The following is a 57,671-nucleotide window of genomic DNA, read 5'->3' on the forward strand; positions in this document are numbered from 1 at the left end:
CAAGTTCTACAGGAAGTCCGTGAGTATCCCATCCGGCCTTACGCTTTACCTGGAAACCCTTCATGGTTTTGAAACGGCAGAATGTATCCTTTATAGTACGAGCCATAACGTGGTGAATACCCGGCATACCGTTAGCCGAAGGAGGACCTTCATAGAATACATACGAAGGATAACCTTCACGTTCAGTCATACTCTTTGAGAATACATCATTCTCATCCCATTTCTTCAGCACCTCTTTATTTACATCAGACAGGTTAAGCTGAGAATATTCAGTAAATTTGCTACTCATAGTTTATGTTGTTTATCTAATTATCTTATATCTTGGCATATAGCCATCCAAAATTTAGGTTGCAAATTTATAAGAAAAAATAGAGAATTAAAAGAAAAGTAGATAAGTTTATAATTTTAATCCCTAGAAGTTTAAAAAAAATTCCCTGTCATTCAGAATTAAACAACATGTTATTTAACCATAAATGACAGGGAATTTTCTGCCCCACTTAAAAGCGATTGATAATCAAGTTATTGCAGCAACCGCAAATTAAGCGCAAAAACGAATATAAAAAAGGCTATTTTTTAAGCATCAGATTCTTAAACGATGCAGGATAAGGAGTCTCAAACTGCATCACCTCACCTGTAACGGGATGATAGAAACAAAGCTTGAAAGCATGAAGAGCAAGCCTTCCCAAAGGGTCTACCTCACAACCATAGCGCTGATCTCCCACAATAGGATGTCCCAGCGTCTGCATGTGAACACGTATCTGATTTTTACGGCCGGTTTCAAGATTGAGTTCCACCAAAGAATAACCATTGGCACGTTTTATAGTCTTATAATGAGTGATAGAAAGCTTACCTCCATCATCATAGTTACACGAACTCACATAAAGTTTGCGGTCTGTCAGCCACGACTGTACGGTACCCTTATCCTTTTCCATATCCCCCATTACTATGGATACATATCTACGGTCGAATACTATTTCATGCCAATTGTCACGCAATGTATGCTGAGTCTTTTCATCTTTAGCATACATCATTATACCGGACGTCTCACGGTCCAGACGATGCACAACAAAAACACGATTTCTCGGATGCTGGCGTTTCACATATTCATTCAATATATGCTGGGCGGTACGTTCCTTCTGATGATCAGTGGCAACAGACAGAAGTCCTTCCTTCTTTTCCACTACTATCAGATAAGCATCTTCATATAATATATTAAGAAGAGGATTACGAAACTCATGCTTGTTCTTTTCCTTGCTAATCTGGACTTTCATACCCGGCTTAAGCGGGAAATTATATAATGTCTGAATATTATTATCGACCATCACCACACGGTTAGTAAGCAAAGCCTTAACCCTGGTACGGCTTATGCCTGACATCTTCTTCATCAGAAATTCCATCAGCTCCGACGGTTCCGACACATTATATATAGTACACTTATTCGCAGCACGCGCCACAGGACGCCTACCCGACCCATTTCTTTTTCCTTCCACTTTTATTGTTTTTTGGTATTGTTATCTTAAGCTTTCCTTTTCTCAAGAAGTACTACATTCTCCACATGATGTGTATGAGGGAACATATCGACAGGTTGCACAGCCATAACCTTATACATAGAATCAAGCAACTGCAAATCGCGTGCCTGTGTGGCAGGGTTACAGCTGACATAAACAATCCTTTCCGGTGCGGCAAACATTATCACATCTATCACATCGTTGTGCATTCCGGCACGTGGAGGGTCAGTAATAATAACATCAGGACGTCCGTGTTCGTTGATAAAATCCTGTGTCAGAATATCCTTCATATCGCCTGCATAAAACAGTGTATTGTCTATACCGTTTATTGCAGAATTCACCTTTGCATCTTCTATCGCTTCAGGTACATATTCAATACCTATCACCTTCTTGGCCTGACAAGAAACAAAGTTTGCAATAGTCCCTGTTCCTGTGTAAAGGTCGTAAACAAGTTCGTTTCCTGTAAGTCCGGCAAACTCTCTTGCCACCTTATACAGATTATATGCCTGTTCGGAGTTTGTCTGATAGAATGATTTAGGTCCTACCTTAAATTTCAGGCCTTCCATTTCTTCAAAAATATGATCATTACCCTTGAAAACTTCTACATCAAGATCGCCTATGGTATCATTACATTTATTATTAATAACATACATAAGAGATGTTATTTCAGGGAATGAATCGGCTACATACTGAAGTATCTCCATCATCTTGGTACGGTCATCATCTGTCACTACCTTACATTGCAACAAAACCATCAGTTCACCAGTAGAAGACGTACGCACCATCATGTTACGTAGCAATCCTTCCTGCGAACGAAGGTCAAAAAAGGAGAAATTATGCTCATACGCATAATCACGTATCGCATTTCTTATCCTGTTTGAGATGTCGTCTTGAAGCCAGCACTTCTCTATGGCCAGAACTTTATCAAAAGCTCCTGGTATATGGAAACCAACGGCATTCATCTGGTCATACTTAACATCTTGCTTCACCTCTTCCTCCGTGAGCCAGCGCTTGTTTGAAAATGTAAATTCGAGTTTGTTTCTATAGAATTTGGTCTTCTCCGAACCAAGTATAGGTCTGAATTCCGGAAGTTCTACCTTTCCAATACGTGTGAGATTATCAAAAACCTGTTTCTGCTTATACTTTATCTGATCTTCGTACGAAAGACACTGCCACTTACAGCCTCCGCACACACCATAATGCTGACAGAAAGGTTCTGCCCTCATAGGAGATTTCTCGTGAAACTTTACTGCCACTGCCTCTGCATAATGGTTCTTTTTGCGTTTCACTTGCAGGTCAACTACATCTCCCGGTACTACGTATGGTACGAACACCACCAAATCGTTCACTTTAGCCAAGGCCTTGCCTTCTGCGGCCACATCTGTTATTGTTACCTTTTCCAATAAAGGTAGTTCTTTTTTCTTCCTTGCCACGTTATTTTTCAATAAAACCAATTTGGGGCAAATTTAGTCATTTTTTCTGACAAAACACCATGATTTAAAAAATAGTTGATTTTGCTATATAGACATTGCAAAAACATGTTGTAGAATATAATATATATGTTTGTTTATACACAAATAATATATAGTTTTGTCATCGTTAAAGAAAAACAGACAGTATTTTACATTATTTACGGTCTGCTAAAAAGATAGAAACTAATACTTAAAATAACTAATAACTTAAAAACCTTTCATTAAACAATGGAAACAAAAAGAGTCTATACTTTCGGAAACGGTAAGGCCGAAGGAAAAGCAGACATGAGAAACTTACTTGGAGGAAAAGGTGCAAACCTTGCAGAAATGAATCTTATTGGCGTTCCAGTACCTCCGGGTTTCACCATAACAACAGATGTATGTAACGAATATTACGCAGAAGGCAAAGACAAAGTTGTAGCCCTGCTTAAAGATGATGTAGAAAAGTCTATCAAAGGCGTTGAAGAACTGATGAAATCAAAATTTGGTGATGTAGAAAATCCACTTCTTGTTTCTGTACGTTCAGGTGCCCGCGCATCAATGCCTGGTATGATGGATACCATTCTAAACCTCGGACTTAACGATGAAGTTGTAGTAGGTTTGGCACGTAAAACAGGAAACGAACGCTTTGCATGGGACTCTTATCGCCGTTTTGTGCAAATGTATGGTGACGTAGTTCTTGGTATGAAACCTACAAACAAAGATGATATCGATCCTTTTGAAGCTATTATAGAAGATGTAAAGAAAGCAAAAGGAGTACGTTTGGATAATGAGCTCGAAGTTGAAGATTTAAAGGAACTGGTAACAAGATTCAAGGCTGCTGTAAAAGCCCAGACAGGAAAAGATTTCCCATCAAACGCATACGAACAACTTTGGGGAGCTATCTGCGCTGTATTCGATTCATGGATGAACGAACGTGCTATCCTCTACCGTAAGATGGAAGGAATACCTGCCGAATGGGGTACTGCCGTAAACGTACAGGCAATGGTGTTCGGTAATATGGGTGATACTTCAGCAACAGGTGTTGCATTCTCTCGCGACGCTGCTACAGGAGAAGACCTCTTCAACGGTGAATATCTGATCAATGCACAGGGAGAAGACGTTGTGGCAGGTATCCGTACTCCACAGCAAATTACAAAAATCGGTTCACAGCGTTGGTCCACTCTTCAGGGAATCTCTGAAGAAGAACGAGTTGCAAAATATCCTTCTATGGAAGAAGCAATGCCTGAAATATACAAAGAACTTGATGCCATCCAGACAAAACTTGAAAACCACTATCATGATATGCAAGATATGGAGTTCACTGTTCAGGAAGGCAAACTTTGGTTCTTACAGACACGTAACGGAAAACGTACAGGTGCAGCAATGGTACGAATAGCAATGGAAATGCTTGAACAGGGAATCATTGACGAAAAAACAGCTATAAAGAGATGTGAGCCTAACAAACTAGACGAACTCCTCCACCCTGTATTCGACAAGGAAGCATTACGCACAGCCAAGGCACTGACTCGCGGTCTTCCTGCTTCACCGGGAGCTGCTTGCGGACAGATAGTATTCTTTGCAGAAGACGCTGCACAGTGGAGAGCAGATGGACACAGAGTTGTTCTTGTTCGTATCGAAACTTCACCAGAAGACCTTGCAGGTATGACAGCTGCTGAAGGTATCCTTACAGCACGTGGCGGTATGACATCACACGCAGCCGTTGTCGCACGCGGTATGGGTAAGTGCTGTGTATCAGGTGCAGGAGCAATCAATATTGACTACAAAGCACGTACAATCGAAATAGACGGAACTGTATTGAAAGAAGGTGATTACATTTCTTTGAACGGTAGCACAGGAGATGTATATCAAGGTGAAGTTCCTACAAAAGCTGCAGAGGTTTCAGGCGACTTCGCTAAACTGATGAACTTATGTGATAAATATACAAGACTTAAAGTCCGCACAAACGCCGACACTCCTCATGATGCAGAAGTGGCACGTGGTTTCGGTGCTGTAGGTATCGGACTTTGCCGTACTGAACACATGTTCTTCGACAATCAGAAGATCATTGCAATGCGCGAAATGATTCTTGCAAACGACGTTGAAGGACGTAAGAAAGCACTTGCAAAACTTCTTCCATATCAGAAAGCTGACTTCAAAGGCATATTCAAGGCTATGGACGGATGTCCAGTCAATGTCCGCCTGCTTGACCCACCATTGCACGAATTCGTACCACACGATTTGAAGGGACAGGAAGAAATGGCACAGGCTATGGGTGTGACAGTAGAATATATCCGTCAGAGAGTTGACAGCCTTTGCGAACATAACCCAATGTTGGGACATCGCGGTTGCCGTTTGGGTAACACATACCCTGAAATCACAGAAATGCAGACTCAGGCAATCCTTGGTGCAGCAATCGAATTGAAGAAAGAAGGCTATGACCCTCATCCTGAAATAATGGTTCCGCTGACCGGTATCCTTTACGAATTCGAAGCTCAGGAAAAAGTTATCCGTCAGGCTGCTGCCGAACTGTTCGAAAAAGAAGGTGTGGAAATTCCATTCAAGGTAGGTACAATGATTGAAATTCCTCGTGCCGCTTTGACAGCCGACAGAATAGCATCAAAAGCTGAATACTTCTCATTCGGTACAAACGACTTGACACAGATGACATTCGGTTACTCACGCGATGATATCGCTTCATTCTTGCCTGTATATCTTGAAAAGAAGATTCTTAAAGTTGACCCATTCCAGGTACTTGACCAGAACGGTGTAGGTCAGCTGGTAGAAATGGCAGTAGAAAAAGGTCGCTCAGTACGTCCTGATTTGAAATGCGGTATCTGTGGTGAACACGGTGGTGAACCTTCATCAGTCAAATTCTGCCACAAGGTTGGATTGAACTATGTATCTTGCTCTCCATTCCGTGTGCCTATTGCTAGATTAGCTGCGGCGCAGGCTGCTATTGAAGAGGCATAAGCAATATAGGATAATATTTGATTTAGGCTGTAACGAACTGTTTATCAGACATTACAGCCTAAGTTATTTTTAGGCGGTTCGTGATTTGTCAGTAATGAAATTACTAGAAGAAAATATACCTTTGTTGTTCATAATATTTCAGAACCTGAAACCATCAAGTCCTTAAAATAGCCAGTAACAAAAGAACCTACATATCGTATCATCCATGTACGTCCTTGATTAATTCAATATTCATTCTGTCTGCTGTTTTTGGGTGAAATACGCAATATTTCTTTCCATTGACTAATCATACTTGCCATAATTTTAAGTTTAAAAATTATTTACTATTATTAGATAATGTCCGTTATATGTTTTTATAAAGTATAGGATAAATATTATATCAAATCAACATAAACTCCCTTTATAAAGAGAAGGACGACCACCATAATGACAGATACATAATAAGTTTACCTCTCCACTCCAATCAGACTCAGTACTGAAAAAACCTAAATCATCAGGTTCAGAAGTAACAACTCCAGAAATTATATGCTGACCGATATAAGGAACCTGAGAAACAGAGGACTGTAACTGTGTTTCTATATTACAATCAAATTTTTCCTCCAAGAAGTCCTTATTCCTTTTATTCATCTTTCCTTCTACACAATTTTCCTTGCTCATCAATAAATCTTCCAGAGTATCATATGTACCCATTCTACTCTTAAGCCAGCTCTTTACTTCCTCATGAAAATAAATTTCCAGATTTTCAAATGATATAATTTTAAGTTTAAACTTGGCCTTAGGAATGTTCAGCGTCGTATCACAAGGAATTTCCCCCATAATATTACATTCATCTATAATGGACTTTAGAATATCTATTGTTGAAATTTCAAGGGTATCAACAAGTTTTATCACATCGTTCTTCATGGATATATCAAGAAGATTATCATCTATCACATCGTTGATTGCACGAGTGGACAAATTGGTAAACTCTTTGATATAGCGTATTCTGCCAGGTCTTCCTAAAAGATTCTCATCAACTCTTAATCTGTTTGTTGTAAGAATATACAATTTACGCTTACTGTTATATACTCCATCTATCATCTTCAATAGAACTTCCCTATCCTCACTGAAGGTTTTTTCCGCTTCGTCTATAAATATTACACACTCAAAATTAAGGGACTGTATAAATTCCAACATACCATCATAAGGTCTGGAAATAATAATAACTGGCAAACCAACACGATTACTCAAAAGTTTTGCTGCAATAGTTTTCCCTGTTCCTTTCAAACCATTGAATATAACACCCAAATTTTTACTGCTTTCCTTGAAAATCGCTGAAGACCATGTCTTTATAATTTTATTCATTATTTCATCACAGTCCAAATCATAAATCTTAAAATCAAAGACGAAAGAATCATCAATCTTTTCCAATCCAAGTCTCTTTAAATGTAAATCCTCGTAAATTCTGAAAATACCTTCTCCAGGACTGGGGAATAGTGTAGCTGAACCTGGTATAGGATAATATATTCCACCTTCATTAATCCATTTCTGTTTGTCTGCCATTATAATAGGCTCTGATTTTATACATATACTGTTATCACTGAAAAAATCTTTTTTGTGGATAACATACCTTTCCAAATCTACAATTTCCCCATAGCCGGTAATACCACATTTTCTCTCAAGACATTTATATGTAAAACCATTTTTTATTGCTATTCTACGTGAAGCATCATTCCGAGGGAAAATACTGATAGTTAAAGATGAAGCATTCCTTTCCTGGAAAAGATATTTCTTCATGCGATCCACAACTTCCGTCATATAGCCTTTTCCACGATAATCCTTATTCAAGAAATAGCACAATTCATAATCTCTGTCAATTAGTGAAGAGCAAGATTCTTTCATTATATTCCACTCTATAACCCCAATAGCTCTAGATTGGTTTTCTTTGATTGTAATGACAAACATATTTTTATTTTCAATACCTCTCCGAACTTTACCTTCTGCTTCACTTATATCGTGCATAGTACGGAATCCTGTATTAATTGCTGTATATTCATCACTCATCATAAGGAAAACAGCATTTATATCTTCTTCATCAGGTATTCTGACTACCAATCTTTCTGTTAATATTCTGAACTTTTCCATTATATAATTTCTTAATCATAAACCTACAATAAAGGCTATGCCAATATTGGACATAGCCTGAAAAGGAATATTGCTTTTGTAAAAGAATTGCATCACAAAAGATATTACACTTGAATATTCAAATAAAAAATAGTTCCTTAAAACTTTTTTTCAGATATCTAGTCTATATTTTTTGATTTATTATTACGTATCATGTCTATATCATTAATAATATCTATAGTTATGCTTTCTATCGTTTCATCCATTTTACTTAAATTATATGCACTGTTATCATCATTTAAATCTCTGAAATTAATAGTGGGATCTGTATACTTCCAAAATAACCAATCGCTACTCGAATGATACTTACCATCAGAATCATTAATTAACTCCTTTACTCTGGATATAACACTTTGCAATTCTTTATTATCAATCGCTTTTGCATCTTCTAGAGGTATTATCTCATTATTATTATCTCTAATTAAAGCTATACAATATGTACGCCAATCAACCTGAACACTATACATCAACCGATATTTATCAAATTCATCTATTTTAAATTCTATTGACTGGTATCTACAGTTTTTACTTTCATGATATTTACGTACATAATTCTTATCTAATGCATATTTATAACCATCAAATGATTTTTTTACGACTTCTGGATATTTATTTTCAATAGCTTTTTCCAATTTTGTCCAAAACTCAGTATATAGACCGATTTCCACTTCTTTAATTGCATCTTTGTACTTGGGCAAAAAACAGATATATTTTGGATTTTCTTTAATAAGTTCTATCAGTTCATTCTTTTCGTTTTCCATCTGGTGTGTCAATTTTTTAATCAAGTTTCTATAATGTGTTATTCCTTCGCGTATCAGAGGCTTGTCTATTGCTTTACTTCTGCATTCCTCCAGCCAATTCAAAATAAATTCAGAATAAGATATTGTGAAGAAATCTTTACCTTCTTTTATCCGGTTATTTCCTGTTGTTTTTTCTATATCATTAACTTCACCATACAACGACAAGTATAGCAATAACTTATTTACCCCTGTAATACACTCAAGGTAGTTATGATAGCGTAGAAGTTGGTTTTCCTGATCGGTTGCATATATTTTATTCTCAATAGCTATATGATAGCTTTTATCTGATATATAAATATCAATCCTGCCTCCTACATCTTTATTTTCACTTATGGTACCAATATATTTCTCACATTCAACATTTGGGTCACTAAGGTAAAAATCTTTATCCAGATTAAACTGCTGATTTAATCTGTTGATAAACAGTTTTAGAAATATATCACCCATCTGATGATGTCCTTTCGGATTAAGTAAGTCTGCTATCATCGCAGAATGTACCCTCGTTTCATCACTGGTCATATTTATTACTTGAAAAAGATTGTAATTATCACCTTTTTCTTTTCGTATCTGCTCATGTTTTTCTATAAGCAAATGTATTTCATTGAACAACTGTATTAACTTATTCATTTTTTTTATAGTTTTTATACCTGTGGCCTATCCATTTACCTTCTGAATATATTGTCCTATCCAATAGTAATGATAAGACTCGGGAATCAACATATGATAGATTATAGTCATTGCTAATCAATATATTATCAAACTTACCAATATATTTGTGAAGAATATCAGGATGATCTTTTAATAGAAAATATGTTTTAATGGCAAAGTCATCGTAGTCCATTATGTTCCTCTTCTTACAGAAATTCCAATAAAAAGCATAAATATCTGACATCATTTCAAGACTTTCATTACGCCATCTGGCCAAATTATCTACATGCACATTATCATCAGGCAGTATTAAATTCTTTTTTGCATAGCTGATTTCTTCTTTAACAACGTCTAATTTATATATCTTCTTATCGAGCCGCAAATACTTTATAATATTTCTTAGAATAAAACTACTATCATGTAAATCTATTGTTTTATTGATTGGAAATATCTCTGCCATATAAAACCTTACATAAAAGTCATAGAAAGTATGAATCCATAAAGGTTGAATATTCTCTTCGCCTATACATAAAGCAATTCTTGATTTTAACTCACAAGCATGACTGTTTGTGTCTGTAAAAATCAGAATAGAATCAAGATGACTACTTTGATACATTAAATGAACTATTCGACTTATTATATCATGTAAAATATCATCATCTTCTTGATTTAGGATATACTGCCTGCCATCTATTTTAGATGTAACCGTATAAAAGTCTTCATTTATTTCTTTTAAATATGACATCATAATTCTTTCAAGTTTTAATAATGTCATTTATACTCGAATAAACACATCATGCTTATTTTATTAGTATTGGTTAACACAATTAACTTCTATAAAGAAAAACAATAAAAACTCATTAATACTGGATTTATGATTTTAATGTATAACACAAAAATATATGTGAATAGACTGAAAGGACAACCATAATAATTAATCTAATTTCTCTCCCTTAAAATACACATTGAAAGCATCTTCGGCATAGAATCCCCTAGTAACTTTGAATGATGAAGTTGAAGCTCCATTTATCCTGCGGCCTTCCCAATATGCATTGAAAGCATCCTTAGCATAACCGTTTCCTAAACAGACAAAAGAAGAAGTTGAAGCTCCATTAATTTTCTTTCCCATCCAATATACGTTGAATGCATCCTTTGCATATTCCTCTTTCAGGATAACAAAACTGTTGCTTGCAGCTCCCGAAATCTTCTCTCCATTATAAAAAACATCGAAGGTTGATACATAATATCCCGGTCTGTCACAATGATGATGTCCTACATCGGGACGACCATGCGACGGACGATTATCGGCAGAAAATCTTCTGTCAACTCTAAAGGAAGAAGGATCTACATACTCTAATATTGTTCCATATCTGTAAACATGATTTCTGTCCTTACCATAACCGTAACCTAAATCACAAAAAGAATAAGAATCGGCTCCATGAATGACCTTACCGTCATAATAAACCTGACCGTTTCTCTTGGAATACGAATAATATTGTGCAAACACCAGGGAAGGCGCAAACAATAATAGAATTACAAATAGTTTTGAAAGTCTGTTCTTCATAATATCTCAATTTATGAGTTTAAACACCTGTTTTACAAAAATAGAAATATTTACCGGATTACATCAATATTGCATCCTTTTTTTATTAAGACCAAGATATTCATAAAACTACCATTACTGTTTGCAAAATTATTTTTCAAGTATCGGAAAGATCTTATTTATATCAATTTCCACCTCACCAAAGCTGATCATGGCATTAAAGAGACGGATTTTCTCATATCTATGCAGACTATCTGCCATAATAATGTCCTCCTCTATAATACCTTCCGCCAGGAGTCCAGCCCTGCGTGTACCTTTCAACAATGGATACTTGGGGGTGTACCATTTTCCTTCTTTATATAAAGCGATATTCGCTATTGAGGTGTCTGTCAGCATACCGGAGCGGACAATCACCACATCATCCGCATTACCACGCAAGGCAAAGTTTCTGTCCAAGGCAGAACGGTCTGCATATTTGAAAGAATACTCTGCCGTATCGTCGTTCACCAGTTGCAGTGTTTTGACCTCACGAATCCTATATGCGAAATATTCGACTTTCTCTACCGCTGAAGTATATTCCACACGGCAACGGGTTCTTCCTTTACAGCCTTCAGCAGCAATGAAGTCCTCCAAAGAAACAGGCATGACAGAACTGCCATAATGCACACGGATTGTATTGTTCATCCTCTCATTATGGGCCGACAGATTCTCTATCACTCCGTCGTTTATACATATTGTCTCAATAAAACGGCACATATACTTTCTGAATCATTTCTTCGTATTCGCTTTCCATATCACTTTTGAAGGTTATACCTCCACCGCTTTTGAACACCAAAGAACCGTCAGGTAGCTGTTCCACAAATCTTATAATAACAGCACTGTCAAGATTCTTTCCGTCGAAGAATCCGGTGACACCTGTGTAATATCCCCTATCGTACGTTTCTGCCTCACGAATTATCTCAACTGTTTTTTTCTTAGGTGCTCCTGTCACTGACCCTGCTGGCAAGAGTCTGAAAAACATATCCCCCAGTGTATCGCAGAAATCCTCCGGCAGTCTCCCTCGTATTTCGGAGCTTACCTGAAGCAAAGTACCGTTGTTCGTCTGAACCTCATCTATATATCTGTATTTGGTGACAGTAACCTCTGATGCCATCTGGCTCAAATCATTTCTTATCAAATCCACGATTGTTGCATGCTCGGCCGACTCTTTCTCATCGTTCAATATCACGGAAACCGCATCAGGATATGACGCATCTATTGTCCCTTTCATCGGGTAAGAATATATCATACCGTCCGTAATCCTCACAAAGATTTCCGGCGAGAACATTACAAAGCAGCCCTTCATCATGAGCCTGTACTTTGCACGCGAATGAACGAATATATCCTTGAGTGTAAGATTGGTTTCAACCGGTGTTGCACAAGTAAGGTTTGTAAGGAATGAATTTCCTGCATACAGATTTTTATATACAATGTCGAACGAACGGGAATATTCCTCTATTGTCTGCGGATGAGGCTCCCACATGAAATGCTCTTTCATAGTAGAAGGCATTTCACCATAATTTCCGCCGGACGGGAAGCTGAACAGTATTTCATCGTCAGGCAGATTGTCAGGTTCTTCGACAATGCAGTTTTCCTCATCAAAGTCTATCAGAAAGAAGAACGGGATTCCCCTTCTGCCATAATAGTTCATTCTCTTTATGGCATCCTGGCGCGACAGGAAGTTTAGTCTTGACATTTGTTTTTGCGTGTTTTAAAAGAAAGAATATAAAGTGTGATGCAAGTGGCAAGTACCCCCATAAAAAGTTTCAGCCACGAAGTATCAAAAATGAAAACAATACAGTGTACAGCCGTAATCCACAGTGTTCCAACGGATATAACCTTGATTCGCAACGGAATTGATTTGTCCTCGCGAAAGCTCTTTATATAAGGTCCCAGCTGCGGATGTTCTGTCAGCCATTTATAGGCACGCGGCGAACTGCGGAAAAACAATGCGGCCGCCAGCAAAAGAAAAGGAGTTGTGGGCAATACAGGAAGAAATATTCCTATAATGCCCAGCAACACCGAGACAAAGCCTATGACACTGTATATGTATTTCATATTGCAAAAATAGTATGATTGGTACTGAAATACAAATACGAACCTGATTTTAGTTTATCATAACACATTTTTTTCTCATCTTGCGGTCGCAATAGCGCTTGCATTGCCCGCAGATGTCATACCCGAGCATGGCCCCCAAAATGAAATCCTCTTCCGGTGTAAGCTGGTTAAGCGGACGGGTGACTATCATACGTATGGCATTGATACATTCGTCCTTACCGAAGAACAAGTTGATGCGTTCATCGTCAACTGTCTGTATGATGAACTTTATACGCTGTTTCTTCAGGCGGTTCACGGCAAACTCCTGATTCTTCCTGTTCATGGTATAAAGAACCATCTGTCGAACTCCTTTCTTGAACTCATACACATGGTTCAGGAACACTTTCATGTCAGTAGGATTTACATTTTGCATCATCATAGGCTATTGGTTTTAAGTATAAATATTTTTACAATAATGTCTTGATAAGTTCAGTCCATGCAGTTACTCTCTCATCAGTCTTGCCGCTCTCGTTCATCTCGTCTATGGCAAGACCTACAAACATACCGTCAACAACTGCTACAGACGAAGAGTAAGTATAGTCAGCATCAGAAACTCCATTGATAAACTCACATCCAGTGCCTTTCAAATCTTCATAGATGATTCCCATACCATCGCAGAAGGTATCGGCATACGATTCAGAGTCTCCACAGCCAAACAGTCCGACAAGTTTGCCACTGAGGTCAAGCCCTTTCAATAGCTTCACACCGTCGTACCAGTCGTCCTGCAACTCGCCGTCGCCCCATGTAGATGTTCCCAGCAGAAGAACATCGTATGAGTTTACCATATCCGCAGTCATCTTGCTCACATCATGTACATCGGTCGATGAGACTCCCAATTTACCTGCAATCATTCCTGCCACCGATTCTGTAGTTCCAGTAGTGGAACCATAAAAAATTCCAGTCTTTTTCATTTCCTTACATTTAATTGATTTGACATTGCAAAATAAGTGCAAACAAAATGTTTCTGAAATACCTAAAAATAATGATTTTAATGTCGGCAGAAACAGGTTTCTTACCTAACCTTTGGTAGTTTTATAACTAATTCCATATCTTTGAAGAAAAATATATATGTTATGGACACTCATCACCACCACAATCATCAACATCACCATCATCATGAAATTTCTGCTTCGATGAGCAAGATTTTCATTTTCTGCATTGCGCTAAATCTTTTATTCGTAGGGATTGAAACCGTTGTAGGGTTACTATACAATTCTGTAGGACTGTTGTCGGATGCCGGACATAATCTTAGCGATGTTTTCAGCCTTGTTCTTGTGCTTGTAGCGTTCAGAATGAGCAAAGCAGCATCAACCCCACAGTTTACGTACGGGTATAAAAAAGCCACTATACTTATTTCTCTGATTAATGCCCTTATACTGCTTGTTGCCGTAGGTGCCATCATAATAGAGAGTATATATAAACTGAAGAATCCTCAGCCTATATCAGGCACAGCCATAAGCTGGACAGCCGGAGTAGGAATACTGATAAACGGACTGACCACATGGCTGCTGATGGGTGGAAGCAAGCAGGACATAAACGTAAAAGGCGCATACCTTCACATGCTTATGGATACACTTGTGTCAGTTGGTGTTGTTGTATCGGGAATCATAATAAGTTACACGGAATGGGTATGGATAGACCCGGTAATCGGTATCGTATTGGCAATAATAATCATGTTCTCCACCTACAATCTGCTCAAAGAGAGTCTGCTAATGACGCTTGATGCCGTTCCATCATCCGTTGACAAAGAGCACATCATCGAAGACTTACGCAATTATAACAAGATAGAAAGCTGGCATCATCTTCATATCTGGGCTATCAGCACCACTGATTTTGCTGCTACCATTCACATCGTTATAAAAGACCTTAATGACATGGAAAACGTCAAGACTGAAGTAAGAGAAATTTTCCATAAATCAGGAGTGCATCATTGCACAATCGAGACAGAAACAGCAGGAACGGAATGTCAGGCATACTCATGTAAATAATTCATTACGTGTTCAGTGAACGTTTAGTGAACATTCACTGAACATATACTAAACCGAGGTCTAATCTTTTAAATATAGTTAAATCAACCAACCTTTCCATAGTAGTATGACATATATTTATAGTCTTCCTTAAAATATAAACGCACGAAGAAACACATTATGGCTATAAATACCGACACTTTTAAGGACAATTTCCGTATGTACTACCGTCCGCTATGCCTTTTCGCATTGCATTATCTCCACGATATAGACAATGCGGAAGACACAGTACAGGACTGTTTTGCCGAACTCTGGGAACGGAAGGACTCAGGAATGGAGATTTCTGATATAAAATCATATCTGTATTCTATGGTAAGGAACCGCTGTATAGATATCGTAAAGAAAGACTCACTGATAGACAACAATGTACAGCCGTCCGATCTTGAAGGCATCATCTCCGAAGAGGAATGCGAGGAACGTTCGTACGACGAAGCTCGACTATGGACAGCTATAGACTCACTGCCGGAAAAATGCAGGGAAGTGTTCCTGCTTGCAAAACGCGACGGAATGAAGTATGAGGAAATAGCTGTCAGGATGAACATCTCCGTAAACACGGTAAAAAATCAGATGAACAAGGCTCTTAAAAACATCAAAGAAGGTATCCGCAAAGTATATATGTTCTTTTTCGGATAATTTTTTTCATTTCGGCATAGTAGTTTTTTCAATACTTTGCGTCTTATCTAAAAACAAAGTACAATCATGAAAGATAAAGAAGAAAAAAATTTACGGTTTGTCCTCAGATATTACAGACACGAAAAACTGGACACGACCAAGGCCCTGAACAAAATCACAGGCATCAGACAGCAGAATAATCTGCATAGATTATGGATATACTCATCCGGCATAGCTGCCGCGATACTGATATGTATAGTAAGCTATACACTGTTAAGCCGAAGTGACAACAACATGATATCAGTCATAGCGGATGCAGGAATCACCAGACATTTCCTGCCGGACAGCACACTTGCCATACTCTCCAAAGGTTCCACATTGGAATATGACTCCGATAATTACGGAAAGAAGTCACGCGAGGTAAATATGTCAGGAAAAGTTTTCTTCTCTGTCCGCAGAAACGAGCAGTCACCATTCACGGCCACAGCAATGTACGCACAGGTCAAAGTCCTCGGAACTGAATTTGAAATTGACGAGCGTATGCAGGATACTGTCACAAATGTATATGTAAAATCCGGAAAGGTAATGTTCAAAGGCAGGAACAGTGCCAAAGGAATTATCCTCACAAAGGATATGAGCGGAACACTGAAGCACGGAAACGAAATGCCTGAAATAACAAACGCCGCCTTCCCTAACCCGTCAGCATGGGCTACAGGAAAGTTCGTTTACAAGAATACTCCTATAGATGCCGTAATGAAGGAACTCTCAATTTATTACGGAACAAACCTTTATGCGTCCGAACATTTCAAAACCATTACAGCCGAGTTCAGAACGGACAGCTTAGATGAAATAATATCACTTATAGAGAAAACACTAGACATCAAAATAACTAAGAAAGACTGAACATGAACAGAATAATATCAATAATCCTTTTGTTTTCTACAATATGCGTTTCATCAATAAATGCACAAGGCAGAGTCACTGTAGAAGACATGATGGGGCAGGTGAAGAGCATATACCCTGTAAGCTTTGTTTACGACTCGTCAATAAAGCTGAACATACCGTATTCAGGTAAGAAACCAAGTATGGTAAGCCTTGAGAACAGTCTTGAAACAATATTCAGCAATACCGGCATCAAATGGGAAATAGACGGTGACTACGTGATACTGAAAAGACTGTCGTCATATACATTGAGCGGATATATCTATCAGGAGAACGGCGAAACAGTGATAAACGCCACTGTATGGGACATCACCTCCAATACAGGCACACTGACAAACGAACATGGTTTCTACAGTCTTACGCTTAACGAGGGAAAACATAAAATCCGTTTCTCGCATATCAGCTGCGGTGAACAGACGGAAGATATTACACTAATAGGGAACAAATCGCAGAACATATACCTGAAAGCTGATTACCAAATAAATGAGGTGGTGGTTACTGCCGACCTGAACTCCCCTATCTACACTACACAGACCGGAAAAGTCTCGCTTACGGCAAAGGATTTCGTAAGCGGAAACAACTTCATGAGCTCTCCTGATGTAGTGAAGAAACTCCAAAGTCTGTCGGGAGTAGCAAGCGGTACGGAGCTCATCTCCGGACTTTATGTACACGGCGGCGGGAACGACGAGAACCTTTTCCTGCTAGACGGTACACCACTATATCAGGTGAACCATGCCGGAGGACTGTTCTCAGCATTCAATACTGACATTGTCAAGAACATCGACTTCTACAAGAGCGGCTTCCCAGCCCGCTACGGCGGACGACTGTCATCGGTAGTAGATGTCCGTACAAACGACGGAAACATGAAAGAGTATCACGGAAGCTTTACGCTCGGACTTCTTGAAGGCAGAATACAGTTTGAAGGACCGATAGTGAAAAACCGCACCTCGTTCAACGTGGCAATGCGACGCACATGGCTGGACTTGTTTTCAGCTCCTGTCATTGCAATAATGAATTCAAGCAGCAGGGACAAGATAAATACAAGATATGCCTTCCATGACATAAATGCCAAGATCACCCATATCTTCTCTGAAAAGAGTCGCGCGGACATCAGCCTGTATTCGGGCAATGACATATTGAAAAACAACGGTAAATACTATACCATGTCAAATGAGCTGGCCAATATCGACAATTTCAATCTGCAATGGGGAAACATCACCGCATCGGTCAACTGGAAATATATCTTTTCTCACAAACTGTTTGCAAATTTTACTGGAGTATATACCCATAACCGCTCCAAATTCGACTATCTGAGTGAAGAACGTTTGGGATATATAGAGGGATTGGACGGTGCAATAATAAAAATCCAGAACAACTATTCCACCATAAACGATTTCGGCTACAGAATGGAGTTCGACTATCGTCCCAACACATGGAATCACATCCGTTTCGGTTCAAACTATATGCGCCACATTTTCATGCCGCAGAATTACTATTCCAAGTATGAAAATGCGACAAACAATGAACTGACAGACAGAATAAAAAGTCAGTACAAGAGTAATGAATTTACCCTCTATGCCGAAGATGACATCTCGCTTGGCAGCCGTCTGAAGCTGAACGGTGGAATACACTACACCATGTTCGGTATTGCAGATACGAAATATCACTCTGTAGAGCCACGCGCAGCAATGAACATCAAACTATGCGACAATGCAAGTTTCAAGGTATCATATACCGAGATGAGTCAGTTCATGCATCAGCTATCGGCTACCTACCTGAACCTGCCGACAGACTATTGGGTACCTTCTACTGAAAAAATCACCCCTATGAGGTCGCGACAATACTCAGCAGGAATATACAGCAGACTTCCGTATAACATCAGATTAAGCGTAGAAGGATTCTATAAGACCATGAACAACCTGATAGAATACAATGGCGATAACCAACTCAACCCTTCTGCTGATGACTGGGAAGAGAATGTACGGACAGGAAAAGGAAAGGCATACGGAGCAGAAGCAGACATCAGTTACAGTAACGGAAAAACATCCGTCGATGCATCCTACACTCTTTCGTGGAGCAAAAGATTCTTCCCGGACTTTCATCAGTCATGGTACCCTGACAAGTTCGACAACCGTCATAAATTCTCTATCAACCTGAGCCACAAGTTCAGCGACAGGATTGACGCATACGCATCATGGAACTTCCATAGCGGAAACCGCATGACAATCCCTACGCAAAAGGTAGAAGCACCTGCCATACCCGGAACAGAGAATAAAAACGAAAGTATTATGGTTTATGAAACTCCTAACAATGTATCCCTGCCGGCCTATCACAGACTGGACTTGGGTATAAACTTCCGCAAAACCACTAAAAGAGGTTTCGAGAGAATCTGGAATGTCAGCCTGTACAATGCCTATTGCAGGATGAATCCGCTTTATGCCACTGTAACACAAAAAGAAGACGGAAGTTTCGTGGGAAAAGCATATGGAGTATTCCCTATAATTCCGTCATTCAGCTACACACTTAAATTTTAAACAGACAAGTATTTAGAACTTAGAAACTCAAAACTCAAAAACTTAAAAACTCATGAAAATATATATTGCATCACTACTGATTATATTATCATCGTGCACATACGAATTCAACATAGATGATGTGGAGGCTAAAAGAAAGCCGGTAATATTCTGTATGCCAAACACACTTGGAGATACTACACTGATACAGGTATCGCAAAGCATGAATGTAAACAATAAAGGTACAAACTCTTCTGCCAAACCCGACATAACATTTAAATTGAACGGAGTGGAAAAGGAGATAAAATATACTGACAAAGCGACAGACTTGCTCCCGGCTAATTCATACTATGTACTCGGTAAGCAGAAGGAAGGCGACAAGATAGACATGGAAGTATCATACCCTGATATACCTACGGCAAAATCGAGTACCGTAATACCACAGCCTTTCCCATTGGACAAATGGGATATGATTCTGAAGGACGGTTCATACGGCAGAGAAATACAGTTCCGCATATCGTTTACGGATAATGCAGAGACGAAGGACTATTACGGGATAAGAATTATAAACAAAGAAAGCCATTGGGTCTATTACACTGAATATGATAAAATATCAGAATATGATGAGATATGGGGCATTTGGCTAAATCTTGATGAAGAACCGCTTCTTTCTAAAAAAGTAGGTTTCGATGAGATATTCGATATAACAAAACATCATTACCAGGATATATATTTGTGGGACGACACCATGCTTAACGGCAAAAGCTATACATTACATCTCGGTACATATTATAGCGAAGATTACGACCACGAGTACAGCAAAACATTTAGATATTACAAAATCTACCTTTACAGATTCTCGGAAGAAATGTACAAATATCTGAAATCAGTAAACGATATAAACGACAACGAATTGGGTGAATACGGCCTTGCTCCTATCCGCAGCCACTACACAAACATAGAAAACGGTATAGGTCTTTTAGGCGGATGCAGTATTTACGAAACTGACTGGATTGAGAACCTGAAAGACGAAGAGAACGAAGAATAACCACTTATTTAAACATAGACTTATGAAAAAGAAATTTTTACTCACAATCGCAATGTCTGCAATAGTATTTGCGACATCACAGGCACAGGAATTCAGATATGGGCTTTCCGGCGGCTACAACCTTAACTCTATGATAGCAAACGAATCAAAATCAGGTTTCCATGCCGGACTGAAAGGCGAATATGCTTTCAAAGATGCACAGAAAGGGCTGTACACCGACTTCGGACTGATGATTTCATCATACGGTTGGAAATCTACACCTGCATACGAGAACGGAACAGGAAAAATGTTTAAGTGGGACACGACTCCCTACTATCTGAACATACCAATCCACTTAGGTTATAAATTCAAGGTCAATGACAATCTGAGCATTTTCGTAAACGCCGGTCCGTACTTCAACATAGGAATGTTCGGCAAGATGAACTGCACAACCACACATCTTGGCAGTAAGATAGAAACACAAGTATCATCAAACAATATATTCAAAGACGGACTCTCACCACGCTTCGACTGGGGAATAGGTTTCCGTGCCGGAGTGGAAATAGCGCGTCACACTCAGATAGCCATAGGATATGACTGGAGCATGAAAAATTCTTATATGAACAACCCTGAAACCAAGAACAGAACATTTGTAGTTTCACTGACGTATTATTTTTAGTTGTAAATTCTAATTCTTAATTCACATGAAGATTCTTATTCTCCTCGCAGTAATCTGCCTTTCCGCATGTTTCAGTTCATGCGGTACTACCACCTATAATCCGTACAACAAATCGGTGACTTCGTCGTTTCAGTTTTAAAAACTGTTTAAAAGGTTTACAAAAACTCATCTTTTGCAATATCAGAAAAAAAACATTACTTTTGTGATACTGTGTAACATAGTTAAGCAAACTGCCATTATGAACAATCTATATCCGGTAGGCATACAAAGTTTCAGAGAAATCAGAGAAGGGAAATATCTGTATATAGACAAGACAGAACTCATATACAGAATGGTGAAAACAGGAAAATACTATTTTCTGAGCCGTCCGCGACGTTTCGGAAAAAGTCTTCTTGTATCGACCATTGAGGCATATTTTCTTGGACAGAAAGAGCTTTTCAAAGGGCTTGCCATGGAAAAATTAGAGTCTGAATGGAAAGAATATCCTATACTGCATCTTGACCTGAATTCAAAAAAATACGAAGACAAACTTTCACCTACTGCAATACTGAACCAACATCTTGAAAAATGGGAACAGATGTATGGCGATGAAAAAAAGGACCGTTCTCCGGAAGAAAGATTTTCTTACCTTATAGAGAAGATAAGTATAACAACCGGACGTAATGTAGTCGTCCTTATCGACGAATACGACAAGCCTATGCTTCAGGCTATCGGCAATGATGAACTCATGGACGAATATCGCAACACTCTGAAAGCCTTCTATGGAGTTCTTAAAAGCAGCGACCAGTATCTGCGCTTTGCACTGCTTACCGGAGTAACAAAGTTCAGTAAAGTAAGCGTATTCAGCGACCTTAACAATTTAGAGGACATTTCAATCCTTAGAGATTACAACAATCTCTGCGGAATAACAGAAAAAGAGTTGTTGCATTACTTCCCCGATGAAATAAAAGACCTCGGAGAAAGAAACGATATGACATACGAAGAGACATGCCAGAAGCTAAAACTATGGTACGACGGTTATCATTTCAGCAGCAGTCTGGAAGGTATATACAATCCTTTCAGCATACTCAACGTAATGAAAAGCCGTGAATTCGGAAGTTTCTGGTTCGAGACAGGCACTCCTACATTCTTAGTGGAACTGCTGAAACTGAACAACTATAACCTTGAGAGCCTCACTAAAGAAGTCGCATTTGCCGACACACTCAGCGGAATAGATTCTATGTACACCAATCCTGTGCCTATCCTCTATCAAAGCGGTTATCTCACTATAAAAGGATATGATAAGGAATTCAGAACATACAACCTCGGTTTTCCAAACCGTGAAGTGGAAGACGGATTTACAAGATTTCTATTGCCATATTATGCCTCTATCGAATCCGGAAAATCATCATTCCAGATAATATCATTTGTTCAGGATGTTAGAAAAGGCGACATCGACAGTTTCATGAACCGCCTGCAAAGTTTCTTTGCAGATATTCCTTACGAACTGACACGTCAGCTGGAACTGCATTATCAGAATGTACTTTTCATAGTATTCCGATTGCTTGGATTCTATACCGAAGTGGAATATCATACATCATCCGGACGCATAGACATGGTTGTGAAGACAAACGACTATATCTACATCATGGAATTCAAACTGGAAGGCACAGCAGAAGAGGCCATAAAACAAATCTACGACAAGCAATATGCGCTACCTTTTGCCTCGGACGGAAGAAAACTCATAAAGGTAGGAGTCAATTTCAACAACACTATTAAAGGTATAGAGAAATGGATTATTGAGTAAAAAATTTTATTTTATTATAAGCACGTAAGCAACATAACATAGCAACAGCGCCACACCAACGATCACAGCAAACTTCAGTTTCAGACGAAACAACTTGTCGTTATCTGCCCTCTCCTTTTCCACTGTATTTTTCCTTATATGGTCTATACTGTCGGCCGACATATCCGGAAGTTCACGTCCCTTCCCCACCTCAATGAGGCGGTTACGTGTGTCATTCATCCGCTCGCGGTTTCTGTTTCTCAGCTCACGGTTCTCCTTGTCACGACGCATCATGTCGTTTATACATCCTAAAGTTCCCATACTATAATATTTTATTTCCCTAAGGTAATAAAACTTGAGAACAAATGCAAGCAAACTCCTATACAGTCGGTTTTGATTTAACAAACTTATTGCCAAGCCACTTCCTTACAGGTTCATCATAAAGTTTCAGACACGCGTATGCCAATGCTATACTGCCGAAATAAACCATTGCCGAAACCATCCATGTTTCCCCCAGTGTATAGAGTTTGTTCTCTATAAGCCAAGAGTAGAATACATACATCACAGGATAATGAACGGCATATAGAGGATATGATATGTCGCCCAAAAAACGACAGATAGCTGTTGATTTCTTGTCGGTAGTCTTACCTGACGCACCTATGCATACCAGGACTGGAAATACAATTGCAATACATACCATCTCGAACACTCCGTTAAGACATACAGGTGATTTCCCTTCAATATATGGAACACAGAAAATTGCAATCAGCACAACAGTGCAAATCCAGAAAGCTCCTCTTATGTTGAAACTGCGGAAATTTCTTGAAATAAGCATACCGAGAGTGAAAGGGAACAGCATCCTGAGCATACCGCCCCAAAAGTTCAGACCGTCAAGAGTCCATCCCACACCTATCATCCCGTAGCCCACTACATCGAACAATGCGAACCATGAAAGTCCAAGTCCGAGAAGCACTACCAACACTGTCAAAGCCTTATTCCCAAGACGATGAATGAAAAGAGCATAAAGAATGTTGCCTATGTATTCGAAAAAGAGCGACCAGCTTGGTCCGTTGAGCGGAAACATCTCCCCATTGCCACGAATGTCATACCCGGCTCCCGGATATGCAGGAATAAAGAACATAGTCAGCAACAATGCCAGCATGGCCATAGATGTAGCTACATGAGTCCCGTCCCATTTCACACCTCCCTGAATGAAGAATGCAATTATACCAATTACAGCTCCCATTATTATCATAGGATGAAGTCGGATTAGCCTTCGCTTGAAAAAGTCCTTCAGCGTCATATTCTTTTTCCATCTGTCATCGTATGCATATCCGATAACAAATCCGGAAAGAATGAAGAAGAAATCTACTGCCAGATAACCATGGTTAATTGTAGTAATCAGTGTCCCTCCTCCGGCAAAAGAGAATCCCTCGAAAATATGATAAAACACTACAAGCAGAGCTGCCACTCCCCTCAGTCCGTCAAGAAGTTCATAATGAGGCTTTGTATCTGTGAAAGCCGATGATGATATTACTTTATTCATATTAGTATAAATTAGATTTTTTATTTTAATAGTACTATCCTATCCATTTTTTTAGACCTGGTATTAAATATAATAGACTTATAATCAAGTATGAAGTCAAAAAACATGATATAGTAATCAATGGTATTTTAATATAAACAGGAAGCACAGATGTATTCATCACAGGCTGTAGCAGTAAAATAATCATAAGATGAATAAAATATACAGCGTAACTTTTTGATGAAATATCAGCAATAAATTTTGGAATAGCCCCTTTTTCTTTCCAATTGATATTCTTGACTAAAGAGAAAACGCCTAAAGCCATAACAGATATGTTTATTGCACAAAAACGCCATCCAAGCTCAAGTTCGCTGACATTGGTTGCAACCCCAAGTCTGTACTGATAAAAAAATGCGGTAAATAAATAACCGATAATTATAAGTAATATTGATTTTCGTAATGACACGGCTCCGTAACGCCTTATATAAAAACCTAAGACATAATATCCGGCAAATCCTGTAAAATAATATAGCATTGGAGAGGGATTCCAGAAACATTCACCCAATACCGCAGGAAAAAACAGATGAATATATGGAAGACAGTTAGTCAATCCCCATAAACACAAATATCCCTGTATTTGTTTCTTGGAGCTTTGTTCAAGCCATGGCGAGATTATCGGAGTAAGCATATACAGCCCAAGAATCATATAAATGAACCATAAATGTCCTACCTCGGTACCGAAATTGACAGGTATATGTAAAATATTGACAAAGAAATCCTGCCATGAGTCTCCATTCTTAAATACATAATACAATGCATAAACAATACACCATATAATGAACGGATATATCACACGCATAATCCTTCTCTTGAAGAATTGAACAATATCAGTATTCATTGGTAAAAGGAAATATCCTGATATCATAACGAAAAGCGGAACTTCAATAGGTGTAAGGCTGTTTATCCAACCTATTATAGATGTATCAGAATTGTTTGAAATATTAAAATCCGGCAGGATGTAATAACATTCCGTCACGTGCTGCCATACTACAAGAAAACATGCAAGAGCCCTTAACACATCCAAATCATACTGATAATGAACTTTTCTTTGTGCTATCATAATTAGTAATTTAATATCATCGCACAAAGATATATTCTATCATTCAATAAAAATTTGTCCTAAATCAAATTATGGCCTTTCGTTCCTCAATCTGCTGAGTGTAGAAAGAGTTATCCCCAGATACGATGCTATATACTTCAGATTGACCCTTTTACATACTTCAGGAAATTGCTTACGGAACTCTTCATAACGTTCTTTGGCCGGAAGAGCCAGTCGCTCCTTATGGCTTTGGTGCAATCTTCTGTACTCATTCTGATGTATTATTCTTCCCCAATTGCACAACTCAATGTTTGTCTCCATAAGTTTCTTAAGGTCACTTATATTTATTCTGTAAGCTTCCACATCCTCCAGCGCTTCAACATATTCCTCGCTTTTCCTGTTATAATAAAGTTCATCCATACTGAATACTATACAACCTTCCGCACCAAAAGACGTCGTATATTCCTCGCCATCGACAATCCAATATGCCCTCAGCATGCCTTTTTCTATGAAATAAGCATATTTACAATAAACACCTTCTTTAATCAGCTGATACTTTTTCGGAAAACTACAAGGAGTTAAGTACGACTCCAGTTCCTTAACCGTCGAATCCGACACAGGATAATGTTTTCTGATAGTTTCTATTATATTTTTCATCGTATAAGCATACAGGAATTAAGTTCAAAATAAAATTCAATACTCATCAAAGGTTAAAGTTACATAGAATTGTCGTATGAAAGATATTTTTCTAGCTTTAATTTGTATTCATACAGAAAAATCGCAAAATATTTGTCTTAAGCCCAAAAAGTGACGTACTTTGTAGCGACAACATTAAAAAAAGGAATATGGCAGACAATTATATAGAAAACAAATACGAGCAATATCAGGCACGAAAAGCCGCATGGCAGAAATCAGGAATGAAAAAGAAAAAAGTCTCCACATCACATACATCCGTAGCGGGTTCCGGCATGCAGAAAACATATCTTCAGAGCCACGTCAAGCGTGTAGTGGCGGTACACGATCTGTCCGGAGCCGGAAGAGTATCGCTCATGGCGGTAATCCCTATTCTTTCATCCATGGGTATACAGGTATGTCCCCTACCCACGGCAGTCCTCTCAGCTCATACCCAATATCCACACTACTCTTTTCTCGATCTTACTGAAGAGATGAAACGAATAATAGAAAGTTGGGAAAAGCTCGACATGAGGTTCGATACATTCTACACCGGTTACCTTGGTTCTCCCCAGCAGGTTAAGATAGTTGAAGATTTCATATCGAAATTCCGCCGCCCACAAGACATGGTAGTAGTAGACCCAGTGCTTGGCGACAACGGCAATCTTTACAAAGGAATCACTGAAGACATGGTTACAGAAATGAAGAAACTCATACGATATGCCGATGTGATTACTCCAAACATGACGGAGGTATTCAAGCTCCTGGACATGGAATACAAAAGCGAGGTTACAGTGCAGGAAATGAAATCTTATCTCAAGAGACTTTCCGATGCGGGACCCGACATTGTAATAGCTACAAGCGTACCTGTACCTGAGAACACACATGCCACATCAGTATTCGCATACAACCGTCACGGCAACAGATACTGGAAAGTGACATGTCCTTATCTGCCTGCACACTATCCCGGCACCGGAGATACATTTACAAGTGTCATTACCGGTTCACTTATGCAGGGTGACAGTCTTCCTATTGCACTCGACAGGGCCACCCAATTCATCCTCCAGGGCATACGTGCCACATTTGGTTACGAATACAACAATCTTGATGGAATTATACTCGAAAAGGTGCTTCATAATCTTGACATGCCCATTCAGATAAGCAGTTATGAGGTTTTGGAATGACAATATATCCTCACCTTCTTCAATAACTGCCGATACTACCGTATTAATTTTCATTGATAATTTTATTCTAAAGATTCCACTTCAAAACGTCCTGTCATTCGATTTGAAATGAACTGTCATTTAAAGTCGAATGACAGTCCATTTTTTTAAAATGTATAAGTCGGCAAAATTAGTCAAATATTTGACTAATTGAATAAAAAGAATTACTTTTGTAGCACGAATACAAAAACTTAATTCGATGAATCAAAACGAAAAAGTTATTTCAAGGGCATGTATCCTGCAACTTATCCGTACACGTATGGCATCACGACAGGCGATGCAGAAACTGCTGAAAGAGTCAAATGCAGGAATAACATTCGAAATGCTGCAGATTATGAGCTGCCTGTGGAACGAACAAGGCATAAGCCAGCAGATACTGGCGGAAAGAACGGCTAAAGACAAGGCATGCCTGACAAATCTGATGACCAATCTGGAAAAAAAAGGTTATGTATGCCGACAGGAAAATCCTAACGACAGGCGTAACAAACTGGTCTTTCTTACGGAAGAAGGTGAAAAATTCCATCAATGGATAGCACCGAAACTAGACGATTACTACAAAAGACTTGAAGATATAATAGGAAAAGAAAAAATACGTCAGACAGAAATACTGCTAAAAGAACTCCAACATGCCATTGAAACTTACTAGACATATCTTACCGTTATTTATGACCACAGCGTATGCAATAACAGGACATGCACAAACCGACTCTATGCATATATCGCTGCAACAACTATTCGATTTGGGAACGGAAAACAGCCTGCAACTCTCTGCCGACAGGCTGAAAGAACAAATGGCATACGAACGTACACAGACTGCACACATGGCAAAACTCCCCGACATAGGGATAGGATTAAAGGGAGGTTTCCTGGGACAACCCATTGTGTGGCAAAACGGACTGAGCAATCCAAGCCGTCCGCAGACACCGGACTGGCAACAGAATTATGCCATCGACTTCACACAACCTTTATATCAGGGAGGACGAATAAAATACAATGTCCGCAAGGCAAACATTGAACATGAAGTGGCAATACTGCAAACAGCCACAAACTGTGCCGACATTAAATTATCACTTCTGGAACAATATCTCAGCCTGTTCAGTCTGTACAAACAATGCATGGTGCTGAACAGAAACATAGACGAATCAAAAAGAAGACTGAAAGATATCCGACGCATGGAGGAAGAAGGTCTGATAACTAATAACGATGTGCTGAGAAGCGAAATGCAACTGACAGAAAACAGGCTGTCGCTTACGGAAACAGAAAACAACATACGTCTGGTTTCACAGCAGCTGGACATCCTGCTAGGTCTGGACGAGACATTGCTGCTGATACCTGATACAGCATTACTGGGACAGGATTTCGTGACAGAATCATATACGGAATACGTAAACAAGGCTTTCTTTTCCGACCCGTACATACAAGTGCTGCAAAAGCAGACTGAGCTGGCACAGAACAACGTCAGAATAGTACAGGCTGAAAAAATGCCTCAACTTTCACTCACGGCTTCAAACACTCTGGCAAGACCGGTTTCAAGAACCTTGGCAGATATGTATAACAACAACTGGAACATAGGATTGTCGGTAAGTTATTCATTGTCGTCGCTGTACAAATACAAACATCGCATGAACGAAGCGCGCCGTGGAGTAATGCTGAGCCGGAATGCCGAGGAACAGCAAAAACAGCATATCCGCACTAACATAAATGCCGCATTGCTGAAACACCACGAGGCGATAAACCGCGTGGAAGCATTAAGACTGTCAGTGAAACAGGCTGAAGAGAATTACAGGATTATGAACAACAGGTATCTTAACCAGCTTGCAATCCTCACAGACCTGCTGGATGCCGACAATCTACGGCTTAATGCCGAACTGGAACTCACTACGGCACGCACAAGAGTGATTTATACTTATTATGAACTACAACGAGCAATAGGAAATATATAAAGCCATGTCTGTCTATAACAAATACAAACGTTTGAGAAAACAAAAACTGCGCAACATCGTACTCAATACGGTATGTCTGATAATAGCTGTCTCCGGACTTATATGGACAGTAAACTATTTCAGGAGATATATCAGTTATGAAATAACAAATGACGCATTTGTAGATCAATACATCGCACCTGTAAATATACGTGTGTCGGGATACATAAGCGAGATACGTTTCAAAGAACACCAATTCGTAAACGAAGGTGACACACTGGTAGTGCTTGACAACAATGAATACCTGATACGCCAGAAAGAGGCACGTGCGGCACTTCTTGACGCCCAAGGCTCGAAGGATGTACTTACATCGGGCATACAGACATCGCAGACCCGCATAGCGGAACAGGAAGCCAACATAGCGGAAGCCAAAGCTAAGTTATGGCAGTCCGAACAGGATTTCAGAAGATACGAACGGCTTTTGAAGGAAGAGTCCGTGCCACGACAGCAATACGACGTGGCTAAAGCCAATTACGAAGCTGCGCAGGCCAGATACACAGCACTGTTAAGCCAAAAAGAAGCGGCAAGATCACAATATGACGAGGCAAACAAAAAACAGGTAAATGCCGAGGCAAGTATCCTTCGTGCGGAAGCTGCCCTTGATCTGGCAAACCTGAACCTTTCATATACTGTAGTCACTGCTCCATACTCCGGTTACATGGGACGGCGCACACTTGAGCCCGGACAATACGTAAGTGCAGGACAAGTTCTGTCATACATTGTCAGACAGTCAGGAAAATGGATTACTGCCAATTATCGTGAGACTCAAATAGAAAACATATACATAGGACAGCCGGTAAGGATAAAGGTTGACGGACTGCCGGGAAAAATACTTCACGGACATGTTACGGCAATATCCGAAGCCACAGGTTCAAAATATTCACTTGTACCTACCGACAACTCCGCCGGAAATTTCGTTAAGGTACAGCAGAGAATACCTGTCAGGATTGATCTTGACGACGTAAGCGACGAATGCATGAGTCAGTTACGCGCCGGCATGATGGTTGAAACCGAAGCATTGAAGAAACGATGAAGACTGCACGCGAATTAGACATTCCGATACGCCGCTGGGTGCCCGACTATATAGGAGTAATAACAGTATTCCTGATTATACTGCCTGTAGCAATGCTTAACGGGACTTACACGGGAAGCATAGTAGAAGTATCGAACACCCTGGGCGTATATACCGAGGATATAACCATAGGATATTATGCCGCTTCGGCAGGAATGGCCATATCCTACCCCATCGTACCAAAAATTCTGAACGCCTTCTCATCGAAATCCCTGCTTCTGGCAGACCTGACATTGCAATTCTTTTTGAGCTGGTTTTGCGCGCGACAGAACAACATCGAACTGCTTATAGCCTCAAGTTTCGTCATAGGCTTCCTGAAAGGGTTCATCATGCTGTGGGTCATACGCAGAATAAAATTCATATTCAGCCCCAATGATGTGCGCAGCGAATTCTATGCGTACTTCTATCCTCTGGTTTTCGGAGCTGGACAATTGTCAATGGTAGTAACAGCACTCCTGGCATATCATTACGACTGGAAATACATGTATTATTTCATGATGATACTGTTGCTGGTGGCCATTGTTGCCATCATAGTATTTCTACGCCACGACCGTCCTTCGAAACCTGTAGCGCTGAGCGAACTGCATCTTCGCGAAATGCTTATAATATCCACCAGCATACTGATGCTGATATATGTAATAACATACGGCAAGACACTTGACTGGATGGCATCGTCGAGGATTTGCCTGTATATAGCCATCGGACCAATTCTGCTTGCCCTGTTCATATGGGAACAGTTCCATTCGCCCAAGCCATACGTAAGCCTGAAACCACTATTGCAGTGGAAAGCCATACTGGGATATTTTTATATGATACTGATAATGTTTTTCAGTACTTCGACCAATCTGATGACAAGCTATCTCACCACCATACTGAAAGTTGACAATACGCACAGCTATACACTCTATATATGGCTGTTGCCCGGATATATAGTAGGTGCCATAATATGTTTCTGGTGGTTCCGCTGGCAAAGATGGCGCTTCAGGTTTCTAATAGCCGGAGGCATGGCATGCTTTGCGTTTTTCTTCGGGTCACTGTATTTCACCATCTCACCCGACAGTACATACGAGATGCTGTTTTTCCCTCTCTTCATGCGTGGTCTGGGAATGCTCACTCTGATAATAGCATTTGCACTTTTTGCGGTAGAGGATCTTCCACCCAAATACCTGCTGTCGAACGCATTTTTCCTCATTACTTTCCGGTCGGTACTTACACCTGTCATGGCATCGGCTTTCTACAGCAATACATTATACCGGCTGCAGCAAAAATACATGGTGCAGCTGGCCGAGAATATCACACTGACCGACCCTCTTGCCGCATCACGCTACTCATCGGCACTGACAGGCAATCTGCAACAAGGATATGGAATAAACGAAGCCACACAACTGGCAACAAATACGATGAACAATATTCTGCAGCAACAGTCCACACTATTGGCTCTGAAACACATTTTGGGATGGCTGTTTGCGGTTACTCTCGTAATTGCCGTCATATCCCGCTTCATTCCTTTTCATAAGACTGTACGCGTGCCTGTAATACATACGGGTGAAGATATGGTGTGATGTGAAAAAAATTATTATTTCATCAAACTTTTTTCCGGAATATATGGTTATTATATTTGCAGGATATAATTAAAAACCAAATAAAGATGATAACCAACAACGACATGCTGTTGGCCTTCGGGCTTACACTGATAGCCGGACTGTCAACCGGCATAGGCAGCCTTATAGCATTGCTGTCGAAAAAGACAGACACACGGTTTCTGTCGGCGTCACTGGGACTGTCGGCAGGAGTAATGATTTATGTATCATTCATGGAGCTTATGCCGGAATCCGTGCATCTGCTCAGCGGAATATACAGCGAACGCGAAGCTTCGGTATATATGCTCCTGGCCTTTTTCATAGGTATAGGGCTTATAGCACTTATAGACTTCCTGGTTCCTGAAGATGAGAATCCGCATGAGATACATTCATCGCAATGTAATGACAAGAAACTTAAGCGGACGGGAGTGATGATGGCACTTGCCATAGGAATACATAATTTCCCGGAAGGACTCGCAACATTTACATCGGCACTAACCGACCTTGAAATAGCCATACCTATTGTGTTTGCAATAGCCATACATAATATACCTGAGGGCGTGGCTGTGTCTGTTCCTATATACCACTCCACAGGAAGCCGCAGGAAGGCATTCTGGTATTCATTCTTGTCGGGAATGGCTGAACCTATCGGTGCACTGATAGGAATACTTTTCCTCATACCGTTCTGGACTCCTTCAATCAATGCGCTGCTCCTTGCCCTGGTTTCAGGGATCATGGTATATATATCATTCGATGAGCTGCTGCCAAGCACAGAAAAGTACGGACATCACCATTGGGGAATTACCGGTGTAATCTCCGGTATGGCAATAATGGCGGTAAGCCTGTTGCTGATATAAGAATATTATAGAAAACTTTATGAAAATATTGGAAAAATAAATTTAAATCCATATCTTTGTTAATGGCTGTAAGTTGTAATTCTCTTCTATTAAGAGTAACAACTTACAGCCTTTGTCTTATTTGTATACAACTTATAACTATGAAAATCAATAAACAACGCACTACATTCTTTATCCTGGCAGTTGCCGTAATTATATTCATACTAATGAGTATATTCAACAACAACCACACTGTTGATACTTCCGAATACGTTATAAACAAGCCTTGGGAAAAGGAAATACGTATAGCCAACAGTGACTATATGAAGCATTATCTGTATTCCATAACAGGATTCTACAAAGAATTGCCGTGGGCTGTGCGTACTTCCTATTCAATCATACAGATTTCGAGTCTCGCCCTTATAATACTGCTTTATATCCTGTTCTGGGATGTAAGGAGGAAAAAATCAATACAGAAAAACTATTCTGACATAAAAGAAAAATACTTTGAAAAACTTAAAGAAATATGTACGCAGGACAAGGAAATAAGTGAGAAAGAAATTAAAGATATTTTGGAATTGAATGATGATTCCAACTTCACCTATTCTGAAAAAATATTACTAATAGACCTTTTCCTGGAACTAAAAATGGATATAGCAATCAGTCCTAACAGTATAAAGAACATTCAGAATTCCACAAAAGCATTCAATTTTCAGGAATTCATGGAAGAAAGACTTGTGAAAGGGAAAGACTCGGAAAAGCTGAAAGTAATACAGGCTATCAGATTTCTACAGATAAATATTGCCGACAGCTATATAACAAGATTAATCAACCACAGGGACAAAGATCTGCAGAAAGCTGCCCGCCTTTATTATATCATAAGTAATGACGAAGATCCTTTCAGATACATGGAAAGAAAAGACGGGAACAACAATTTCCCGATATGGGACATGATGGAGACACACCAGATATTCGATGACTGCAGGAAAGCCGACAAATCTCTTCCGTCGTTCATACCTGCGATGAAACAGATAAACAACGACTCGGCTGTAGAATTCTTTATAAAGGAAACAGCATATTGGGGTACGGACAAAGAAATGGACTATCTGAAAGAATATCTTGATTCTGAAAAGGAGTCTGTAGTGAGATCTGTTCTGGAAAGCATAACCCTAAGAAAGACAAAAGGAGAAGAAAGCAAGCTTAAAGACATTTATTATGAACAACCGGAAAACATCAAAAGACTTATTCTATATACCCTGTCGGCAATATCGCCTGAGACATCAATAAGTTTCTTCAGGGAAGCGTTTTACAGTACATCATCACAACTCACAAAACGAATGGCTTTGCAGTGTTTATGGAAGGCAGGCAATGAAGGTAAAGCACAGCTGGAAGCGATGCAGGAAACAACAGACAGCAAAAACGAGATTCTGTTCCTACACGTAAAGGACAATATCATAAACAGAGAAAAACTGAGTCTGCACAGTATAAACTAATTTTAAAATGGAAAGAATAATATGAAAGAATTTATAATAAGCTTCTACGGACACACAATATTCATATATTCGTTAGGACTGATAATATCATACGTAATTTTAATGTGGCTGGCAGAAATATCAATACTCAGAAGCAAAAGGAACAATCTTGAATCGTATGCAAAGGATCTGATAAAAAGAAGTCCATATACTCCGGGAGTATCAATTGTAGCTCCGGCATACAATGAGGAGCTGACCATAGTAGAGAATGTAAATTCGCTGCTGGCGCAGGACTATCCCTTGTTTGAGGTGATAATCGTGAACGACGGAAGTAAGGACGGGACACTGCAAAAACTGATAGACAACTTCGATCTGGTAGAGGTGCCATACGCATACGTCGCACAACTGAAAACCAAACCTTACAAAAGGATGTTCAAGTCCACAAGGCCGGAGTTCGCCAAACTGAAGGTAGTGGATAAAGAGAACGGAGGAACCAAGGCCGATGCTGTGAATGCCGGACTCAATGCGGCCTCCTTCCCGTATTTCATTAATACCGACGTTGACTGTATATTGGCCAAAGATGCCATTTTCCAATGTATACTGCCATTGTTAAGCCAGGAAAACATTATAGCAGTGAGTGGCGCAATGGCACTGTCCAACGGATGCAAGGTAGAGAAAGGACAGATAATAGAAGCCTACCCACCCCACCGTCTGATACCATTGTTTCAGACTTTGGAATATATGCGGTCGTTCCTTATCGGAAAGATGGGGTGGTCAACTATCAATGCCATGCCAAATGTGTCCGGAGGATACGGACTTTTCAAAACAGACGTTGTAATATCAGCCGGAGGTTATAGCCCGGACTCGTTTGCCGAAGACATGGATATGCTTATACGAATGGTGGCATACTGTTGCGAAGCCAAACTACCATATAAAGTAATACAGATACCATATACCTGTTGCTGGACTGAAGGACCGGGCAACCTGAAGGTATTGTCCAGACAACGTATCAGATGGGGACGCGGACTGATACAGACTTTTTATAACCACAGGAGAATAGTGGGCAACTGGAAATACAGCAGACTAGGTAAAATAACTTTACCTTACTTGTTTATTTTTGAATTTCTTGCACCTGTAATCGAATTCTTCGGTTTCTTTACATTCATTTTCCTGACCGTTATCGGAGCGATAAACTGGGGATATGCCCTTATAATGTTTTTGGCAATATATACTTTCTGTGTATTGCTTTCTATTGTGGTCATATCATTCGACTATACTATAGGAGGATCATACAAAACCGTAAAATCCTATTTATGGATCTTGATGGCTGCGCTTGCAGAGCCTTTCATCTATCACCCGATGGTGGTATTCTTCTCCATAAGAGGATACTGGAACTATCTGCTTGGCAAGAAAGCCGTATGGGGTGAAATGACAAGAAAGGGATTTGCCAAAAAAGAAACAACAAACTAAATCACAACCTTATGAAACTTAATATCAGAATAATAGTCGCTACAATAATTCTATCCATATCTCCGGCAGCCTATAACCACACTTATGCCTACGGCTACAACAAGACTGCAGAAGAATACGACAAGATGATAAAATCACTTTACCAGAAAAACAATATGGACAGTGTAAAGATAATTCTCGACGAGGCGTTAAAGCTATATCCGAACGACACCGATCTGAACAGATGGGCAGGAACATATTTTCTGCAGAAAAAGGAAACGGACAACGCCAGGTATTTCCTGATAAAGGCCATACAACAGGACTACGACAACTATCTGGCAAAACAGCAGATGGTTGCACTGGAGGAGGAAGCAGGAAACATTTCAAGCGCAATATGCTATGTAAACGAAATGCTTGAGCAATATCCGTACGACCAGACTTTATGGAAAAAGAAGATAGGACTATACAGAAAACAAGGCAATGATACGGAAGCCGACAGGTTGCTGAACCGCCTGTATACAATATTTCCCAACGACAGTACGGTAAGAAATGATTACACTAACAGACTTGAAGAGATTTATATCGATAAAAGGAAGGAAGGCAAGAAGGATGAAGCTGTGGCTGCACTGAAGAAACTCATTGGCCATAAGAACAAAGAGAAGACATATTATCTGGATCTTGCCAATCTTCTCCTGCAACAAGGTCACTCGGAAGAAGCGGTAGCCACGCTGTCACAGGGGCTTGAGTATTTCCCAGGCGACAATGAACTGCTAAGAAAAAAAGCCGAAATAATGGCAGAACGAGGATATAGCAGAGATGCTGTGGGATTACTGCAGAAAAGCAGTTCAAGAGAACTGTTACCGGTTGCGGACGATCTGATGATCGAGGCCGCCAGAAGCGAGAACTGGAAAGACCCATATACACTGTATGGCAGGATATACGAATCGAAAAAATCGAAAGAGGCTCTTGACTATCTCACCAATATATCTATTTCAAGAGGATATAACGACGATGCCCTCTACTATCTGTCGGAAAACAGAAAAAGATACGGGAACAGTCCTGAAATACTGTATAAGGAATACATTATTCTGAAAAGAACAGGCAACAGAAAAGCCGCAATAGGAAAACTTGAAGGATATGTCCGCATGAATCCTGATGACAGTGAGATGAAAAACGAACTTTCACTGATGAAGACAGAGATCGCAGACGAGTATATGCACAACGATATGTTTGATGAGGCTATTCCTAATCTGGAATCGGCATTGGATTATTCCGAAGACAAGGAAATCTCATCATCAATAATAAACAAGCTGTTGTATTGCTATCTGGAAAGCAACAAGAATGCAAAGGCTATAGAGCTCATTGATTCTTTCAGAAATTCAGAGAACAACAGTTTGATCTATGCAGCACAGAAGGCAGAGGCTCTTTACGGAATGGGCAAATCGGACATGGCAATATCCGAACTGGAAAGAACCGGAAACAGTAATACGGAAACATACGATAATATTTCATTGGACTATGTGAAAAGACTCACCGAAGCCGGAGCAGAGAAGAAGGCATATACTGTCAGCAAAAACTGGACAGAAAAAGTCTCGTCATCACAAAACGGACTGATGTGTGCTGTAAGTACTTCGGAAGCATTGGAAATGTATGACGAAACGGACAGGTTTATAGCCAAGGGAAGAGAACTTTTCCCCGACGAACAGTTTTTCGTACAGAAAGAGGCAGCCTCATTATATCGCAAAAAAGACTATCAGGGAGGAATGAACCTTCTTGAAAGCTGGGTTGACTCCCTGTCCGGCAACAAGGAACTGGCATCGGCATACTCGGCAAACGCAGAAATGAGGGCGGAGGAATATCTGAAGATGAAAGACGCTGATACAGCATTATCCATTATAGAACGTGCAAAAAATATTGACAGTAACAATCAGGAATTGCTTCTGCTTGAAGGCAAAGCATACGAAATGAAAGGTGACTACAAATCAGCATATACTGCATATTCCAAATATAAACCGGAAACTTTATGGATTAAGGAATACAAGAGGAAACTTTACGGAGTACAGAACCGAGGATACAGAAACACTATTTCTGCCGATGTCCTGTCCGGATGGTACTCTGACGGGAACAGACCTAATACTATAATATCTGCCGCTTATTCACGTAAAATGAAAAGAGACTACATAACATCAACCGTCAACATAAGTTGCAGAAACTACGATAAAGTATCTTCAGAAACAATTACGGAATCGGGAAACACTGGTGCACAACTAAGAATAGACTGGGGACATACTTTCAACGAAAGATGGGCAACAGTTCTGGGAATGGCGGCATCAAGCAGCATATTCCCTACATGGCTTGGTCAGGCCGGTGCCTTCTATACGTTCCCGAAAGATTTTGAGTTGGGACTAACTGTAGGCTACAGAAAGAACTATACCCCGGCAAATATAGTGTTGAGCAACAAATCCGGCAACATGTATAACCTGAGACTATCCGGTAATGTCTATCGCGATTTATGGAGAGTAAACACAAATCTTGATGCTTTCATGCTAAACAAAAGCATGTACTTCAACCTGAATTCCCAATTTAAATACTACCCTACCTACGACAGAAATACGCACATTCTGGTATCGGCAGGGATAGGTACGGCACCTGAAATTGACTTCGTTGACAAGCTAATGCCAGGCAGCTTCGAAAATCTTAATGCCTCATTGGGTATTGGTGGAGTTTACATGGTTAGCCAGAACATTTCTTTGGGGCTTACCGCATCTTTCCACTACTTCTACAATCAGTCTGAAAACAACAGTGAAACCTCAGACATTGCCGTTACCAACTATAAAAACCTATACGACATTTATGCACATATCATATTCAGTTTCTAAATATCTGGCTTTCATTATTCTGCTTCTGTCGGCAGTCAGCATTTCATGTAAGGCCAAGACCGAAATCGCAATTTCAGGCTTGGACGGATACTCCATAATGCCTAAAGACGACAACAGCCGTATGGACAATAAATGGGCAGAATACATGCTTCTTCAATCAGGAAACAGAATAAAGGACAAATCTATAATCGGAAACAGGAAAACGAATAAGAAAGGAGTCCTGAACATTTATATTCATATAGACAGTCACGCAAAATATGACTATTCTATAAATACTGCAGACAACGAACTGACACTAACTGCATCGTCGGAGAAAATCATGCTATGGCTTGTATACCAGTGTATAGCCAAAATAGCTGAATACGACAACAGATGGAGCACAATGGATCTTGATCCTGCAATAATAGACCTTACAAATACAAACAGGGAATTCGATTTTGCATACAGAAGTATATATTCGTCTGCCATGTCGGATACGGAAAGGATAGCATTAAGCGGAGATATGCATGTTGACTATGACTGGGGATTATGGGGACACAATCTGAAAAAGGTATTCAATGATAAAGAAATACCGGCGGATGCGTTGGCTACGGTAAACGGAAAAAAGACAGCCACCCAGTTCTGTTTCTCTTCCGAATCACTTATGAAAGCTGTCTCGAAATACATAACAGATTCTTACGGCAACGGAAATGACGGAAACACAGGATGGTTCTCCATAATACCTAATGACAACATGGAAGTATGCACCTGCGAAAAATGCAGGAAAGCAGGAAACACAGACAAGTCTGCCACTCCGGCTGTGACTTCACTCATAATGAAACTGGCAAAAATGTTTCCCTATCATCATTTTTACACTTCTGCGTATAACACCACTTCAGAAGCTCCGCAGGATAAGCTTCCGGAAAATGCCGGAGTGATAATAAGCGCGATAGACTTACCGCTGAACATGAACAGCCTCAACTCTGCGGAATATTCAAGATGGAAAGCAAATCTCGGCAAATGGCAGGCCGTGACAGACAAGATAATAATCTGGGACTATATGAGGAATTTCGATGACTACTTAACTCCCTACCCTTGCCTCATGAGCATACAGCACAGGCTGAAATGGTTTAAAAGCCTTGGTATATACGGTATATTCTACAACGGCAGCGGTGACGACTACTCCACTTTCGACGACTTGCATACCTATATCATATCATCCCTGCTGAAAAATACGGATATTGACGTAATGGCTATGAGCAAAAAATATCTTGACAATTTCTATCCACAAAGCGGCAAAGTGATATATGACTATTATTCAAGGCTTGAATCAGAAGTAAAAGATAATAATATCACACTGGAATGGTATTCGGGAATAGACAAGGCTCTTGACACTTATCTAAACCCGAATGACTTCAGAATTTTCTATACGGAGCTTGACCGTACATCGAAAAAAGCTACTGACGAGGAAAGGAAAAAACTTAATATGTTGCTTACTGCCCTTAACTATACTCAACTTGAAATAATCAGAAGCGGATATTACAAGGATGAAACAAAGGACAAGGAGAAAACAAATGAATATATCGAACTTCTGAAGGGATATAAGTATTTCAAGAACATGATTAAATACAGAGAAGCGTATGGAAACATCTCAGAATATATTGAAGCATGGGAGAAAAACACTTATTACAGGAAAAAAGAAGGCAACAGAATATCTATAAAAGAGAATGAATATAGAAAGAAACTTACGGACGGATATTACGGGTCGGCTTCGGACTATCACACACACTGGATTATCTTAAAAAAGGACATAAACGAAATCAACGTAACTTTCGAAGGTTCAAATAAACAAATAAGCCTTGAACTGTTATTCCTTAATGCTCCAAAATGGAAAATCAGCCCTCCGTCTAAAATTGAAGTGCTTCAGAACAATGCCTTAAAAGGTACGTGGACTTTAAACAACAAAGCCATAAACGATTTTTCAACAATAAAGGCGGACATAGACCTATCAGACATTGAAGCCGGTAAAGAGTTCAGAATACTCATTTACAAAGGCCACAAACCTCAAATGGCTATAGATGAAATTGATGTATTATATTAATCAATCAGTAAAAATATGAAAACCATTAACATAATCATTATTGTATTCCTATCAGTAATATACGGATGCAGCACTGAACTGAAACCTACCAGCGTCAGAATCAATGACACAGTGAGACATTATTATCCTATAATGACAGGCGAAATACTGACATTAAGTTACGAAATTGAAAACACAGGAAAAGAGCCTCTGGTAATAAGCGAAATACAGACCACATGCGGATGCATCGCTACTGACGAGAAGAGAAGAGTTATTCCTGAAGGTCAAAAGGCTGTTATAAACTTCGAGTATGACAGTTCGAAAAACATCGGATATGTAGAACATGAAATTCTGCTATATGGCAATTTTGAGAATTCAAGCATTTGCAAACTTTATTTTGATGTGAATGTTGTACCGGGCAGCGATTATACTGAAGATTATGAAGTACTGTATAAAGAAAGAGAAAAGAAAAATATATTCAAGAAGAACACATCATCAGGCAAGAAAAACTATTACGTTGACTCCGTTACAAAGGACAGATAAAAGTTAAATGCTTATAAATATTACATATTTAGAAAATAAAACCGTATATTGTGGAATAGTAGTTTTTTAACTTTAAATTTAATTAAGTCATGAGAAAGTACATTGCAGAACTATTAGGCACTATGGTCCTTGTATTGCTTGGATGTGGTAGTGCAGTATTCGCCGGCGGTACAGCCGACATCGTAGGTGCAGGAACAGGAACTATCGGAGTTGCATTAGCTTTCGGCTTATCAGTAGTAGCTATGGCATATTGTATTGGAAACATTTCCGGATGCCACATAAACCCTGCCATCACTTTCGGAGCATGGATAAGTGGCAGGATTGATACAAAAGACGCCTTTATGTATATAGTGTTCCAGATTATCGGAGCCATCATAGGAGCAATGATACTGTCGATACTGGTTGGAACCGGCGGACACGCAGGACCTACAATGACAGGAGCCAACACTTTCGACAACGGAGAAACAGCACAGGCATTCATCGCCGAAGCGGTATTCACTTTCATATTCGTCCTAGTGGTATTGGGCGCTACTGACGAGAAAAAAGGTGCCGGGAACATGGCAGGACTTGCAATCGGACTCACACTGGCATTGATACACATTGTATGTATTCCTATTACAGGAACATCTGTCAATCCGGCAAGAAGTATAGGTCCGGCAATTATGGAAGGCGGACAGGCACTTAGCCAGCTCTGGCTGTTTATAGTAGCACCGTTGGTTGGTGCGGCATTCAGCTCACTGGTTTGGAAATTCATAGGCGGAGGCAAACGTTAAAAAGTCCCGTCATTTAATATCAAGTCCCCCCTGTATTGCAACAAAAGTATCGTTACAATACAGGGGTTTTTGCTTTCTCAAATACATTTACAATAAAATAAAAGGGCAGAAATAAAGAAAAATGGGTCTTTTTTTGGGATTTATTATATAATAAAGTAATTTTGCTCTATATAGAAACGAGCATAAAATATGACACATTTAGAAAAACTGGATTATATACCTCAAAACATAGACCTGATGGCAGGAATGGATATTACGGGAAATATCAAACATCTGTTCAAGGCTCCATCAAAGGTTCCGGGATATATGTTTCTGTTATGTTTCCAGGGAACATGTTCAATAACAGTACATCTCACACAATATACAATGAAAAAAGGGACATTGCTTATTTTGCTGCCGGACCTTTATTTTCAGATATTGGAGCAGAGCGATGACTGTAAATTCATTTTTACCGGATTTGCTACCGAACTTGTAAGGAGTTCGTCATTATTCTCAAAATCGATAGAATACACTCCTTTTATATTCGAAAAGCCTGTTTTGCAACTTGACAAAAAGGCGTTTGACCTTATGTATAGTTACTTAAGGATAATTATCAAAGCAAAAAACATTTCGAACAACATTGTAACACAGGAGCAGGCAGCACTGACTTTCACCCAGCTGATTCTGGGACTTGGAAACCTTATAAAGAACGGAAAGAGTGTAAACCAGCAATATAACAGAAACCAGGAAATAGTGAAAGAACTTGTCAGAACTGTGGTAATGAACTATCATACGGAAAGAAACGTAAGTTTTTATGCTGACAAGATGCATCTGTCGCCTCAACACCTTAGCACTACAATAAAGAAGATTACGGGAAAGACCCTGACAGACATCATATCTTCATTCATTATAAATGATGCGAAAGCAAAACTGAAATCAACAGAAATGACGATTCAGGAAATAGCCTACTCGCTGAACTTCCCTGACATCTCGTTCTTCGGGAAATATTTCAAAAGATATACAGGCATGTCGCCTAAGCAATACAGAAACACTGAATTATAAAAAAAGGAAATGCAATGTCTCATCAACATTGCATTTCCTTTTTTTATTTGTCCTTAATCTCTTCTATAGGAGTTATATCGACTATGTTTTCCTCTTCTTTCATTACTTTTTTCTTGAAGCGGATCAGCCTTATCAGGTCAGTCAGTGAATAGACTATGGCGGAAACACCAAGTATCGTAAAAGGAAGTGTCGCTACCTGGAACGGATTTGCCAAGACCACTATACCTGCCAATAACACCAACACAGGAATAACATACATCAGGAACGGCACTCTGGTGATACTGCGCACCGAGATGAAATTAAACAACTGCGAAAGTCCTGCCAGCACCAACAAAACTCCAAGTACATACATCAGTGTGGTAATGAAAAAGTCAGGCATAATCATAAGCCAGAATCCCAGCAAAGCACTACCCACTGCAGCAACAGGAAATACCGATTTTATTCCTGCCTCTTCCCTACGCTTTGCCGTTGCAAAATATCCAAACACACCTATAAGTCCTGGTAGCAGGAACAAAACTCCAATTGTTATCACAAGATAGCGTACGGCTTCGCCCGGCCATACCACCAACAGAATACCTATTATAAGAGCACATATACTGCTCAATGCATAGTAATTAAAGTTTCTCATAACCAAAATTTTGTTTTTATTATAAATACGAATTTAAGTATTTATTGACTAAAAAACAAAATTATCTGCATTTTGATTGATTTGAATACCTACATATAGGTATTTTTAAGTATAATTTTACCAATTTATAGGTATTGACGTTACATAGAAAAGCGGATACCTTTGCCATGACTTAAAAACTATAAAACGGACATAAAATCATGGCAACTGGAAAAATCTTATTTACAGCCGTTTTCTCGGCCCTAACACTCAATGCCGCATTTGCCGACAACGGTGCAGAAGACAAAAAAGAAGAAAAAAAAGAAAGCAGACTTACCTTCGGAGGATATGGCGAGGCTGCCTACAGCAGAAACTTTTTCAGCGACAACTATCTCAGGTACACGGATGCAAAGAACTACTCCGAAGAAAGTCACGGCAGATTTGACTTGCCACATGTTGTTTTCTATGTGGGATATAATTTTGGCAAAGGATGGTCACTGGGAAGTGAAATAGAAATAGAACACGGAGGAACCGAAAGTGCCGTAGAAATAGAAGAGGAAGAAGCTGGCGAATACGAGAGCGAAATAGAACGTGGAGGTGAGGTGGCACTCGAACAGTTCTGGATTCAGAAATCTTTCTGCAAGGAGTTCAATATCAAAATGGGACATATCATAGTACCTGTGGGAGGGACAAACCAGCATCATATGCCAACAGAATTCTTCGGAGTCTATCGTCCGGAGGGAGAAAACACCATCATGCCTTGTACATGGCACGAAACAGGAATCAGTCTTTGGGGACAGGCAGGAAAATGGAGATACGAGGCCATGTTACTGCCCGGACTTGATTCCGACCGTTTCAACCGTATGAACTGGATTCAGGGCGGAGCAGGAAGTCCATACGAATTCAAGATTGCTAATGCAATGGCAGGAGCTTTCAGAGTGGATAATTACTCGATTAAAGGACTGCGACTTTCAGTGAGCGGATATGTAGGTAACTCGTTCAGCAACACTCTGAGCAGAAGCAAGAAAGAAAAGTTCAAGAACGTAAGAGGTACAGTGGCTATAGGAGCATTCGACTTCGGATATAACGGCCACAACTGGATAGTAAGAGGTAATTTCGACTATGGTCATCTGTCCGACGCTCAGCTGATAAGCGAATACAATATGGGAATGAGCAGCAACTCCCCTTCCCCAAAACAGGCAGTAGCATCTGACGCCATTGCCGCAGGAATAGAAGCCGGATACGACCTTTTCTCTCAGTTCGAAAAGACAAGGGCAAAGAGTCAGAAATTCTACATCTTCGGAAGATACGATTACTATGACTCAATGCACAAAACCAACGGACTGAAATACGAATACTGCGGAAGAAACCGCATAGCAGCAGGTATCAACTATTTCCCAATGAAACAGATTGTCATCAAGGGGGAATATTCAATAGGAATTCTGAAAGATGTTTACAATAACGAACCCGCTATATCGCTCGGCATAGCCTACGCAGGATTCTTCACAAGATAATCAATAACAAACATGTATAACTTTAATTCAACAACTAAAATGAAAAGTATTTTAAAGACTTCTGCCGTTATAGCAATGAGTGCTATCATGGCAACATCAATCACATCGTGCGATGACAACAATGGTGAAAACACAGACGACCTGTCTGCAAAAGAACAGACTCTGAAGGATGCCGTTACTCCTTACGTAAAAAACACTGTAATCCCCACATATAAGAGTATGGCTGATGCAGCCATCAAACTGATGAATGCATGTAATGAAGCGAAAGACAAGTTCGACAGCGACAAGGATGGAGCTCAGGCAAAAATCACAGAAGCAGGCAACTACTGGAAGGAATCAAGAAGATACTGGGAACTGAGCGAAGCATTTCTTTTCGGCGCAGCAGCCGATTATAACATAGACCCGCATATCGACTCATGGCCTCTTGACAAGGTGGCTTTGGAACAGCTGCTCAACAACCAGGGCATGATGAACGCTATCGGTGAAGGAGGTGGAGCATACGTAAGTGCAAATCTGGGATATGGTCTGCTTGGTTTCCATGCTATCGAATATATGCTTTTCCAGCTTAACGCGTCAGGCGACCAGTCATCGGCAAGAGACGTAAACTCATTGAACAAAAACCAGATGATTTATATGGCAGCTGTAGCTGAAGATCTGTGTTTCCAATGCGTACGTCTCGAAGCATCATGGGCAGGAACAGACAATGTATCATCTGAGAAACAGACCATACTTACCGACAACGAACTTGAACCGACTTTCAACTACGGAGAAAGCATGCTCAATGCCGGTCAGGGCGGCAGCAAATACGTAAACTACACTGATGCCGCCCAGGAAATACTTCAGGGCTGTATCGACATTGCAGACGAAGTGGCAGAACAGAAAATGGGACGCCCTGCCAACGGAAGCAGCGAAGAGGACAAGAACTATATAGAGTCACCTTACAGCCTCAACTCTACTGTTGACTTTGCAGACAATATACGAAGCATCAAGAACGCATACGAAGGCAGCAATGACGGTGACAAGTCTGTAAGCGACTTCATTGCATCAGTCAATGCAGAAAAGGATAAAGCGGTAAAAGATGCGATAACATCTGCCATATCAGCTATAGAAGAAATACCTGAACCATTTGCCAAGAATGCTACAAGCCAGACTACAAAAAACGCCATAGACGCAGTAGCTAAAGTTTCAAATGCACTGAGCGAGGCATCTAAAATTCTGACTGAAAATTAATAATAAATATTTACAGTATATGAAGAAACATTATATACTTTCCTGTGCCGCATTGCTCGTCGGACTGACTGCATGTCAGGACAATACAGACGACACACCGGACAACGAGAACCAGAGCGGAGAACTTCCTGAATGGTATTACACCGGCGGTGAGTTAGGCACAGCTTTTCTAGCCACCTCGAATGCCCTAGAACAGCCTACTCCTGCCGTAGAACTGAATGGTATGGACAGCCAGTTCAAGAACGGAGAGGCACTGTTTGAGAAACCTTTCATGAGTAATCACAACGGAGTGAGAAGCGGACTAGGCCCTGTGTATATACGTACATCGTGCATACACTGCCATCCAGGATACGGACACGGTAAGAGACTTTCTGCCGGAACATTCGAAACAAACAGCATAGGAAACGGATGTCTGCTTGTAGTTTATAACCCTCAGACAGACGCTTACGTAAGCTGGCTTGCCGGTATGCCACAGACACATGCCGTGGAACCGTTCAAGGCTCCGCTGGACGAAAGCAAGATAACTGTAGAATGGAAAAACCACACGGACGAATGGAACAATACATTTCCAGACGGCGAGAAATACGAGCTGCAATATCCTGAAGTTACAATTCCTAAAGAAGCTATATACGTATATAATAAAGGATATACGCAAATTGAGGATTATGCAGTAAGACTTGAGTCAACTATCGGTATCTACGGTACAGGACTTCTTGATGCCATTTCGGACGAAGATCTGAAAGCCGAATATGCCAAACAGGAAGCCGATGGAATATTGCCCAACGGTATAAATCCGGCATTTTTCAAGAACGGCGAATGGGTGAAACAATACAGCAACTCAAAGGATACAGATGTTCTCCCAGGAACAGTGAAGGAAGAGCATCCGTTCAAGTTCACATACGCCCTTAGCCGCGGACCTCTGCAGGACGCCGCAGGAACAAACGCCTTGTGGAATATCACAAACGTGACAAGAACAAACAGAAGATACCACTACCTTGACGCAGCAGGAACATACGCACAATATTCTGCAAAGGATCCTGAAGTACAGGCCGGATACAAGGATTATATCGAGCAGGCAGATCCCGAAAAGAATCATCCTACATGGCATCCGGCAAGCGAAAATCCGGCTGATATCGAGGCTGCAATACTTGCTTATCTCACCTCGAAAGAACTTGACGTGGAAATGAGCGACGAAGACTACGTAGACTTCATGGTATGGCACAGAGGTCTTGCAGTACCGGCAGCAAGAAACGTTGACGACCCGGATGTACTGAAAGGTAAGGAACTGTTCGAAGAGATAGGCTGCACATACTGCCACAAACCGTCATGGACTACAGGTGACGATAATTTCTACGACCCTAACGGTGTTTTCAGCAAAGGCGACAGCCGCCTCCCGAAATATCCTAACCAGAAGATATGGCCTTACTCAGACTTGATTCAGCACAAGCTTTACATGGTGAACGATATCCGTACGGGATGGTGCAGAACGACTCCGCTTTGGGGAAGAGGACTTCACCAGAGATGTACAGGCTCGGCTACTGCGGATAGGCTGCATGACAACCGCGCACGAAACGTAATAGAGGCGATTATGTGGCACGGAAACAAAAAGAGTGACGCATACTATACCGTACAGAAATTCAGGGAATTGTCAAAAGAAGACAGAGATGCAATAGTAAAGTTTATCGATTCGATATAAGATATAAATATACAAGACTGTCCTCCCATCGACACATCGGAGGACGGTCTTTCAAACAGACATTCGCTATATATGATCAACAAACTGCTGAAAATCTCCAAACGCACTACCGTCATCACAATATCGCTGCTGATAATAATCATGGTATCAGCCACAATAGCAGAAAAGACAAACGGCACATCATTTGCCAGCCGACATTTCTATTCCAATCCACTGTTCATGGCATTATGGTTCACAGCTGCAATTTCCGGCATAGTCTATATTATAAAACGGAAACTGTATAAACGGATAATCACTTTCTGTATGCATGCCTCCTTCATCGTTATACTGACAGGTGCATTCATAACCCATACCTCAGGACTGCAAGGTAGCATACATCTCAGAATGGACGAAAATCCCAAGCAGAGTTTCAAGACGACAGACGAAGCGGAACACAAACTTCCCTTCAGCATTTCGCTAGAGGAATTCCGAACAGAGTATTACTCCGGCACAACCACACCCATGAATTATATTAGCACAATATCAATACACGACGGTTCGGAAACAGAAGGAACAGTCTCGATGAACCGTATATTCAAACACAAAGGTTACCGTTTCTACCAGTCGGGATATGATGCCGACGGAAAGGGAAGCACACTATACGTAAGCCACGACCCGATTGGCATTGCCGTCACTTACACTGGATATATATTACTCTTTCTTTCAATGATACTGTTCTTCTTTGAAAAGAAATCCGTTTTTAAGAAGAGGATATCTGCAGCATGCTTATTACTGTCAATATCATTTGCGTCATCATTTGCAGAAAACAAACTGCCACCTACTCTCCCTGCAGGTACAGCTGAAGTCTTCGGAAACATACGCGTAAACCATAACGGACGAATTGCTCCAGTGCAAACCCTTGCCACTGATTTCACCAAAAAGATATACGGAGGAAAAAGTTATAAAGGGCTGTCGGCTGAACAGGTACTGACAGGATGTTTCTTCTATTACGACTACTGGAAAGAGGAGCCGTTTATCCGCATAAAAAGCAAATATGTTCAGAAAGTACTGGGCATAGAAGGAAGGTATGCCAGACTGACCGACTTTATAGGAAGAAATGGATTTAAGATAGACGAACAGCTGAAAACAGAAAAAGACATAAAGCGCATCCGCGAACTGGAAGAGGCAGCGGAGAAGTTCAGTCTGATAAGCTCTTTATGTACGGGAAATCTTCTGAAGATATACCCGGCATTCGACAATGAGAAAGGTACATATACATGGTACTCCATTCCTGACAATCTGCCATCGGACATTGAACGCGACAAATGGCTGTTCATAAGATACAGCATGAACTATATTGCAGAGAAAGTGGCAATGAAAGATTTTAGCGGAGCAGAGAAACTGATAGACAAAATCATAGGATTTCAGAAAAAGGAAGCCGGGAACTCGCTGCCATCGGATACAGAATTCAAGGCAGAGAGGATATACAATTCATTTGCCAATCTGAAACTGCTCTCCATGTTCTGCCTCACAATAGGTATATTCGGCTATATATTCCAGATTTATAATGTGGTAAAGGGAAAGAGAAAGAACGGAACAAACCACTGTCTGTTTATAATGCTGTTCCCTACCCTGGGCTACGTGTCTGGGATTATTGCGCTGAGATGGATTATAAGCGGCCACATACCTGTTTCGAACGGTTTTGAGACTATGCTGATTATGTCTGTCGTATCAATACTGTTCAGCATTATTTTCTACAGGCGTATGAATAATTCCGTATCGGTAGGATATATAATTTCCGGACTCGCACTGCTGGTGGCAATGATGGGCGACAGCAATCCTGCCATAACACCGCTTATGCCGGTTCTGTCATCACCGCTTCTGAGCATACATGTTATGTCCATCATGATTTCTTACTCACTGTTTGCCATAATGATGCTGAACGGAATATCTGCCGAAATTCTTCACAGGAGCGGGAAAAGAGACAATGATATTTACAGTCTGGAAGACAGCAGCCGTATAATCCTTTATCCAGCCGTATTCCTGCTGGTGTTCGGAATATTTATCGGAGCTATATGGGCAAACGTGTCGTGGGGAAGATATTGGGGATGGGACCCGAAAGAGGTATGGGCACTCATCACCATGCTTATTTACTCGGCAGCACTACATACCGAATCTATCCGTTCTTTCAGAAGTCCGATGTTCTTCCACCGTTTCTGTATACTGGCCTTTATCTCGGTACTGATTACTTGTTTCGGGGTAAACTTTATACTTGGAGGGATGCACAGTTATGCGTGAGCGAACGGATGATGAACGGTATCTGAACAGAGCCTAAACGGTTTCTAAACGCTACCTAAAACAGTAACGCCCGCCGTACACAGGATTCATCCAGTGTTCAGCGGGCGTTCAATTGCTGTTTGTTCTGCGTTTAGCACGCATTTAACAACCGTTTATTTTCCGTTTAGACGTATCAATATACTTCTACCTTTGCTGCAAGCGACTTACATTTATCACGGAGAGCATCAAGGTCACCTCCTACCTTATCATAGCAAACTACTACGCCCATACGACGGTTAAGTTTTGTATATGGCTTACCGAATATACGCAAGTATGTGTCAGGCTGAGAACATACATTCTCTATACCCTTATAGCGAGGAGCGTCCTTGCTTGCTATCGGTGAAAGAATTACCGCACTTGCACCGATGTGTTCCTGAGTAATTCCAGGTATAGGCAATCCAAGAATAGCATACAGATGAAGTTCGAATTCGTTGAGGTTCTGTGTATTTGCCAATGTCACCATACCTGTGTCATGAGGACGTGGTGAGAGTTCTGAGAAATAAACACCATTGTCATGGCTCAAGAAAAATTCCACTCCCCAAAGTCCGTAACCGGTAAGGGCTTCAGTTACTTTTGCAGCCATCTGCTGTGCCTCAGCCAAATGTTCTGGAGCGATACGTGCCGGCTGAAAGCTTTCGCGATAGTCGCCTCCCTTCTGTACATGTCCTATAGGAGGACAGAACAATGTAGGACCGTTCTTCTGAGTAACTGTAAGAAGTGTAATCTCGCTGTCGAACTTGATGAACTCTTCTACAATGAGTTCCTTGATGTCGCCACGGCTTCCGCTGCATCCATAATCCCATGAATACTGAAGATCCTCCGGACCTTTGGCTACAGACTGTCCTTTTCCTGAAGAAGACATCAATGGTTTGATAACACAAGGGTAACCTATCTTCTCGGCAGCTTCTTTAAGTTCTTCGTATGATTTTGCATAGAAATATTTGGCAGTCTTAAGTCCCAGTTCTTTTGCAGCAAGGTCACGTATCTCCTTACGGTTCATAGTAAAGTTCACGGCTCTTGCACTTGGAACAACCTGAATACCTTCTTTCTCCAGATGGAAAAGACGTTCTGTACGAATAGCCTCAATTTCAGGTACAATAATGTCAGGGTGATATTTTGCTACAACCTTGTCAAGCGCATCGCCATCAAGCATACTGAACACCTCACATGCGTCGGCAACCTGCATTGCGGGTGCACCGGCATAAGAATCACATGCAATCACATACTGTCCCAATCTCTTGGCGGCAATTACAAACTCCTTTCCCAATTCTCCGGAGCCAAGCAAAAGTATTTTTTTAGTCATAATTATAAGAGTTTTTGTCTATATATCTACAAAGATAACATTATGTCTGCAAAGATAACATTTTTCCGAAAATATTATACTTATGAATTACAATATTCTGTGGAACAGAAGATGAGTTGGGTGAATAATGAACGGTGCCTGTGAAACCAACACAATACTTACAGAAGCTGCAACTATCCACAACAAGATCATAACGACTTTCATGGAAGTGGACATAGGCTCTTTCTTCCCTGTAATATGAAGTATAAGATGTATAACTCCAACTACAGGTATTCCTATCAGCAACAATCCGCAAACTACCATAGTGACAGCCACACCGGCAGATGTTCCAACCATATCCCAGTTGATGTAAGGCAATGCCTCATAGAAAAATGCCGGAACACTGACCAACACTCCGGTAGCAGCCATAAGCAATGCAAAAAGCACTATTAAGACTACTATCACTACAGGAGCACAGCATATAGCCAATATGACAAATACCAACTTTACGATGAAGCCTAATACAGAGAAAAATATATTTCCCAATTTTTCAATAAATGTACGTGGCTTCTCGGAATGGACATAATCATTCATCTTTTCAAAACCGTCTGTCACTGTTTTCCCTATATTCTCCATATTCACCGGCTCGCCTTTCATCTGAAGTTTCTCTGTAGCGGTATGTGCCATTGGTATTATAATCCATGCTATGATATATGCCAAAATGAACCCATGCAACAATATAGCACAGACTAAAAACAAGATTCGCGTCCATGCCACATCCCATCCAAAATATGCGGCAAGTCCTGAAACTACACCACCAAGGACTTTATCATCGGGATTTCTGAAAAGACGACGTTTCACTGTGTCATCACCGTTTGTATTGTTACGATAATCCTGAGTATTTTCATTCGACTCATCATCTGTATTGATTTCCTCCGGTTTACCCATGCGGGCTATCACTTCCTCCACATTCTCTATAGTGATGACCTGCTGACCATGAGAGATATATTCGGAAAACAGTTCAGCTATACGGTTTTCCATGTCCCTTACTATTTCATCAGCATCGGTCTCACTACGGAAATGATATTTCAGATTATTCAGATAATTGTCCAATAATACATATGCATCTTCATCTATATGATAAACCGTGCCACCTAAATTAACTGTCAATGTCTTTTTCATTTTGATTCAATTGTTAAAAGTTCGTTCCTTAAATGATTTACCGTATTGGAGAGTTCATCCCACGCCGTTTCCAACTCAGACAATACCCCCTCTCCATCAGAGGTAAGTTTGTAGTATTTGCGTGGTGGTCCCTGAGTTGATTCAACCCACTCATACGAAAGGAGACCATCATTCTTCAGTCTGGTAAGTAAGGGATAAAGTGTGCCCTCCACTACTATAAGCTTTGCATCTTTCAGTTTTTGGATTATATCCGACGCATAAGACGGTTCTCTGTGCAACAACAGGAGAATGCAGTACTCAAGCATACCCTTTCGCATCTGAGATTTTACATTATCTACATTCATGATTTTATTATTACTTTGTTTGTATGGCACAAATATATGTATAATTAGATTACCTTGCATTACAAAGTACTTGATATTTTATTATTTTTAATACAATTAACTAAAGTCCAGTTACAATAAGCCCGATAAAAACGTATTTTTGCGAGAGTACAACTAAAAACAAGGATATATGACTGACATTAGAAAAGCTACTACAGAGGATATCAAGCTGATAAACGAGTTGGCATGGATAGCATTTCCCACAACTTACAAGGATATCCTGACAAAAGAACAGATTGACTATATGATGGACTGGATGTATTCGCCTGAAAATCTTTTAAAACAGATGACGGAAGAAGGACATATTTACTATCTGGCATACTCTGACAACAAGCCTGCAGGATACGTGTCAATACAGAAGGAAGGCGAAAACCTGTTTCATCTGCAGAAAATCTATGTCTTGCCTGAATTTCAAAAAGAGCATATAGGAAAACAACTGTTCTGCAAAGCCAAAGAAGCAGTGAAAGAAATAAACAGGAAACCATGCAGAATGGAACTAAACGTGAACCGCCACAATCCGGCTCTGGGATTTTATCTTCACATGGGAATGAAAAAAGTTTCGGAAGGTGATTTCGACATTGGAGGAGGTTACTATATGAATGATTATATAATGGCGATTGATGTGGAATAAAAAAATATGCATGCAAACAGTGGAAAATGCCACTCTGCATGCATATTTTATTTATTATAATACCTCAAAATTACTGGTGCTGTTCTCTCAGCAAGTCATTTACAGTCTTAACCGGATTGAATGTGCTCAAAGGAACTTCAACGAAAATAGTGTTCCAGTCACTCATTGAGCCATTCCACAATCCCGGAAGTTCAAGTGCCTTAAGTTCCTTGCCGCCTTTTGATTTATATGAAATAAATCCTGTAGCCTTGTCAACATAATTCACAAGATTGAACTTGTTGCCCTTATAGTCGCGAACGGCACAAACCAGGTCAACCGGATTGAAGTGTGTACCCTTTTCGAACATTGCTTTCTTTTCAGGATCGTTCATGTCAATCTGTGAACTTTCCAAAATCTGCAATGAAACTGTTCCGTCAGGATTATAAGCCAGGAACGGACCACCACCAGGTTCGCCCACATTCTTAACCATACCGCAAACACGCATAGGACGGTTAAGTTTCTTACGCAGGTAAATTACCAGGTCGGCATCTTCCATATCCTTTATATCATCCTTGCGGCAGTGGAGCTGCTGCTGAACGAAACGGATGATATTTTCCAATTCATCATGACGATAATGACCGCTATCTAGTAGCTGAAGATATTCGAAAGCCTGTTTCTGAAGTGTTACAAGAACTCCGGCAAGCAACTTCTTATAAGTTACTGTATCACCCTTCAGTCTGTCAGGAACTACATTATCTATATTCTTGATAAATACTATATCTGCATCAAGGTCATTCAGGTTTTCTATCAATGCGCCGTGACCGCCCGGACGGAACAAAAGTTTGCCGTTGTCGCGGAATGGCTTGTTCTCCATATCTGCAGCTACTGTATCAGTGCTTGGTTTCTGTTCAGAGAAACTGATGTTGTATTTTACACCATATTTAGCAGCGTACTGAGCAACCTTTTCATCTACAAGTTTTGCAAACAGTTCGCGATGTTCTGTAGATACGGTGAAATGTACATTCACTTCCCCACTCTTTCCGGCAGCATACAAAGCTCCTTCTACAAGATGCTCTTCGAGCGGAGTACGAACGCCGTCTTCATATTTATGGAATTTAAGCAGACCTTTTGGCAATGCTCCGTAATTCAAGCCGGCAGATTCCAGAAGATTTGCAACAACATCTTTATAATTGCCTTCTGAAATCAAAGCTTCAATACCTTTACCGTTGTTCTTTACGCAAGCAGCATCAAGGTCGGCATAAAAAGCAAAATTATTGATATTGTTAAAGAATTTCTTTTCGAAATCGGTTGTAGGAACATCATAGTCTGCGCCAAGGAATTCGAACATATTCTTGAACATACGGCTGGCAGCACCAGACGCAGGTACAAACTTGACTATTTTCTTATCGCCTTCCTTATATGCGTCCCAAGCTGCAAGATATGTTTTCTGAGCATCTTCACTCGCAAGCATAATACCGCGGTTTTCAACTGATGCAGCTGCAAATAATTTTAGAAAAGGGAAACCTTTTTCGAAACAAGCTAACTGTTCGGCAATCTGTTCTTCGGAGATGCCTTTCTTAGCCAATAAATCTTTATCTTCTTGTGTTAACATATTGTATAAATTAAGTAATGAATTCGTTCAATAGTATAGAAATCTGCTCAAAATTATAAAAAAGGGCGAAATATAACTAATATAATGAAGAAAAAAACTATCTTTACACACAAGAAAAAGGATAAAGTCATGGAAGAAACAGCTTTTTTTAACAGTAATGAAAAAGAATTACTCTTTACATTATATAAAAAACTACTAAGGCTATCTAAAGACACACTGCAAAAGGATGACTGCAGAAAAATAAAATCACATCTTATCAAGGTGATGAAGAACGGGGGTATTCCAAGAAATGCATTTGGAATGAATCCGATAATAAAAGACATGCAGACAGCCGTTATTGTAGCCGAAGAGATAGGCATGCGCCGTGCCTCCATACTGGGTATAATGCTTCACGAATCTGTGAAATATAATCTTTGTACACTTGATGAAGTAAAAAACGAATACGGAGAGGACGTAGCAGGTATAATCAAAGGGCTTGTAAAAATAAATGAACTTTATGCCAAAAGTCCGACTATAGAATCGGAAAACTTCAGAAATCTTCTGCTCTCATTCGCGGAAGACATGAGGGTTATTCTTATAATCATTGCAGACAGGGTAAACCTGATGCGACAGATTAAGGATTCTGAAAACGATGAAGCCAGAATCATGGTTTCGAATGAAGCGGCATATCTGTATGCTCCTTTAGCGCACAAGCTAGGATTGTACAAGTTAAAATCCGAGCTGGAGGACTTGTCACTGAAATACACGCAGCATGACATTTATTATCATATAAAAGAAAAGCTGAACGCCACAAAACAAGCTCGCGACAGATATATTGACGCCTTTATCGAGCCTATCAAGAAGAAGCTGGAGGATGCAGGACTGAAATTCCACATGAAAGGAAGAACCAAGTCCATACACTCGATATATCAGAAGATGAAAAAACAGGGTTGCCCTTTCGAAGGTGTTTACGACCTGTTTGCCATAAGAATAATCCTTGACTCTGAACTGGAAAAAGAAAAACAGGAATGCTGGCAGGCATATTCGATTGTTACTGACATGTATCTGCCTAACCCGAAACGTCTGCGCGACTGGCTGTCGGTGCCTAAAAGCAACGGATACGAATCGCTTCATATCACCGTGATGGGCCCTGAAGGCAAATGGGTGGAAGTACAGATACGTACTGAAAGGATGGATGAAATAGCCGAGAAAGGTCTGGCTGCACACTGGAGATACAAAGGCATTAAAGGTGAGACAGGGCTTGACGAATGGCTTAACTCCATACGCGAGACACTGGAAAATGCCGACAGCGATATCGAGGCCATGGATCAGTTCAAACTCGACCTTTACAAAGATGAAGTGTTTGTTTTTACACCGAAAGGTGACCTCTACAAACTTCCTCAAGGAGCAACGGTCCTGGACTTTGCCTTTACCATTCACACTAACCTTGGAAGCAAGTGTATAGGTGCAAGGGTGAACGGAAAGAATGTCCAGCTGAAACAGATTCTGAACAGTGGAGATCAGGTGGAAATCATGACCTCCAACACTCAGGTGCCGAAGCAAGACTGGCTGAATTTTGTAACTACTTCGAAAGCCAGAACAAAAATACGACAGGCACTAAAAGAAATAGCGGCACGACAAACACAGTTTGCCAAGGAAACGCTTGAACGTAAATTCAAAAACAAGAAAATTGAATACGACGAGTCCATACTGATGCGACTTATCAAAAAGATGGGCTTCAAGAGCGTAACAGATTTCTACAAGAGCATATCCGACGAGAGCAGCGATATAAATACGATTATCGACAAATACGTGGAGATGCAAAAGCGTGAGACGGAACAACGCGAAGAAGTGATATACAGAAGTGCCGAGGCATATAATCTGCAACAGAACGCAGAAGTCAAAGATTACTTCAAAGACGATGTGCTGGTGATAGACCAGAACCTGAAAGGAATTGATTTTAATCTGGCAAAATGCTGTAATCCTATCTATGGAGACGATGTGTTCGGATTTGTCACTATCTCAGGAGGTATAAAGATACACCGCTGCGACTGTCCTAATGCTCCAGAGATGAAGGCCAGATTTCCGTACCGTATAGTACGCGCCAGATGGGCAGGCAAGAGTCAGGGCAAACAATATCCTATTACACTGCGTATAGTAGGACATGACGACATAGGTATTGTTACAAACATCACTTCTATCATCAACAAGGAGAACGATATACTTTTAAGATCAATCAGTGTAGATTCGCACGACGGATTGTTCTCA

At 40.3% G+C, this 57,671-nt stretch carries 48 protein-coding genes (1 of these 48 running past the window's edge); 27 read left to right on the top strand and 21 right to left on the bottom strand.

Annotated features, from left to right (window positions below):
* From Q0486_RS15815 to rlmD, 3 genes are all read right to left on the bottom strand, one after another.
* Positions 1 to 289, bottom strand: a 289-nt coding sequence (locus Q0486_RS15815) for a class I tRNA ligase family protein (protein WP_299235610.1), incomplete at its 3' end; no start/stop codon positions are given.
* A gap of 277 nt (positions 290 to 566) precedes the next feature.
* Positions 567 to 1,490, bottom strand: coding sequence for an RluA family pseudouridine synthase (locus Q0486_RS15820; RefSeq protein ID WP_299235613.1), 924 nt, complete (start codon positions 1,488 to 1,490; stop codon positions 567 to 569).
* A gap of 26 nt (positions 1,491 to 1,516) precedes the next feature.
* A complete protein-coding gene (gene rlmD, locus Q0486_RS15825; RefSeq protein ID WP_299235616.1) occupies positions 1,517 to 2,941 on the bottom strand; it encodes a 23S rRNA (uracil(1939)-C(5))-methyltransferase RlmD in 1,425 nt (474 codons plus the stop codon).
* Between the two features lie 267 nt (positions 2,942 to 3,208).
* Between rlmD and ppdK the strand changes: the two genes are divergently transcribed.
* Positions 3,209 to 5,932, top strand: coding sequence for a pyruvate, phosphate dikinase (gene ppdK, locus Q0486_RS15830; RefSeq protein WP_299235619.1), 2,724 nt, complete (start codon positions 3,209 to 3,211; stop codon positions 5,930 to 5,932).
* 384 nt (positions 5,933 to 6,316) lie between these two features.
* Here ppdK and Q0486_RS15835 read toward each other — a convergent pair whose 3' ends face one another.
* The 9 genes from Q0486_RS15835 to fldA form a co-directional block, all read right to left on the bottom strand.
* Positions 6,317 to 8,056, bottom strand: a complete 1,740-nt coding sequence (locus tag Q0486_RS15835) for a GNAT family N-acetyltransferase (RefSeq protein WP_299235622.1) — start codon at positions 8,054 to 8,056, stop codon at positions 6,317 to 6,319.
* A 158-nt stretch (positions 8,057 to 8,214) separates the two neighbouring features.
* Positions 8,215 to 9,522, bottom strand: coding sequence for a PD-(D/E)XK nuclease family protein (locus Q0486_RS15840; RefSeq protein ID WP_299235625.1), 1,308 nt, complete (start codon positions 9,520 to 9,522; stop codon positions 8,215 to 8,217).
* Positions 9,515 to 10,291 carry a UvrD-helicase domain-containing protein gene (locus Q0486_RS15845; RefSeq protein ID WP_299235628.1) on the bottom strand — a complete coding sequence of 259 codons (777 nt, stop codon included), beginning with the start codon at positions 10,289 to 10,291 and terminating at the stop codon, positions 9,515 to 9,517. The genes Q0486_RS15840 and Q0486_RS15845 overlap by 8 nt, the downstream gene beginning before the upstream one ends.
* Positions 10,292 to 10,477: 186 nt before the next feature.
* Positions 10,478 to 11,107, bottom strand: a complete 630-nt coding sequence (locus Q0486_RS15850; protein ID WP_299235631.1) for a DKNYY domain-containing protein — start codon at positions 11,105 to 11,107, stop codon at positions 10,478 to 10,480.
* A 129-nt stretch (positions 11,108 to 11,236) separates the two neighbouring features.
* Positions 11,237 to 11,842, bottom strand: coding sequence for an aminotransferase class IV family protein (locus Q0486_RS15855; RefSeq protein ID WP_299235634.1), 606 nt, complete (start codon positions 11,840 to 11,842; stop codon positions 11,237 to 11,239).
* Complete coding sequence (locus tag Q0486_RS15860) at positions 11,826 to 12,821, bottom strand: aminodeoxychorismate synthase component I (RefSeq protein WP_299235637.1); 996 nt, start codon at positions 12,819 to 12,821, stop codon at positions 11,826 to 11,828. Before Q0486_RS15860 ends, Q0486_RS15855 begins: the two co-directional genes overlap by 17 nt.
* Entirely contained in the window at positions 12,809 to 13,183 is a 375-nt protein-coding gene (locus Q0486_RS15865) for a YbaN family protein (RefSeq protein WP_299235640.1), read from the bottom strand. The genes Q0486_RS15860 and Q0486_RS15865 overlap by 13 nt, the downstream gene beginning before the upstream one ends.
* A gap of 49 nt (positions 13,184 to 13,232) precedes the next feature.
* Complete coding sequence (locus tag Q0486_RS15870) at positions 13,233 to 13,601, bottom strand: DUF2023 family protein (protein ID WP_299235643.1); 369 nt, start codon at positions 13,599 to 13,601, stop codon at positions 13,233 to 13,235.
* Positions 13,602 to 13,629: 28 nt separating this feature from the next.
* Positions 13,630 to 14,133, bottom strand: a complete 504-nt coding sequence (gene fldA, locus Q0486_RS15875) for a flavodoxin FldA (protein ID WP_299235646.1) — start codon at positions 14,131 to 14,133, stop codon at positions 13,630 to 13,632.
* 162 nt (positions 14,134 to 14,295) lie between these two features.
* On the opposite strand from fldA, the gene Q0486_RS15880 reads away from it, so the two are divergent.
* The 7 genes from Q0486_RS15880 (at position 14,296) to Q0486_RS15910 (ending at position 22,808) form a co-directional block, all read left to right on the top strand.
* Positions 14,296 to 15,210, top strand: a complete 915-nt coding sequence (locus Q0486_RS15880; RefSeq protein WP_299235649.1) for a cation diffusion facilitator family transporter — start codon at positions 14,296 to 14,298, stop codon at positions 15,208 to 15,210.
* A gap of 159 nt (positions 15,211 to 15,369) precedes the next feature.
* Complete coding sequence (locus Q0486_RS15885) at positions 15,370 to 15,882, top strand: RNA polymerase sigma-70 factor (protein WP_299235652.1); 513 nt, start codon at positions 15,370 to 15,372, stop codon at positions 15,880 to 15,882.
* Between the two features lie 66 nt (positions 15,883 to 15,948).
* The gene (locus tag Q0486_RS15890; protein WP_299235655.1) at positions 15,949 to 16,764 is read left to right on the top strand and encodes a FecR family protein; all 816 of its coding nucleotides are present in this window, start codon (positions 15,949 to 15,951) and stop codon (positions 16,762 to 16,764) included.
* 2 nt (positions 16,765 to 16,766) lie between these two features.
* Complete coding sequence (locus Q0486_RS15895) at positions 16,767 to 19,337, top strand: carboxypeptidase-like regulatory domain-containing protein (RefSeq protein ID WP_299235658.1); 2,571 nt, start codon at positions 16,767 to 16,769, stop codon at positions 19,335 to 19,337.
* A 52-nt stretch (positions 19,338 to 19,389) separates the two neighbouring features.
* Complete coding sequence (locus Q0486_RS15900) at positions 19,390 to 20,364, top strand: DUF4249 domain-containing protein (protein WP_299235661.1); 975 nt, start codon at positions 19,390 to 19,392, stop codon at positions 20,362 to 20,364.
* A gap of 22 nt (positions 20,365 to 20,386) precedes the next feature.
* Positions 20,387 to 21,022: a porin family protein gene (locus Q0486_RS15905; RefSeq protein WP_299235664.1), complete on the top strand. Its 636-nt coding sequence runs from the start codon at positions 20,387 to 20,389 to the stop codon at positions 21,020 to 21,022.
* A gap of 238 nt (positions 21,023 to 21,260) precedes the next feature.
* Positions 21,261 to 22,808, top strand: a complete 1,548-nt coding sequence (locus Q0486_RS15910) for an ATP-binding protein (protein ID WP_299235666.1) — start codon at positions 21,261 to 21,263, stop codon at positions 22,806 to 22,808.
* 6 nt (positions 22,809 to 22,814) lie between these two features.
* On the opposite strand, the gene Q0486_RS15915 is transcribed toward Q0486_RS15910, so the two are convergent.
* From Q0486_RS15915 to Q0486_RS15930, 4 genes are all read right to left on the bottom strand, one after another.
* Entirely contained in the window at positions 22,815 to 23,108 is a 294-nt protein-coding gene (locus Q0486_RS15915) for a hypothetical protein (protein WP_235353627.1), read from the bottom strand.
* Between the two features lie 58 nt (positions 23,109 to 23,166).
* The gene (locus Q0486_RS15920) at positions 23,167 to 24,333 is read right to left on the bottom strand and encodes an acyltransferase (protein WP_299235681.1); all 1,167 of its coding nucleotides are present in this window, start codon (positions 24,331 to 24,333) and stop codon (positions 23,167 to 23,169) included.
* A 34-nt stretch (positions 24,334 to 24,367) separates the two neighbouring features.
* A complete protein-coding gene (locus Q0486_RS15925) occupies positions 24,368 to 25,432 on the bottom strand; it encodes an acyltransferase (protein ID WP_299235683.1) in 1,065 nt (354 codons plus the stop codon).
* 69 nt (positions 25,433 to 25,501) lie between these two features.
* Positions 25,502 to 26,068 (bottom strand): Crp/Fnr family transcriptional regulator, encoded by a 567-nt coding sequence (locus Q0486_RS15930; RefSeq protein WP_299235685.1) that lies wholly within the window; start codon positions 26,066 to 26,068, stop codon positions 25,502 to 25,504.
* A gap of 311 nt (positions 26,069 to 26,379) precedes the next feature.
* Between Q0486_RS15930 and Q0486_RS15935 the strand changes: the two genes are divergently transcribed.
* The 13 genes from Q0486_RS15935 (at position 26,380) to Q0486_RS15995 (ending at position 42,992) form a co-directional block, all read left to right on the top strand.
* Positions 26,380 to 27,267, top strand: coding sequence for a pyridoxamine kinase (locus Q0486_RS15935; RefSeq protein ID WP_363318002.1), 888 nt, complete (start codon positions 26,380 to 26,382; stop codon positions 27,265 to 27,267).
* A gap of 238 nt (positions 27,268 to 27,505) precedes the next feature.
* A complete protein-coding gene (locus tag Q0486_RS15940; protein WP_299235691.1) occupies positions 27,506 to 27,952 on the top strand; it encodes a MarR family transcriptional regulator in 447 nt (148 codons plus the stop codon).
* Positions 27,933 to 29,249 carry a TolC family protein gene (locus Q0486_RS15945; protein ID WP_299235694.1) on the top strand — a complete coding sequence of 439 codons (1,317 nt, stop codon included), beginning with the start codon at positions 27,933 to 27,935 and terminating at the stop codon, positions 29,247 to 29,249. The genes Q0486_RS15940 and Q0486_RS15945 overlap by 20 nt, the downstream gene beginning before the upstream one ends.
* Positions 29,250 to 29,253: 4 nt before the next feature.
* Positions 29,254 to 30,321, top strand: coding sequence for an HlyD family secretion protein (locus Q0486_RS15950; RefSeq protein ID WP_299235697.1), 1,068 nt, complete (start codon positions 29,254 to 29,256; stop codon positions 30,319 to 30,321).
* Positions 30,318 to 31,922 (top strand): MFS transporter, encoded by a 1,605-nt coding sequence (locus Q0486_RS15955; RefSeq protein ID WP_299235701.1) that lies wholly within the window; start codon positions 30,318 to 30,320, stop codon positions 31,920 to 31,922. The genes Q0486_RS15950 and Q0486_RS15955 overlap by 4 nt, the downstream gene beginning before the upstream one ends.
* An 86-nt stretch (positions 31,923 to 32,008) precedes the next feature.
* Positions 32,009 to 32,797 carry a zinc transporter ZupT gene (gene zupT / locus Q0486_RS15960; RefSeq protein ID WP_299235707.1) on the top strand — a complete coding sequence of 263 codons (789 nt, stop codon included), beginning with the start codon at positions 32,009 to 32,011 and terminating at the stop codon, positions 32,795 to 32,797.
* 140 nt (positions 32,798 to 32,937) lie between these two features.
* Complete coding sequence (locus Q0486_RS15965) at positions 32,938 to 34,269, top strand: hypothetical protein (RefSeq protein WP_299235710.1); 1,332 nt, start codon at positions 32,938 to 32,940, stop codon at positions 34,267 to 34,269.
* A 21-nt stretch (positions 34,270 to 34,290) separates the two neighbouring features.
* Positions 34,291 to 35,718, top strand: a complete 1,428-nt coding sequence (locus Q0486_RS15970) for a glycosyltransferase (RefSeq protein ID WP_299235713.1) — start codon at positions 34,291 to 34,293, stop codon at positions 35,716 to 35,718.
* An 11-nt stretch (positions 35,719 to 35,729) separates the two neighbouring features.
* A complete protein-coding gene (locus Q0486_RS15975; RefSeq protein WP_299235715.1) occupies positions 35,730 to 38,576 on the top strand; it encodes a tetratricopeptide repeat protein in 2,847 nt (948 codons plus the stop codon).
* Positions 38,551 to 40,656 (top strand): DUF4838 domain-containing protein, encoded by a 2,106-nt coding sequence (locus Q0486_RS15980; RefSeq protein ID WP_299235718.1) that lies wholly within the window; start codon positions 38,551 to 38,553, stop codon positions 40,654 to 40,656. The genes Q0486_RS15975 and Q0486_RS15980 overlap by 26 nt, the downstream gene beginning before the upstream one ends.
* 15 nt (positions 40,657 to 40,671) lie before the next feature.
* Positions 40,672 to 41,178 (top strand): DUF1573 domain-containing protein, encoded by a 507-nt coding sequence (locus Q0486_RS15985; protein ID WP_299235725.1) that lies wholly within the window; start codon positions 40,672 to 40,674, stop codon positions 41,176 to 41,178.
* Positions 41,179 to 41,267: 89 nt separating this feature from the next.
* Positions 41,268 to 41,951 carry an MIP family channel protein gene (locus Q0486_RS15990; RefSeq protein WP_154042916.1) on the top strand — a complete coding sequence of 228 codons (684 nt, stop codon included), beginning with the start codon at positions 41,268 to 41,270 and terminating at the stop codon, positions 41,949 to 41,951.
* A 189-nt stretch (positions 41,952 to 42,140) separates the two neighbouring features.
* Positions 42,141 to 42,992, top strand: a complete 852-nt coding sequence (locus Q0486_RS15995) for a helix-turn-helix domain-containing protein (protein WP_299235732.1) — start codon at positions 42,141 to 42,143, stop codon at positions 42,990 to 42,992.
* A gap of 43 nt (positions 42,993 to 43,035) precedes the next feature.
* Here Q0486_RS15995 and Q0486_RS16000 read toward each other — a convergent pair whose 3' ends face one another.
* Positions 43,036 to 43,620: a DUF308 domain-containing protein gene (locus tag Q0486_RS16000; RefSeq protein WP_299235734.1), complete on the bottom strand. Its 585-nt coding sequence runs from the start codon at positions 43,618 to 43,620 to the stop codon at positions 43,036 to 43,038.
* A 200-nt stretch (positions 43,621 to 43,820) separates the two neighbouring features.
* Between Q0486_RS16000 and Q0486_RS16005 the strand changes: the two genes are divergently transcribed.
* The 4 genes from Q0486_RS16005 to ccsA all read left to right on the top strand — a co-directional run bounded on the left by Q0486_RS16005 (position 43,821) and on the right by ccsA (position 50,316).
* The gene (locus tag Q0486_RS16005) at positions 43,821 to 45,113 is read left to right on the top strand and encodes a hypothetical protein (protein WP_299235737.1); all 1,293 of its coding nucleotides are present in this window, start codon (positions 43,821 to 43,823) and stop codon (positions 45,111 to 45,113) included.
* Between the two features lie 39 nt (positions 45,114 to 45,152).
* Positions 45,153 to 46,343, top strand: a complete 1,191-nt coding sequence (locus Q0486_RS16010; protein ID WP_299235740.1) for an imelysin family protein — start codon at positions 45,153 to 45,155, stop codon at positions 46,341 to 46,343.
* Between the two features lie 19 nt (positions 46,344 to 46,362).
* Entirely contained in the window at positions 46,363 to 48,039 is a 1,677-nt protein-coding gene (locus Q0486_RS16015; protein WP_299235743.1) for a di-heme oxidoredictase family protein, read from the top strand.
* A gap of 72 nt (positions 48,040 to 48,111) precedes the next feature.
* Entirely contained in the window at positions 48,112 to 50,316 is a 2,205-nt protein-coding gene (gene ccsA, locus Q0486_RS16020; RefSeq protein ID WP_299235746.1) for a cytochrome c biogenesis protein CcsA, read from the top strand.
* A gap of 172 nt (positions 50,317 to 50,488) precedes the next feature.
* On the opposite strand, the gene purT is transcribed toward ccsA, so the two are convergent.
* The 3 genes from purT to Q0486_RS16035 all read right to left on the bottom strand — a co-directional run bounded on the left by purT (position 50,489) and on the right by Q0486_RS16035 (position 53,163).
* Positions 50,489 to 51,658, bottom strand: a complete 1,170-nt coding sequence (purT, locus tag Q0486_RS16025; RefSeq protein WP_299235748.1) for a formate-dependent phosphoribosylglycinamide formyltransferase — start codon at positions 51,656 to 51,658, stop codon at positions 50,489 to 50,491.
* Between the two features lie 87 nt (positions 51,659 to 51,745).
* Positions 51,746 to 52,819: a PspC domain-containing protein gene (locus tag Q0486_RS16030; RefSeq protein ID WP_299235751.1), complete on the bottom strand. Its 1,074-nt coding sequence runs from the start codon at positions 52,817 to 52,819 to the stop codon at positions 51,746 to 51,748.
* Complete coding sequence (locus Q0486_RS16035; protein ID WP_204392081.1) at positions 52,816 to 53,163, bottom strand: PadR family transcriptional regulator; 348 nt, start codon at positions 53,161 to 53,163, stop codon at positions 52,816 to 52,818. Before Q0486_RS16035 ends, Q0486_RS16030 begins: the two co-directional genes overlap by 4 nt.
* Before the next feature lie 169 nt (positions 53,164 to 53,332).
* Here Q0486_RS16035 and Q0486_RS16040 point away from each other — a divergent pair, with 169 nt between their 5' ends.
* Positions 53,333 to 53,833 (top strand): GNAT family N-acetyltransferase, encoded by a 501-nt coding sequence (locus Q0486_RS16040; RefSeq protein ID WP_299235757.1) that lies wholly within the window; start codon positions 53,333 to 53,335, stop codon positions 53,831 to 53,833.
* A 70-nt stretch (positions 53,834 to 53,903) separates the two neighbouring features.
* On the opposite strand, the gene Q0486_RS16045 is transcribed toward Q0486_RS16040, so the two are convergent.
* On the bottom strand, positions 53,904 to 55,424 hold the full coding sequence (locus Q0486_RS16045; protein ID WP_299235760.1) for a DUF4301 family protein: 1,521 nt from the start codon (positions 55,422 to 55,424) through the stop codon (positions 53,904 to 53,906).
* Between the two features lie 129 nt (positions 55,425 to 55,553).
* On the opposite strand from Q0486_RS16045, the gene Q0486_RS16050 reads away from it, so the two are divergent.
* Positions 55,554 to 57,671: the 5' portion of a RelA/SpoT family protein gene (locus Q0486_RS16050; RefSeq protein ID WP_299235789.1), read on the top strand. Its footprint extends 99 nt past the window's final position; the window shows 2,118 of its 2,217 coding nt (coding positions 1-2,118); it begins with the start codon at positions 55,554 to 55,556; the stop codon falls past the right edge of the window.

Origin of the sequence: uncultured Bacteroides sp., assembly GCF_937912035.1 — a bacterium.
Taxonomy (GTDB): domain Bacteria; phylum Bacteroidota; class Bacteroidia; order Bacteroidales; family Bacteroidaceae; genus Phocaeicola.

Bases quoted from the DNA above. Each gene is read 5' to 3' on its own strand.
- ppdK (WP_299235619.1), top strand. From the start codon at position 3,209: ATGGAAACAAAAAGAGTCTATACTTTCGGAAACGGTAAGGCCGAAGGA.
- Q0486_RS15835 (WP_299235622.1), bottom strand. From the start codon at position 8,056: ATGGAAAAGTTCAGAATATTAACAGAAAGATTGGTAGTCAGAATACCT.
- Q0486_RS15840 (WP_299235625.1), bottom strand. From the start codon at position 9,522: ATGAATAAGTTAATACAGTTGTTCAATGAAATACATTTGCTTATAGAA.
- Q0486_RS15845 (WP_299235628.1), bottom strand. From the start codon at position 10,291: ATGATGTCATATTTAAAAGAAATAAATGAAGACTTTTATACGGTTACA.
- Q0486_RS15850 (WP_299235631.1), bottom strand. From the start codon at position 11,107: ATGAAGAACAGACTTTCAAAACTATTTGTAATTCTATTATTGTTTGCG.
- Q0486_RS15855 (WP_299235634.1), bottom strand. From the start codon at position 11,842: ATGTGCCGTTTTATTGAGACAATATGTATAAACGACGGAGTGATAGAG.
- Q0486_RS15860 (WP_299235637.1), bottom strand. From the start codon at position 12,821: ATGTCAAGACTAAACTTCCTGTCGCGCCAGGATGCCATAAAGAGAATG.
- Q0486_RS15865 (WP_299235640.1), bottom strand. From the start codon at position 13,183: ATGAAATACATATACAGTGTCATAGGCTTTGTCTCGGTGTTGCTGGGC.
- Q0486_RS15870 (WP_299235643.1), bottom strand. From the start codon at position 13,601: ATGATGATGCAAAATGTAAATCCTACTGACATGAAAGTGTTCCTGAAC.
- fldA (WP_299235646.1), bottom strand. From the start codon at position 14,133: ATGAAAAAGACTGGAATTTTTTATGGTTCCACTACTGGAACTACAGAA.
- Q0486_RS15880 (WP_299235649.1), top strand. From the start codon at position 14,296: ATGGACACTCATCACCACCACAATCATCAACATCACCATCATCATGAA.
- Q0486_RS15885 (WP_299235652.1), top strand. From the start codon at position 15,370: ATGGCTATAAATACCGACACTTTTAAGGACAATTTCCGTATGTACTAC.
- Q0486_RS15890 (WP_299235655.1), top strand. From the start codon at position 15,949: ATGAAAGATAAAGAAGAAAAAAATTTACGGTTTGTCCTCAGATATTAC.
- Q0486_RS15895 (WP_299235658.1), top strand. From the start codon at position 16,767: ATGAACAGAATAATATCAATAATCCTTTTGTTTTCTACAATATGCGTT.
- Q0486_RS15900 (WP_299235661.1), top strand. From the start codon at position 19,390: ATGAAAATATATATTGCATCACTACTGATTATATTATCATCGTGCACA.
- Q0486_RS15905 (WP_299235664.1), top strand. From the start codon at position 20,387: ATGAAAAAGAAATTTTTACTCACAATCGCAATGTCTGCAATAGTATTT.
- Q0486_RS15910 (WP_299235666.1), top strand. From the start codon at position 21,261: ATGAACAATCTATATCCGGTAGGCATACAAAGTTTCAGAGAAATCAGA.
- Q0486_RS15915 (WP_235353627.1), bottom strand. From the start codon at position 23,108: ATGGGAACTTTAGGATGTATAAACGACATGATGCGTCGTGACAAGGAG.
- Q0486_RS15920 (WP_299235681.1), bottom strand. From the start codon at position 24,333: ATGAATAAAGTAATATCATCATCGGCTTTCACAGATACAAAGCCTCAT.
- Q0486_RS15925 (WP_299235683.1), bottom strand. From the start codon at position 25,432: ATGATAGCACAAAGAAAAGTTCATTATCAGTATGATTTGGATGTGTTA.
- Q0486_RS15930 (WP_299235685.1), bottom strand. From the start codon at position 26,068: ATGAAAAATATAATAGAAACTATCAGAAAACATTATCCTGTGTCGGAT.
- Q0486_RS15935 (WP_363318002.1), top strand. From the start codon at position 26,380: ATGCAGAAAACATATCTTCAGAGCCACGTCAAGCGTGTAGTGGCGGTA.
- Q0486_RS15940 (WP_299235691.1), top strand. From the start codon at position 27,506: ATGAATCAAAACGAAAAAGTTATTTCAAGGGCATGTATCCTGCAACTT.
- Q0486_RS15945 (WP_299235694.1), top strand. From the start codon at position 27,933: ATGCCATTGAAACTTACTAGACATATCTTACCGTTATTTATGACCACA.
- Q0486_RS15950 (WP_299235697.1), top strand. From the start codon at position 29,254: ATGTCTGTCTATAACAAATACAAACGTTTGAGAAAACAAAAACTGCGC.
- Q0486_RS15955 (WP_299235701.1), top strand. From the start codon at position 30,318: ATGAAGACTGCACGCGAATTAGACATTCCGATACGCCGCTGGGTGCCC.
- zupT (WP_299235707.1), top strand. From the start codon at position 32,009: ATGATAACCAACAACGACATGCTGTTGGCCTTCGGGCTTACACTGATA.
- Q0486_RS15965 (WP_299235710.1), top strand. From the start codon at position 32,938: ATGAAAATCAATAAACAACGCACTACATTCTTTATCCTGGCAGTTGCC.
- Q0486_RS15970 (WP_299235713.1), top strand. From the start codon at position 34,291: ATGAAAGAATTTATAATAAGCTTCTACGGACACACAATATTCATATAT.
- Q0486_RS15975 (WP_299235715.1), top strand. From the start codon at position 35,730: ATGAAACTTAATATCAGAATAATAGTCGCTACAATAATTCTATCCATA.
- Q0486_RS15980 (WP_299235718.1), top strand. From the start codon at position 38,551: ATGCACATATCATATTCAGTTTCTAAATATCTGGCTTTCATTATTCTG.
- Q0486_RS15985 (WP_299235725.1), top strand. From the start codon at position 40,672: ATGAAAACCATTAACATAATCATTATTGTATTCCTATCAGTAATATAC.
- Q0486_RS15990 (WP_154042916.1), top strand. From the start codon at position 41,268: ATGAGAAAGTACATTGCAGAACTATTAGGCACTATGGTCCTTGTATTG.
- Q0486_RS15995 (WP_299235732.1), top strand. From the start codon at position 42,141: ATGACACATTTAGAAAAACTGGATTATATACCTCAAAACATAGACCTG.
- Q0486_RS16000 (WP_299235734.1), bottom strand. From the start codon at position 43,620: ATGAGAAACTTTAATTACTATGCATTGAGCAGTATATGTGCTCTTATA.
- Q0486_RS16005 (WP_299235737.1), top strand. From the start codon at position 43,821: ATGGCAACTGGAAAAATCTTATTTACAGCCGTTTTCTCGGCCCTAACA.
- Q0486_RS16010 (WP_299235740.1), top strand. From the start codon at position 45,153: ATGAAAAGTATTTTAAAGACTTCTGCCGTTATAGCAATGAGTGCTATC.
- Q0486_RS16015 (WP_299235743.1), top strand. From the start codon at position 46,363: ATGAAGAAACATTATATACTTTCCTGTGCCGCATTGCTCGTCGGACTG.
- ccsA (WP_299235746.1), top strand. From the start codon at position 48,112: ATGATCAACAAACTGCTGAAAATCTCCAAACGCACTACCGTCATCACA.
- purT (WP_299235748.1), bottom strand. From the start codon at position 51,658: ATGACTAAAAAAATACTTTTGCTTGGCTCCGGAGAATTGGGAAAGGAG.
- Q0486_RS16030 (WP_299235751.1), bottom strand. From the start codon at position 52,819: ATGAAAAAGACATTGACAGTTAATTTAGGTGGCACGGTTTATCATATA.
- Q0486_RS16035 (WP_204392081.1), bottom strand. From the start codon at position 53,163: ATGAATGTAGATAATGTAAAATCTCAGATGCGAAAGGGTATGCTTGAG.
- Q0486_RS16040 (WP_299235757.1), top strand. From the start codon at position 53,333: ATGACTGACATTAGAAAAGCTACTACAGAGGATATCAAGCTGATAAAC.
- Q0486_RS16045 (WP_299235760.1), bottom strand. From the start codon at position 55,424: ATGTTAACACAAGAAGATAAAGATTTATTGGCTAAGAAAGGCATCTCC.